Raw genomic sequence first — 55,697 nt, 5'->3', positions numbered from 1 at the left:
TGCGCCGCCGCCGCACGCAAGGCACGCACTTCGGCATGGGCGCTGGGATCGTGGCAGCCGACAGGCGCGTTGTAGCCCTCACCGATTATCTCCCCCCCGCTGTCCACCACCACCGCCCCCACCGGCACCTCCCCGGCCGCAAGGCCCAGGCGCGCCTGGTCCAGTGCCCGGTGCATGTAATATTCGTCACTGCGCATCGGCGATGGTCTCCGGTATGCTGGCAAAATGAAACAGTCGAGTATTACCCTGCTAGAGGAATAGCGTCATGACTCAAGCCCTGGATGCCTTGGTCGCCCTGCTGGGCCTGGAGATGATCGAGGAAAACCTGTTCCGAGGCCATAGCCAGGACCTGGGGTTTCCTCAATTGTTCGGCGGCCAGGTGCTTGGACAGGCCCTATCGGCGGCCAGCCAGACGCTAACCCCCGAACGCCGCGTGCACTCCCTGCACGGCTATTTCCTGCGTCCCGGCGATGCCAAGCGTCCGGTCGTCTACCAGGTCGATAGCGTGCGTGATGGCGGCAGTTTCACCACCCGCCGCGTCACCGCCATTCAGAAAGGCAAGCCGATCTTCTTCTGCAGTGCTTCCTTTCATGGCAAGGAAGAGGGCTTCCATCACCAGCTTGCCATGCCAGGACAGGACGATCCCGATACCCTGATCGCCAACGGCGCCGAAGTACAGAGCTTCGAGGGCCATCCCATCGAGTTCCTGCACCTCGGCAACGAGCCGGGCAATGGTAGCGACCGGCCGCCACGCAAACGGCTATGGTTCCGTCTGTCCGGGCCGCTGCCCGACGACCCGGCACTGCATCGTTACCTCCTGGCCTACAGCTCCGACTTCAACCTGCTGACCACATCGCTGGTGCCCCATGACATCCAGTTCGGCGATCCCAAGCTGCAGATCGCCAGCCTCGACCATGCGCTGTGGTTCCATCACGACGTACACGTCAACGACTGGCTGCTCTACGACATGGACAGCCCCTGGGCCGGCGGCGCGCGCGGCTTCGCGCGCGGCAGCATCTACGATCGCCAGGGCCGCCTGGTCGCCTCATCCGCCCAGGAAGGCCTGACGCGGCTGCGCGACTGACCTCTGTCAGACCTGCACGAAGTAGGCCGTGGCATACATGATCACGATCCCCAGCGCAAAGCCGGCAACGGAAGTGAGGGAAACCAGGACGCCTTCGTGGGCGATGGTACGTCGCAGATAATCGCCCACCTCGACGATCACCTGCAGGATGGCGCCGGCACCCAACCCAAGCAGCAGGGCCGACCAGTGCGGTGCGTACGCATAGGCGCCGAGCCAGGTTCCCAGCACCGCCGGCAGGCCGGCCAGAGCGACCAGGCCGACCCACGATGACCAGCGTACCCGCTCCCGGGTCAGCGGTGCCGCGATACCGATGCCCTCGGTGAGATTGTGCAGGGTGAAGCCGATGACCAGGAAGGTGCCGAGCGCCGCGGCCCCCGCCGCGAACGAGCCGCCGATCGCCAGACCTTCCCCAAGGTTGTGCAGGCCGATCCCCAACGCGATGTAGCGGGCCAGGGCCAACCCCCTGGGTGGCTCCCGATGGCGACGACCGATAGCCATCAGCGCACCGAACATGATCAGTGACGCCAGCCAGACCAGCGCCGTCCCCTGGAACAGCGAGGCGGCCTGTTCACCCAACTCCAGCCCCTCATCGACGGTGTCCACCAGCAGGAACACCAGCAAGCCAAGCGTCAACGCCAGCGCGAATTCGAGCCCCCGAGCCCCGGCTCGCTGCAATGCCGGGCGGAAGAGCATGCCGAGTGCCACGGGTAGCACGCCGACATAGAGACCAAGCAGGCCGTAGCCGATGAACTGTTCGGCACTCATCTCGGGGGTCGACTCGGCAACCTCGATGGTATGGACGAAGGTCGCTCCCGTATTAGTGACGAAGGTGACCTCATGAAGTTCGTCTTCCATCCAGTGATAGGGCAAGCGGATCCAAGCACTCTCACCACGCGCAAGCGCCCCAGCAGGCTCTTGGGTAAAACGCCAGTAGGCGCCATCGACTTGCACCTGGGCGATATGCATGGCCTCCGAGCCACTGGCACGAACCTTGAGGCCAATGCCCTCTTCGTCCAGCACGGTACGCTCGACCGTGAGCTGCTCGATCGGCGGCGGCGAGACACCAAGCAGCGATAGTGGCTCGGTAACCAGGAAGGCGGCTATCGCCCCGCCCAGCAGTACGATCGGCAGCAGTAGCGAACTCCAGAAGCGTGCACTCATTCGACCACCTCAAAGAACCCCATCCAACCGAGTTCCACGAATTCGCTCTGGTGGGCGTGGAACATGTACAACCCAGGTTCGTGATCGGCGAAGGAGAACTCCAGGATCCCGCGCTGCGCCTGGCACTGCATGATGGTGTCCACGGTATGCAGCGTCGGGGTGAGCGTTGTGCCATGGTCGTAGTAGTCGAAGAAGTTGGCATGCAGGTGCAACGAGTTCACGGGGTCGAACTCGGTGGTATTGACCAGGTAAAGCCGCACCGGCTTGGCCCGTTCGATACGAATCGGGTGGTTGGCATAGGCATGGGCCACCGTATTGACGGCATATACCTCATTTTCCTCGTCGAAGTTGGTGTCGAAGCCATTCATCACCATCACGAATTCCTGCCAGCGCCGGTTCTCCTCGCTGCCGAGCAGCCTTGAGCGGGCGGCGTCGCCATGGTCGGGATGGCGACTCGGGTCGGGATCGACGATGAAGGCCCCATAGAGCCCCTTGTGAATATGCCGTTTCAGTGGCACCGAGTGACAATGGTAGAGATGACAACCGAAAGGCTGGGCGTCGAACTCGTAGGTGAACGATTCCCCGGGTTCCACCTGGCCTAGGCCGGGAACGCCGTCCATGCGCGCCGCATGGATGCCGTGGAAGTGCATGGTATGCGGGTGGCTGCCATGGTTGACGAAGTGAATGCGGATGCGATCCCCCTCCACCGCCCGCAAGCTAGGCCCGGGGACTCGGCCGTTGTAGGTCCAGGCAGGGAAGAAGAGGCCTGGCGCGATCTCGATTTCCTTGTCCACGGCGACAATGTTGTATTCGCGCAACGGCTGCCCGTCGGGCAGCCGCCCGATCTCCCCCGTCTCCCAGTCGGTCAGGATAGCGGTCGGGTCGAAGCCGTTGCGTGCATGATCGACCTTGCCCACCGTCATCATGCCACCGGAAGTAGGCGCACCTGGCAGTGCCGGCTTGTCTCCACCGTGCATCGAATAGGCCTCCGAGTCGGCTGTCGCCTGCCCCCCGATGCCGAGCAGAGAGCCGACGGCACTCCAGAAACCAGTCTTCAGGAACCCGCGACGGTTGAACATCGGCACTTTCATTGGCACTCCTGAACGAGCTGAAAGGGTTCTGTTTTTCTTAGATTAATACAAGCTAATTATATGAGGATGCGCTCACTTTCGATCTCCCCCGATCCTCGGATCCTTGGCGCCAAGCTGCAAGCACGATCTCGTCGTGATGGATCGTCCTTGATCAGGAGGAAACCATCCACACCCCCTGGACGAAGTAGAAAGCGCCGATCGCGGTGACGAGCCATCTCGTCCAATAGCGGAAGTTGGCATCGGTCAAGCGTCGCAGTATTGCATTGCCCGAGCGCGTGCCAAGGATGGCAAAGGGAATGGCCAGCAGCACCACCCCCCAATGCGTCGCACTCAGCGTCAGGGCCGCCCCCGCATAGAATACGATCTTGATCGAATGCGAAATGACCTGGACCGCTGCCTTGGTCGCAACGATTTGGCGGCGGTCCATATGGGTGCGAATGAAGAAGATGTCGATGGTCGGCCCCGAGACCCCGGCGGCGATGGTCAAACCGCCGGCAACCACCCCGCAGCAGAAGGCGTGACCGGGACGAGCGGCATCGAAGCGAAACCAGGCCTTGGGAACCCACACCAGCAATGGCATCAGCCCGATCAGCAGCGAGACGATGGCCGTGTTGGGTGTGTAGTTGACCAAGGCCAGGCCCAGTGCGGCGAGCGCCCCGCCCGAAGCGATGATGGCAACGATGCGAAAATCGATGTAGCGACGCGACAGCCAGGCCCGTGAGGCATTGGCACAGAGTTGGATCACGCCGTGCACGACGATCGCCGAGGTCGCCGGCAATGCCATCAGCAGAAACCACAGCAGGATCAGCCCGCCCGCCATTCCGAAAACGCCTGACAGCGCGGATGTCAGAAAGACGATAACCAGAAATGCAACTGCTGTGAGTATCGACACCTTGGCTTTTCCACAACACCGCTGACTTCGTTTCCCCGGCTCACCGCCAACCAGCGGATGGAGCGGGTACCCGCGAGGCAGGCATCATGGGGCCACCTCGGAACAAGCCAGCACCCTGGCATTGCCGGCGCTGGCCTTGGCGGATCATGGCAACTCACCGGATCACTTGGACGTATCGTTCTCCTGCAACCGGCGCTGCAATTTGACGGGGGCGCGGGTTTTCGAACGCATCCGCAGGTTGAGCATTTCCACCCCAACCGAAAAGGCCATGGCGAAGTAGACGTAGCCCTTGGGAATATGGAAGTGGAGACCCTCGGCCATCAGCATGACGCCGATCATGATCAGAAAGCTCAGTGCCAGCATCTTGATGGTCGGGTGACGATCGACGAAGTCGCCGATCGCCTTGGCGGAGAGCATCATCACGCCGACCGACAGCACGATGGCGATGACCATCACCTGCACATGGTCGGCCAGGCCGACGGCGGTAATCACCGAGTCCAGGGAAAAGACGATATCGATCAGGGCGATCTGGATCAGCACGGAATAAATGCCCGCAGACCCGGCCGAGGACTGCTCGTCGGGCCCGCCCTCGAGACTCGCATGGATCTCGTGGGTACTCTTGGCCAGCAGAAACAGGCCGCCCAGCAGCAGTACCAGATCGCGTCCCGAGACCGACAATCCGAAGACCTCGAACCATGGCGCCGTGAGCCCCATCACCCAGGCCAGTGAGAGCAGCAGCAGGATGCGCATGCCCATCGCCAGCGACAGACCGATCAGCCGCGCTCGCTGACGCTGTGCGACAGGCAATCTCCCCACCAGGATGGAGATGAAGATGATGTTATCGATACCGAGGACGATCTCGAGTGCCGTCAGCGTCGCCAGGGCCACCCAAGCCTGAGGGTCCGAAAGCCATTCCATTGCGTATCCCTACCCTTGCCAAGAAGGTTGTGATTACCGTGAACTCAAGGGCAAGTGACGCACGAAAGGCAACGGCGTCCCTGCCTGTCGGCCAGCATACCTCGCTGGTGCGCTGATGGCAGCTTTCATCGGTTCGACTCATAATCACCAAGGGGATGCTGACACCGTGCCCGTTTTGTTCTTATCCTTCAGCCAGCCCCTATCTGCCGCAATAGCTCAGTTGGCAGAGCAGCGCATTCGTAATGCGCAGGTCGGCGGTTCGAGTCCGCCTTGCGGCACCATTCGGATCCAGGGGCCAGGTCAGCGCTTGCCGCGGAACAGCTCGCGCCAGAAGTCGAAGGCAGCCAGCAGCACACAGCCGACCGTGAAGATGATCAGGTCGATATGCGGCACGAAGATCGGCACCGTGATGAGGAAGGCTATCAGTCCAAGCAGTGCGATGATGGCCAGCACCTTATCGGTCATTCGTTCCCCTCCCCGGAGAGCGTGCGTACCAGCCAGCGCGCGGTTCTGAGCAGCCGTGCGTCCTGTCCGTACTGGCCGACCAGTTGCACCCCCAGCGGCATGCCGTTCGGCCCCGTCATCAGTGGCAGACTGATGGCCGGCAAGCCACAGAAGGTCCAGAGGCTGCAGAAGGTCGGGTCGCCCGTGCTCTCCAGCCCCTCGGGTGCCTCGCCCGGCGCCGCCGGCGTGACGATGACGTCGAAGCGGTCGAAGATGGGTCCGAGTGCATCGCGCAGCACCCGGCGCATATCGCGCGCCGCCAGGTAGTCGGGGGCCTTCATCGCTCGCCCGTCGGCGACCAGCCCGCGGAATTTCTCGCTGGTCTCGTGAGGCGCGCGATCGGCATAGTGACCGAGGTTGCGCGCCATCTCGGCCGCCATCACACCCTCTAGCCAGCCGGCACCACGGACGAAGATCTCGGGCAGCTCGACCTCGTCGACCTGCTCGCCCAGCGCTTCCCCGAGCTCACTGAAGGCGGCCTGCGTCTCAGCGTCCGCACGCTCCCAGAAGGGTGTCTTGACGAAGGCCAGCGCCGGCGTCACCGGCGGCTCGGCCAGCGCCGTGCCACTGAGCGGTCCCGGGCTCTCCAGGGCGTCCACGTCCTGCCCATCCGGCCCCATCAGCAGTTCGGCCAGCGCCACGTCCTCGATCGTGCGGGCGAAGACACCGACCTGATCGAGGCTCGGCGCCAGCGTCAGCATGCCGGTGCGCGGAACGGCACCGAAGGAGGGCTTGAACCCGACCACGCCGCAAAACGAGGCCGGCCGGATCACTGAGCCATTGGTCTGGCTACCGAGCGCCAGTGGCACCATGCCTGCCGCCACCGCCGCCGCCGAGCCGCTCGACGAGCCACCGGGCGTTCGCCCCGCATCGTGCGGGTTTCGTGTCTTGCCCGGGTGGTAATAAGCGAATTCGGTGGTTACCGTCTTGCCCAGGATCACCGCCCCGGCGGCCCGCAGCCGCCGGATCACCGCGGCGTCCACGAATGGCCGCTTACCGGCGTCGATTGGCGTACCGTTCCCCGTCGGCATGCCCTTGACGTCGACGATGTCCTTGATTGCCACAGGCACGCCATGCAAAGGCCCGAGCGGCCACCCGCGCTGGCGGCGGCGGTCACGCTCCTCGGCTTCGGCCATGGCCTTGTCGCGGTCGAGGAACTCCCAGGCCTGGACCCGCTCCTCCTCCGCCGCAATGCACTCCAGGCAAGCCGCGACCAGGTCAGCCGAGGTAAGCGCGCCCTCGGCAATACGTCGAGCCGCCTCGCGTGCCGTCAACTTGGCAGACTCCGCCGCCATGATCCGCTTAACGCCCATAAATCATCTCCGGTAGCCAGAACACGATGCCGGGCACGTTGTAGAGCACGATCATGGCGAGGAATACCATCGCCAGGAACGGCATGCAACCGCGGAATATCTCTACCAATTGCACGTGTGGCGGCGCGATTCCCTTGAGGTAATAGGCCGACATCGCCATGGGTGGTGTCAGGAACGAGGTCTGCAGATTGAGCGCCACCAGAATGCCGAAGAACAGCGGGTCGACGCCGAAAATCGACAGCAACGGCAAAAAGATCGGCACGAAGATAATGATGATCTCCGACCACTCGAGCGGCCATCCCAGGAGGAAGATGATGAGCTGCGCCATGATCAGGAAGGTGAGCGTCGAGATGTCGAGCCCGGTGACGAACTCGGTGATCAAATGCTCGCCGCCCAGATAGGAGAACACTGAGGAGAACGTCCACGAGCCGACGAATAACCAGCATACCATCGCTGTCGTCTTCAAGGTCAGATAGACCGCCTCGCGTAGCCGCTGCCAAGTCAACGCCCGGTAGACTGCCGCTAGCCCCAATCCACCGAGTGCGCCCGCCGAGGCCGCCTCGGTCGGCGTCGCCAACCCGAACAGGATCGATCCCAGCACCGCCATGATCAGCACCGCCAGCGGCACGAACGAGGTCAGGATCATCAGGACCAGCCGGGAGGTGGGAATGTCGCCGACCTCCTCCTCGCGCGGCTTCGGCGCCACCGAGGGCTGCAGCATGGAGCGCCCGATGATGTAGAGGAGGTAGAGCCCGGCGAGCAGGAAGCCAGGGAGCAGCGCTCCGGCATAGAGCCGCACGATCGAGACTCCCGAAGCCGCTGCGTAGACGATCAGCATGATCGAGGGCGGGATCAGGATGCCGAGTGTGCCACCGGCGCAGATCACGCCCGAGGCGAAGCCGGTATTGTAGCGGGCCTTCAGCATCGCCGGGAACGCCAGCAACCCCATCAGTGTCACCACCGCACCGACGATACCGGTGGCGGTGGCGAACAGCGCACAGGTAATCAGTGCCGCCACCGCCATGGCGCCGGGCAGCCGTTTAGCCGCAATGTAAAGCGTCGAGAACAGCCGGTCGACGATATTGGCGCGCTCGACAATGTAGCCCATGAACAGGAACAGGGGCACCGCGGTCAGCACCTCGTTCGCCATCACCGAGTAGGTCTGGTTGACGAACAAGTCGAAGATCCGGTTATTGAAGAACCCCCCGACCCAGGTTTCCAACAGCTCCCAGTTGTTGGCACCGGCCTCGACGGCTCGGTCGTAATCGCGCCACATTCGTCCCGGATTGTAGTAGGCGTAGTAACCGAAGATGACGCCCAGCGCCATCAGAGTGAAGGCGATCGGGAAACCGAAAAATATGATGAGGATGAAGATCCCCAGCATCATGATGGCGATCTGAGGATCCGTCATGCGTCGTCTCTCCCCTTCGCGATCTTCTCCGCCTTGTCTCTCTCTCCGGAGGCCGCCTGCTTGACCAACTGATCCTCGAGCTCCTCGACATCCTCTTCGTGCGGTAGCCACTCGCCGGTTCTGAGGCACAGGATGCAGCGGCAGACCTGGGCGATGCCCTGGAGAAACAGCAACGTACCCGCCACCACGAGCATGGTCTTGAACTGGAACACCGGCACGCCGGCGGGCGAGTTGACGCTTACCTCCATATAGCGCCAGGAGCGCCCCGCATACTGGGCGCCGGCAACCATCAGTGCAGTGATCCCGGGGAAGAAGAAGATGAAGTAGAGCACCAGCTCGACGGCGGCCTGAGTGCGCGGCTTCCACAGGCGATAGAGGAAGTCGCCGCGTACGTGGCCATTGCGCGCCAGCGTGTAGGCACCGCCCACCATGAACAGTGTGCCGTAGAGGATGTAGGACATGTCGAAGGCCCAGGCGGTCGGAGCGTTGAAGACATAACGCACCAGTACCTCATAGCCCATGCCGAACGCCATCAGCAGGATCAGCCAGGCGAACGCTCGGCCGAACCACCCTGTGAGGCGATCGATGAACTGGATGACTTTGGTCAACACGCGGATACACCTGCCGGATAGGCCAGCGCAGCTGCCAGAGGGCTGCTGCGCCGGGGAGTTGTGGGAGCTGTCGTGCTATTCATGGCTGGAATTGTCCACTGCCCTCCCCTCGGCACCAAGGCCGAGGGGCAGAGACAGGCGGGTACCTTCAGAGCTTCAGCTTGCCCGGGAAGTAGTGCTCGTAAGCCAGGGCAAGGTCAGGCTTGTTCATCAACTCGTAGAAGACGACGCGATCGACCCACTCGCGCTGGCTGTCGAGGCATCTCTTCATGAACTCGTCCTGCTCCAGTTGAGGGATCAGTTTGTCCCAGGCCTTGAGCTGGGCATCGAGAATCTCCTGCGAGGTACGATGCACGGTGACGCCATGTTCCTCTTGTAACGCCCGTAGGTCCTTCGAGTAGTTGTGGAGCGCCGCCGCCGTGTTCGAGGTCGACGCCGCCTCGACCCCGTACTGCAGGATCGCCTGCAGATCCTCGTCGAGGTCGTCGAAGAAGTCCCGGTTGAACAGGAACTCGAACGATTCGCTCGCCTGGTGGTACGAGGAAAGATAGTAGTTCTTGGCCACGTCCTGTGCCCCGAAACGCATGTCGGAAGACGGGTTGTTGAACTCGAAGGCGTCGATGACGCCGCGCTCCATCGCCGGCACGATCTCGCCGCCCGGCAACTGCGAGACGCTCATGCCAAGCTCCTGCATGAGGTCGGCCGCAAGCCCCACGGTGCGGTACTTGAGGCCTCGAATATCCTCGACCGTGGACACTGGGTTCTTGAACCAGCCGAACGGCTGGGCCGGCATCGGGAAGCCGTAGAAGCCGTAGACGTCTAGCCCGAGGATGTCCTGGGTCAGCTCGCGATAGAGTTCCTTGCCGCCGCCTTGGTGGAACCAGGCCAGCATGGTGGTAGCGTCACCACCAAAGACCGGACCGGTACCGAATAGCGATGCCGCCTTGTGCTTGCCATACCAGTACACCGGCACGGTATGGGCAGCATCGATGATGCCGTCATTGACCGCATCCAGCACCTGGAAGGCCTGGACTACCGCACCCGCAGGCAACAGGTCGATCTGTAGCCGGCCACCGGACATCTGTTGGACGCGCTCGACATACTCGCGAGCGAAGTCCATCCAGATGTCCCCCGAGGGCCACGAGGTCTGCATCTTGATGACGATTGGCTGCTGCGCCAGTACCGCCGGCGCGGCCAACGTACTTGCCGCTACGCCGCCAGTGGCCAGTAGCCCGCCTTTCAGAAACTGCCGCCGCGAGGTCGGCTTCGTATCCATGCTGGCGTCTGTCGTGTTCTTCATTGTGTGTTCTCCCATTGCACGCAACGTCATTATCATTATCGTTTGCGGTCCGGTCGCCACGAGGCCGACGGGCCACTTACGTCTCTGCAATGCTTCGAAGTATAGTCAAGAACATCTTAATAAAAAGCGCCATCCAGAAACTTCAACGCGAGCATCCGAGCGCAGGAAAGCGAAGGGGGCGCCGCCTCAACTATCTGATTTAGCTACCTCCACACGAGCTACGGCTGACGCGGCATGATTCACAACTGTCTTATAATGAATAAGGCTCAGGCCATTGGCAGTGGATCCCCACGGCCATGTGGCGAAGCACGAGCAACCCAAGAGGCCATCACATGTCATCCGACCACGTAGGCAAGAGCATCGATCTGGCCCTGCAGGGCGGCGGCTCCCATGGTGCCTTCACCTGGGGGGTATTGGACCGGCTGCTGGAACATGAACGGGTAGACATCGGCGGAATCAGTGGCACCAGCGCCGGAGCCATGAATGCCGTGGTCCTGGCGACCGGCTGGGCCAAGGGCGGCAGGCAGGGCGCGCGCGACGCGCTGCAGGCCTTCTGGCGAGAGGTGGGGCGCAGTGGCGAGAGCGGCATACCGGGGGTCAACGCCGCGCAATTGATCTTCGGTCGCTGGGGCCTTTCCTTCATTCCCTGGTACCGGATGCTGGATGCGTTCTCGCGTCTGGTGTCCCCCTATCAGACCAACCCATTCAACGTTAACCCGCTGCGTACGTTGCTCGAGCGCCATGCGGATTTTGAGCGGCTGCGGCAGTTCGATGAGATCCGACTGTTCGTGACCGCTACCAACGTGAGCACCGGCGATCCACGCGTGTTCCGCAATCACGAACTGTCTTGCGATGCGGTGCTGGCCTCGGCCAGTCTGCCGCTGCTGTTCCATGCCATCGAGATCGACGGCGAAGCCTACTGGGATGGTGGCTACAGCGCCAACCCGTCTCTGCTGCCGCTGGTCGAGGAGAGCCCACCTGGTGACCTGCTGCTGATACAGATCAACCCGGTGGAGAGCCCCAAGGTTCCCCGAATGGCCCATGAAATCATCGATCGTATCAATGAAGTCAGCTTCAACAGCAGCTTGCGCCAGGAGCTACAGACCGTGGCGTTGATCAAACGACTGCTGATCGAGGAAGAAAACGCCGGCCACCACTATCAAGGGGAGCTGTTCCGCAAGATCGATAGCCTGCATCTCCATCGTATTGCAACAAACAAGGAGATGGATGACTTCGATGCCATTACCCGCTTGAGCACCAGGATGACCTTGATCGAACGCCTGCATGACATCGGCTATCAAGCGGCGGATCGTTGGTTGAACGAACACTTCGTCGACCTGGGCAAACGCTCGACCATGGACTTAGTCGACGCATGCAGGGGTTCCATTGAAGGAAAGTGAACCAGGTCGCGATACCCGCCGTCGATAACGCGATCGCCGGATTGATCGTGAAACTCACCCCGGCGTCGGGCCAGAAGCGCCCAGACAGGCGGATCGGCACGTCGCCCGGAGGGCCGCCTTTCGCTGGCAAGATCGATCGTCCCTAACGTGACCGGTTCGATTCATGAGTTGCATTCGCAGGCGCATGGGACACCTCGGAGAACTCGTCTCTCAACCATGCTTCCACCTGATCCAGAGCGACATTACCGAGGCTTTCCCGCCCTCTGAGAAGATGGTAACGCAGCCCCGGCAGTAGCGGTCCGAAGGGCACATGCAGTACCCCTCGATCGAGTTCCGCCTGCACCAATGTCAGCCCAAGCAGCGCCACGCCTTGGCCGGCAATGGCGGCCTGGATGGCGTGGCTCTCGTCGGTGAAGGCAAGACTGTGGCCCAGGTCCGTCATCGAGCATCCCGCTTCGCGACACCAGTCCGACCAGGTGGGCAAGCCGAGGTTCGAACGGTACCAGTCGAAGCGAATATGGCGCACGCCGCTCAAGTCCTCGACGCTGGTGAGGTTCAGTTGTGGGCTGGCCACTACCGCGAAGGCATCGGTCGCCAGCTCCGTGACCTCGTGTCCCGGATAGGGGCCAACGCCATAGCGAATCGCCAGGCAATCCCCACGAGACAAATCGACAGTCGCTTCGCTGGCATGGATACGCAGATCGATCTCGGGATGATGCGTATGGAAACCGGCAAGCCGCGGCAACAGCCACTGACTGGCGAAGGCCGGGGTGCAGGAAATCGTCACGCTGCTCGGTGTGGCGCGCTCGCGCACCACCTCCAAGGCCTTGGCAAAGTCATCGAACCCCTGGCGCAGCACGGGATAGAGGTGCTCCGCCGCCGCCGTCGGCACGACCTGGCGGGTCCGGCGCTCGAACAGCGCGACACCGAGCAGGCTTTCCAACTCGCGAACCTGATGGCTGATCGCCGCGGGTGTGACCGCCAGTTCTTCGGCAGCCTGCTTGAAGCTGCGCAAGCGCGCGGCGGCCTCGAAGGCACGCAACTGCGAGAGCGGCAGGGAGCGTCGGCTCATGGCAACTCCACAGATGAATTGAACTTATCCATCTGTCTAGAATATATCGTTTGTCAGCCAGGTGGTATCGGGTGAATTCTGTCAGCGAGAGCAGCATATAAATGAGTAAAACTTGACAGTTGACCCAGGAGACCACCGATGACCACCCTACTGCATATCGATGCCAGCGCCCGTCCCGGCCGCTCCGGGGAACAGCCCCACGGCTCGCACTCCCGCCGGCTGACCGCCCGCTTCATCGAACGCTGGCGACAAGCCCGCCCCGGCGACCGGATCCTCTATCGGGACGTTGGGCAACATCCGCCCAGCCCCGTCACCGGAGAATGGATCCACGCTGCCTTCACCAAGCCAATGGAGCGCGAACCCTGGATGCACGAGGCACTGGCCGAGAGCGATGCCCTGGTCGACGAACTACTGGAAGCGGATGTGATCGTGGCGGGAGTGCCCATGTACAACTTCGGCGTACCCGCCGGGTTCAAGGCCTATATCGATAACATCGTGCGCGTCGGGCGCACTTTCGGCTTCGACCGCTCACGCCAGGGCGTGCCCTACTGGCCACTACTGGCCGACATGGGCAAGCGTCTCGTGGTACTCAGCGCCCGAGGCGACTTCGGCTATGAGTCCGGGCAGCGCATCGCTCACATCAACCACGTCGAACCCCATATGCGCACGGTCTTCGGCTACTTGGGCATCGACGACATGCACAGCATCGCCGTCGAGTACGACGAATTCGCCGATGCGCGCCTGCAGGCTTCCTTGAGTCACGCTGAGCAGCGCATCGAAACCCTGGTGGAAGAACTGACGATCAGCCTGGCCGCTGGGCACGAGGCCAGGAACCCAGCGTACTCCTGAAACAACGTCGGGCCACCCGGCTTTCGCAACGCAGCACATGGCACAGCAGATGGCCCACGGCATTGGATCAGCCAGTCCGGGGGGCTTGCCCCCCGGACTGGCTGACAAGAGCCATCCTGGCGCGGGATCACTCTTCAGGAATGTCCTCCGGCGACTGGATCTGCAAATCCTCGATGCCACCGTCGGTGTACTTCCAGATGGCGATCGGAGTGATCACGTCGCCATTGTCGTCGAAGTCCGCCGGCCCGGCGGCACCGATGTAGGCGACGTCCTCGCCGTTCATGATCGCCTCGACCCCGGCGGCGATGCTCTCCGGATCACCGGCGATGATCTCCGTGCCAGGCGGATTGGCGACGTCGCGAAGGCGATCACGAAGCACCGGGCCGGTGATGGCCTCGACGCTGTCGTGCCCATCGGCGATGGCCTTGACCGTGGCCAGGCCGATCAGCACGGCGGCGTCATAGGCCGACTCGGTGAACGGCGGAATGCGGTCACGACCATAGGCTTCGCGAAACGCGTCGGCGAAATTGCTGAAGCCAGGGAGGCTCGGGTCCTGGCCGGGGGCGGTGCCGATGAGGCCCTCCAGATCCTCGCCACCCACCGCATTGATGACCTCCTGGGAACGGTTGCCGTCGACGAACTGCCAGGTGGTCTGGCCGAAGATATCGCGCGCTTCCTGGAGGAAGGTGGCGCTATGCCCGGGGTAGCTCGCGGCGAACAGCATTTCGGGATCGCCCTGGAACGCCTGGGCAAGTTGCGAGGTATAGGTGGGCTGCGGTTCCTCGGGATGCGGGACCTGGGCGTTGACCGTGCCGCCGCGGGCCTGGAAGGCCCGTGCGAAGGCGTTGGACAGGCCCTGGCCGTAGGGATTGTTGATGAAGATCGTCGACGCGCTGCCCACCTTGTAATCCTCGAAGATTTCACCGCTGGCGAGCTGAGCGGCGACCACCCCCTGCAATGCATCGGAGGCCGTGGTACGGAACAGCATGTCCGCATCACGATCCTCCGGCAGGACCGAGATCAACGGCGAGGTGGAGCCGTTGGAAATCTGCAGCACCTCCGACGGGATCGTCACCGACGTGGCGACCGCCACGGTCACGCCGCTCGACCAACCGCCGATGATGGCGGGCACGCCTTGGACCTCGACGAGTTGGCGCGCCGCCTCGATCGCCGGCGTGGGCAGCGTGTTGGTGTCCTCACTCAGATGCTCGGCGATGACGGGGCCACCGAGAACCTTCTCCGCAGCAGCATTGATATGCTCGACACCAAGGGCCGCTCCGTCACGATAGAACTCACCGAACTCCGCCCCGGCACCGGTGAAGGGGGCGATCTGGCCGATCGTGATCGCCGGCGGGCTGTCCTGGGCGATGGCAACGCCCGTCATGAGCGCCGCACTCAAGGTGAATACGCTGAGGGCGGCCGACACGCGCGCACCACCGTGCCGCATGCCAGGTTGTCGTGTATTTTTCATTGGTTTTTCCCTCCTGCGTCCGTCAATTGCCTACGGGGCTCCTCGTCCGCGGAAACCATTTCGGGAAACGGCGCACAGCGGTGCATGCCCCTAATAAAGGAGTGTAGACGCCAGGGCGCGTCGAGCATTGCCGTGACGCCGGTGCCGTTCGTCGACACGCTGCCCGGGTGTTGCTATGTTCAAAAACAGTGGTGCATGTCCGCCTCTTCGGGAGATGGCATGACGAGAGAAACCGTGGAAGGTGAGAGGCCCCATGTCACGACGTCACGAGCCGATGGCGCAGTCCTTCTCAAGGTGCAGGGCCTCGTACGTGATTTCGACAGCCTGCGCGCGCTCGACGGTGCGGACCTGGAAGTCCGTGCGGGCACTATCACCGGCTTGATCGGCCCCAACGGCGCCGGTAAGACCACGCTGTTCAACGTCGTCACCGGTTTCCATCTCGCCCAGGGCGGACGCGTCACCTTCAACGGCCAAGACATCACCAACCTGCCGCCTCACCGCATCTTCCAGCATGGTCTGTGCCGTACCTTCCAGATTCCGCGCGAGCATCAGAGCCTGTCGGTGCTGGAGAACCTCATGCTGGTCCCCACCGGCCAGCGGGGAGAGAGTCTGTTCAATGCCTGGTTGCGGCCAGGTACGGTACGACGCCAAGAGCGAGAGAACCGCGAAAAGGCGCTGGAAGTGCTCGAGTTCGTCGATCTTTCCCACGTGCGCAATGAGTACGCCCGCAACCTCTCCGGCGGTCAGAAGAAACTTCTCGAGCTCGCGCGCACGCTGATGACCGATCCCTCGCTAGTGCTTCTCGACGAACCGGGCGCTGGTGTGAATCCCACCCTGATGCATCGCCTCACCGACAACATCCGCTATCTCAACCGCGAGCGCGGGATCACGTTTCTGGTCATCGAGCACGACATGGACATGATCATGTCGTTGTGCGACCCGGTGGTAGTGATGAGCGAGGGGCGGCAACTGATGACGGGCTCGCCGGCGGAGGTACGTCGCGACCCACGAGTCCTGGAGGCCTATCTCGGAGGTCAATATGCCGCTGTTGAAGGCTGAGGGCATCACTGCCGGATACGGCGACACCGACATCCTGCACGACGTGCATCTGGAGGTGAACGACGGCGAGATCGTGTCGCTGATCGGCCCCAACGGCGCCGGCAAGTCCACGCTGATGAAGGCAGTGTTCGGGCTGCTCCATCCACGCCAGGGATCGATCCGTTTCCAGGACAAGGAAATCGCGGGACGTTCTCCCTACGATATCGTCAAGGAAGGCATGTGTTACGTGCCTCAGGTCGCCAATGTCTTTGTCCAGCTCACTGCGGAGGAGAATCTCGAGATGGGCGGCTATCTCCTCGATGAGGGGGTACTGCCCGAGCGCAAGGAACGGGTCTACGAGCTGTTTCCCAAACTGCGTGAGCGCCGTCAGCAGCGCGTCGGCAAGATGTCGGGCGGCGAGCGTCAGATGGTCGCCATCGGCAGTGCGCTGATGCTCGAACCGGCGCTGCTGTTGCTCGACGAGCCCTCTGCCGGGCTATCGCCGAAGCTCGTCGACGAGATCTTCGACAACATTCGCCACATCAACGAAATAGGGCTGGCGGTGCTGATGGTCGAGCAGAACGCGCGGAAATCATTGGCGATGGCCACACGCGGCTACGTGCTCGCCAGTGGACAGAACCGGGTGGAAGGCTCGGGACAGGAACTGCTCGACGATCCCGAGGTGGGCCGACTGTATCTAGGGGGCTGAGGATGGACGCAGGCCACGAAAGCCAAGAGCTGGCACCCGTCAAGCGCGACAAGCGTCTCGGCGAACGCGTGCGCGATGTGGTGCAGACGCGCGCCTTCCTGCTTGTCTCGATCGCCGCAGTGTTCGTGGCGCTGCTTGTGCTCGCCCGGTTCCAAGGGGTAGGCGGCGAGCGGCTGCTGTCGCTTGCGGCCTGGGGGATCATGCTCGGCGGTATCATCGGTCTAGGTAGCATCGGACTGACGCTGGTCTATGGGGTGCTCAAGTTCCCCAATTTCTCGCACGGGGCGCTTGTCACCCTGGGCGCGTATTTTACCTTCGCCTTTCTCGCCTGGCTGCCACAGGGCGAACCACTGCGGCCCTTCTCGTTCGGCTGGGAATTCCCGGTCGCGCTGGTGCTGTCCATGCCGCTGGTGGGACTCGTGGCGGTGGCCGTCGACCGCGCCGTCTACCGCCGCTTGCGCCGCCAGAACGCCCATCTCGTCCTGTTCGCGATGGCCTCGCTGGCAATGGCGTTCTTCCTGCGCAGTATCATCTACATCGCCTGGGGACCGGACTTCCACTTCTATTTTCCCGGGCGCGCCAATCCGGCCCTGGAACTGCCGTTGAACATCCGCGTGCGTGCCGATCAGCTCTTTATTCTGGTGCTGGCCCTGGTACTCATGCTCGGCGTATATGTGCTGCTCGAGCGCACGCGCATCGGCAAGGCCATGCGCGCGACGGCGGACAATCCGGAGCTCGCCCAGGTACGCGGCATCAACACCGAGCGGGTGATCGCCTGGACATGGTTACTCGGCGGGGCGCTGGCCGCCGCCGGCGGGACCATGTACGGCCTGTCCTCGCAGTTGCGCCCCGAAATGGGCTTCTGGCTGCTGCTGCCGATGTTCGCCGCCGCCATCATGGGCGGCATCGGCAACCCCTATGGCGCACTGGCGGGCGCGCTGATCATCGGCATCACGCATCAGGTGTCCACTGCCTTCCTGGACCCAACCTACGGGCCGGCCGTGGCCTTCGTGCTGATGGTGATCGTGTTGCTGGTACGCCCGCAGGGCCTGTTCGGGCGCGGAGGAGGCTGAGCGATGGAAACGCTGATTCTGGTCAAAGGCGTATTGCTGATCATCCCGATCGTGCTGCTGTTGCTGCTGTTGCTGCCTGCACGCCCCTGGCGCCTGCCGGTGGCAGTGGTCGCCGGTGTGGTGTCGGCCTTCGCGCTGAGCGCGTCACTACCCAGCGGCATTCTCGCCTACTCCGTCTCGTTCGCCATCATGGGCTGCGTGTATGCGCTGCTGACGCTCGGATTGAATATCCAGTGGGGTTACACCGGTCATCTGAACTTCGGCGTCGCCGGTTTCTTCGCGATCGGGGCCTTCACCTCCGCACTGATGACCGTCGAGGCCCCCACCGGCATCGCCGCGCAGTACACTCAGATGGCGTTCGGCCTAGGGCTGCCGTTCCTGGTCGGAGTCGCCACCGCGGCGCTGGTGTCCGCCGTGGTGGCATTTCTGGTGGCCGTTCCCGTGTTGCGGTTGCGCATGGACTTCCTCGCCATCGCTACCATCGGTGTGGCGGAGATCATCCGGCTGATCTTCCAGAACGAGCGCTGGCTCGCCAATGGGCCACAACCACTGCGGGGCATTCCCCAACCACTGCGCTGCCTGGTCGAAACGCAGGGTTGTGGCTGGTTGCCACCTTGGGCAACAACGGTGTTGGAACCGCTCACACCGCGCGATTATCCGCTGTTCTACCTGACGATCATCTCGCTGTTCGTCGCTGGCGCCTATCTGCTCATGGAGCGGGCCTGTCGCTCGCCGTGGGGGCGGATGTTGCGCGCCGTACGCGACGAGGAGGCGTCGGCGGCGATGAACGGCAAGCCCATCACCTACGTGCGCATCCAGTCGTTCGTTGTTGGAGCCGTGATCATGGGCATCGCCGGCGCGCTGTATGCCCACTACACGGTCACCATCGATTACAGCCACTTCCACGCCCTGTTCGCCACCTTCCTGGTGTGGGTGATGCTGATGCTCGGCGGCAGCGGCAACAACCGTGGAGCCATTATCGGCGGCTTCATCGTGTGGGGCGTGTGGAGCGGCACCGCCTTCCTCGCCAACGCCATCGAGCCGCTGCTCGCGCTGATCGCCGACGATCTGCCGCGACGCGCGGCCTACTTCCGCTGGCTGCTGGTGGCCTTGTTGCTGGCGGCGATCGTGCTGTTTCGGCCCCAGGGGTTGATCCGCGAGGAGAAGCGCGTCTCCCGCTATCTGCGAGAATGACGTTGCTCCCAACCTGCGCTTCACTGCCGCTCCTCCGGCTGCCTGAATACCAGCGCCAATCCCAGCAGGATGCCCGCCATGCCCAACAGGCTGAGCATGGAGAGGGCATTGCCCAGGAACAGATAATCCATGGCCGCCGTCACCGCCGGCACCAGATAGAACAAGCTGGTGACGTTGACCAGGTTGCCGGCCTGGATCAACCGGTAGAGCAGCAACTGCGCCACTACCGAGATGACCAGCCCCAGCCATAGCAGCGGGATCAGAAAGCCGAGCGTGAGTTCGAACACAACGGGCTGGCCCGTCACGAACATCAGACACAACAGCAGACTGACCGCGTACTGCAGCGGCAGGATCTCGGCGGGCGCCTGTTGCACGCGCTTCTGCAGAATGGCGCCGCACGTCATGCTCGCCAGAGCCCCCATTGCAAAGCCCATGCCTTCGACCGAGAAACGCGCCAGTCCGATACTCTGGTAGACCACCAGTACCAGGCCTCCCAAGGCGAGGCCGAGCCCTAACACCCGGGTGGCTGGAAAGCGGCGCTCGAGCAATACCAGCGTCAGTATGGGTTGAACCCCCAGCAAGGTGGCCAGCACGCCGGGGGTAATGCCATGGTCCAGTGCCAGGAAATAGCAGATCGAATAGGTTCCGATCAGCAGCAGGCCGATGGTGGCCACGCGCCGGCGAGTCCCGGGTGTCGGCAGCCACCGCCGTCGACACAGGCCGATGATCATGAGTACGGCGAACGCCAGGGCGAAGCGCAACACCAGGAAGGCAAAGGCGGAGGCATGGTCCAGCCCCCATTTGGTGAAGATGGCGCCGCTGCCCCACAGCAGCACGAACAGCGCCGTCGAACCGTAACCGGTCCATGCGGTTTTGTGGAATGTCATGACGAGATTCACCTGTCGAGAAACGCACAGGCCCCAGCGAGCCATCGGACTCGCGATATAATGAACGCGGTAAAAACGCTGGAGCCGCTTGGCGGGCTGCGATCAGCCCGGGACGCGCGTGGACGGCGGGCAGGCACCGGCCACGACGCCACCCACCGACGAAACCGGAGGGGCGACAGATGAAACAGGGGGAGGGGTTGTTGCACGCACCGGCACTACGGCGACAGCCGCCATGGTCACGGGAAAGCGAGTGCGTGCAGTGGTCGTCATGTCAAGGTCCAGTGGTATGGAACGGCTCGCCAAGCGAGCCCGTCCTTGAAGGTAGCACGCCGGCGCCCATCGTCAATGGAAAGTTGGGGCGGTCCACCGGATGCCATGCCTACGGCACGACGACGATGGGAATGGGAATACGGTTGATGAGCTCGGAATCTTCGTCGACCAGATGCTTGAGCTGGGTGCGGTCAAGCAGCAAGGCACCACGGCGAGCGTGGGCAAGACGATGTTCGAGGGCCAGCGCATCGGCTACCGACAGGCGTTCAAGGGTATCGAACAGGCCGCTGTCGGCGAGCCAGCCCAGGGCAGGCGGTTCGGGATGTTGCTGATCGCTGACCACCAGCAGCGGACCGCGTTGCAGGGGGTGGATCTCGTCCCAGATCAGTACCGGACATGGCGCCTCGAGGATCAAGGCCCGACTGGTGGAGCCCAGACGCACCCCCCATTGCCCGGAGGCACCGGCCTTGCCCATCACCAAGACATCGTCGTCGCCGGCGAGTGCCAGGGCCTCGGCCACCACGCGGCCGCGACTGACCTTCAGTGAATGGCGCAGCTCCCGGCCGGCCACGGCGGCATCCAAGGCCTGATGGATACGTTGCACCTGGCGCTCCAGGCTGGTCTCGAGCCCCCTCAGCGACAGCGGCCGGGCCATGCCGGACTGAGCTCCCACCTCGCAGGAGAAGGGAAAGCCGGCGCAACGCAACAGGTCCAGGTCCTCGACGAACAATGCCACCAATTCGGCCTGGCGGCTGGCAGCCAGGTCCACGGCGGCGGAAAGCGCAGCCAGGCTATGACGCGAAGCGTCAAGCAATGCCAGCACCCGCGCCGTCGAGGGCGCATGCTCGTCTCGTTCGGCGGCGGTTTCGCCATGCCCCGAAGCATTGCGCTGGTCAGGCCTCATCGCCGTTGTCCTCCCCTCCGTTGCCGCTATTCGTCTTGGTGTCCTCGGCCCCACCCTGGAGCTTATCACTCGCCTCGCGCTCCCTGCGCTTCACTGCGCGCCGAAAGTCTTCCAGTCGCTTCACCACCCGGGCGTTGAGACTGCCCTGCGGATAGCGTCCCTTGTCGTCGAGCTCACCCGGCGTCAGGCCGGTAAGCAATGCGAGCGCCTCGTCCACGTGGGAAATGGCGTAGATGGAGAAGTGCCCCGCAGACATGGCCTCGCGCACTTCGCGCTTGAGCATCAGGTGCTCCACATTGGCGGCCGGCAGCAATACGCCTTGGCCAGCGAGTTTTCCGGCATTCCGGCACACTTCAAAGAAGCCCTCGACCTTTTCGTTGACCCCGCCAACCGCCTGTACTTCGCCATGCTGGTTGATGGAGCCGGTCACCGCCAGCGACTGTTTCAAAGGCACCTCAGCGATCGCCGACACCAAGGCACAGACCTCGGCTACCGAGGCGCTATCGCCCTCGATACCGGCGTAGGACTGTTCGAAAGCCAGGCTGGCGGACAGCGATAATGGCATCTCGCCGGCGTAGCGGCTGGCCAGATAGCGCGACAGGATCATCACTGCCTTGGAGTGGATGCGCCCGCCCAGGCGCGCCTCGCGCTCGATATCGACCACCTGCCCCTGACCGGGGCGCGCAGTGGCGGTAATCCGGGTCGGCTGGCCGAAGCGATAGTCCCCCACTTGCAGCACCGACAGGCCATTGACCTGCCCCACGGTCTCACCGCCGGTGGCGATCATCACCGTACCGCGGGCGACCAGCTCGTGGCTGCGCTCGCGCACCCGACTGGCGCGCCAGAGCTGCTGCTCCACCGCCTTCTCCACATGCTGCCGGCCAATCACCGCGGCCTCGTCTTGTGCTGCCCAGTACTCGGCTTCCATCAGCAGATCGCCCAGCGACCGATGGTGGGCGGTCAGCTTGCGCTGATCATCGGCCAGGCGGCTGGCGCGCTCGATCAGCGCCGCCACCCCGGAACGGTTCAGCGGTCGCACGGCGGCCTCGCGGACCAGGGTCGCGATCACCTGCGCGTAGAGCGTCTGGGTCTCGGCATCTCGTGGCAGCACATCCTCCAGATCGGCCTGCACCTTGAACAGCTCGAGAAACTCCGGTTCCTGCTCGCTCAACAGGTAGTAGAGCAAGCGGTCGCCGAGCAGCACTATCTTCACGTCCAGGGGCACCGGCTCGGGTTCCAGGCTCACGGTACTGATCAGCCCGTAGGCCTGCTCCAGGGATTCGGTACGGACCTCACCGGCACGTAGTGCCCGCTTGAGAGTCTCCCAGGCACCGGGCTGCAACAGCAGACTGCGCGCATCCATGACCAGGTAGCCGCCATTGGCCCGGTGCAGCGCACCGGCGCGGATCAGCGAGAAATCGGTCAGCAGCATGCCGTTGTGTACATGGTGCTCGATGCGTCCCACCAGGTGCTGGTGGGTGGGCAAGTCCTGGTAGATCAGTGGGGCGCCCCGGCATTCGGCATTGTCGACCAGCAGATTGATGCGAAAGCGGCTAAACACCGCCTCGGGTGAAATCTCCGGATTGCTCGCATGGAAGGAATCCACGTGCAACAGGATAGCCTCGCGTATGCCCTTCAGGTGGGCCAGAACGCCCTCCTCCTCGACATAGCGTTGCTCCAGCTCGTCCAGCGGCGCGCCGATGGCGGCCTGCAGCATCTCCTCGTTCAGGGCGTTGATCTGTTCGCGCAGGTCCTTGGTCAGCCGTGGCATCTGGCGGATCGCCTGCTGCAGCTTGCGCTGCAGGATGGCTACGCTGCCCTCGATACGCTCGCGATCCTCCTTGGGCAACTTCTCGTAAGTCTCCGGCGACATCATGCCCTCGCCTTCGGCCGGCGCGAAGGTAAAGCCGTTGGGCGTGGACAGCAGCAGGATGTCATGCTCGCGGGCCTCGCGCCGCACCCTCTCGATGGCATCGCGCTGGCGTTCGCCCATGGCCTGTTTCAGCTCATGGAGGCGATTCTGGTACTCCTCGCTCTCGAATACCGCGGGAATGGCACCACGCAGCTCCTCCACCAGTTGGTCGATGTCGGTGCGCAGTTGTCGGCCAATGCCCGGCGGCAGCGACAGGTGACGCGGCGCCGCCGGGTCGTCGAAGTTATGCAGGTAGCACCAGTCCGGCGGTGCCGGCGCCTGCTCCGCCCGCTCGGCCAGGAATCGCCCCACCAGGCTGTGCTTGCCATGGCCCGGCTGCCCCAGCACATAGAGGTTGAAGCCATCGCTGCGAATTGTCGTGCCGAAATCCAGGGCAGCCGCCGCTCGCGTGTGTCCACTGAGCAGATCGAACGATTCCAGCTCGCTGGTGACATCAAAACTGAAATCCTCGATCGGGCATTCCCGGTATACCTGCTCGACCCTCAGGGGTTCCACCATGGCCATCCTCCTTTGCATGACTGCATTATGGAAGACGCCAGGCACGCCTGCCTGATTCAGATCAAGTCAGCGAAAAGCCAAGACTTGCGAAGGGACGAGTACCTAGCGGTAGCGTCGGTCGTGCGAGAGTTCCTCCTCGATTGGCCGCACCTCGATGCTGCCGATGCGTGCCGAAGGCCACTCCGCTGCGATCCGTGCGGCTTCGTCGAAACCCTCGGCCTCGATCAGGAAGAAGCCGCCGATCTGCTCCTTGGTTTCGGCGAAAGGGCCGTCGGTTGCCGACAACTTGCCGTTTCGAACCCGTAGGGTCGTGGCGCGCGTCGCACTCTGAAGGGCCTGGGTCATGATCAGGTGTCCGCTTTTGCGTAACGCATCGACGTAGTCCAGAGTCTCCTTCCGAAGTGCTTCCCACTCGCTCTGCGACAGATCGTTGAGCTTTCTTTCCTCCTCATAGGCCAGGCATAGATACTTCATTGAGCGCTCCATTTCGGTCAGAGGTCGGCAACTGCGTCGCTGAGTTGCTGGGGATACTGATCACTGATCGGCCGCACCTCGACGCATCCCAGGCGCCCCGGCGGGAGGTTCGAAGCGATGCGGATGGCCTCGTTCAGATCGCGAGCCTCGATCAGGTAGAACCCACCCAGCTGCTCCTTGGTCTCGGCGAACGGCCCGTCGGTGACGAGAGGCCGACCATTCCTCGCCCGTACCGTGGTGGCGGTCTGCACGGAGCCAAGACGGGCACTGGTGATCAGATGGCCACTTTCCTTCAGGGTTTCGCAGTGTGCCAGGCATTCGTTGGCAACAGCCTCGATCTCATGGTCTGGCATGGTGTCGAGGATCCTTTCTTCGTTATAGATAAGGCACAGGTATCTCATGGGGCACTCCCGAGCGTGGTGAAACGAACGTACTCAACGGATAGTCGTGCGACGACACCGAAAATCGACATCGTGTCCGTGGCGGGAGTGGAAATGACTATCGCGTGTCCTCGGCAAGGCGTGCCTGCTCACGCCGCCAGGTGGCCGGGGGCAAGCAGGTTTCGCGCCGGAAGGCGCGGCTGAACGCGGCTTCCGACTCATAACCGACCTCGAGCGCAATCGAGGCGACAGGGGCGCTCGACTGGCGCAGCAGCCCAGCGGCGACCTGCATGCGCCACTTGGCCAGGTAGTGCATCGGCGCATGGCCGGTAAAGCGGGCGAAGCGCTCATGCAGGGCCGAGCGCGACAGGCCGATGCGATCGGCGAGCTTGTCGATCGTCCATGCGTCGCCAGGCCGCTGGTGCAACAGCGCCAGCGCACGTCCCACGTAACGATCGTGCAACCCCGCCAGCCAGTTCGGCTGCCCTTCCGGCAGGTCGTCGAGGTAACGACGCACCAACTCGACGAACATCGCCTCGCTCAACCGCTCGAGCAGGGCCTCCCCTCCCGGGCGTTTGAGATTCGACTCGGAAAGCGCGAAACGGATGAAGTGGGCGATCCAGTCATCATCGTCGCCGTGTCTGGCGCGCACATGGAGCAGGTGCGGCAGGCTGTCGAGCAACGGGTTGAACGGGTGCGCATCGCAGCCGAAGAAACCGCACACCAGGGTCGCACTGTGCTGCTCGCTGTCGCGGTCCAGGCGCGCCATCGACAGCGACTCCCCCTGCCGGCTGGCAAAGAACGGCAGTTGCTCCGGTCGCGGTAGCCCGTAGGGGTGCAGGTCCACCGAGCCGCGCATGCCCGGCTCACTCGACATCACATGGGGATCGCCACGCGGAAACACCACGACATCCCCTTCCTGCAACGATACCGGCGTTTCGCCGACCACCGTCGCCCAACACGAGCCATGGGTAAGCACGTGATAAGCCATCACGTGCTCGACCCCCGGCATGATCAACTCAGCGATCTCGGCCGCCGGCGGCGCCTCGCTCACCCAGCGGGCATTGCCCTCGACGTGATAGAACACCGCCCCCCGCAAGCGAATACTACGCAATACCTGAGACAAGGTGTCCTGACTCATGTCCACCTCGTGGGGAACGGTAAGGGGGATACACACACCGACCTGAACAAGTATTGCGGACGATCCCACCCGCTGCCACGACAAACCGGATTCCCGGTCAAGTCCGATGGAGTTCGGGTCAGTCGAAAGCGATCCCGAGTGCACATACTTCAACTCGTGACAACACCCTCTCACGGCGCCGCCGGTGCAGGGCACATCCACAAGGAGACAACAACAATGCAACACTTGACCTATCAGACCCTCGACGGCACCTCGGCCTCGCTCTCGCCCGACGAAGTCGATACCTTGTCCCACGGTATTCGCGGCGGAGTACTTACCGCCGCCGATGCGGCCTATGATGAGACACGCAGCGTCTGGAACGGCATGGTCGATCGCCATCCCGCCTTGATCGCCCGCTGTCTCGGCACTCGCGACGTACTCCATGCGGTCGACTTCGCACGCACTCATCGCATGCTGGTGAGTGTTCGCGGCGGTGGCCATCATATCGCCGGCAACGCCGTCGCCGACGGCGCCCTGATGATCGACCTGTCACAGATGCGCAGCGTGCGCGTCGACTCGGAAAAGCGGACCGCACGCGTCGGTGCGGGCGCGCTACTGGGCGATGTCGACCACGAAACCCAGGCCTTTGGGCTGGCCACGCCGTTGGGCATCAATTCCACCACCGGAGTGGCCGGGCTGTGCCTGGGCGGCGGCTTCGGCTGGCTGACGCGCAAGTATGGCCTGACCGTCGACAACCTCGTCTCCGCCGATATCGTGACCGCCGACGGGACACTGCACGTCGTCTCGGCGACCCAGGAGCCCGAGCTGTTCTGGGCCATCCGCGGTGGTGGTGGCAACTTCGGTGTGGTGACCTCCTTCGAGTTCCAGCTCCACCCGGTCGGCCCTCAGGTGTATGCCGGCCTGGTCGTTTATCCTTATGCTCAGGCCCAGCAAGTATTGCAGGCCTGGCGCGATTTCAACGCCGGCGCGCCACGCGAACTCAGCGTCTGGACGGTGCTGCGCCAGGCGCCGCCGTTGCCCTTCCTGCCTGAGTCGATCCATGGCAAGGAGGTGGTGGTATTCGCACTGGTCCATAACGGCGACCTCGAAGAGGGCGAACGGCTGGCAGCCAAGGTGCTCGAGTTCGGCGAACCGGTCGGCAGCATGCTCGGGGCGCAACCCTATGCCGGCTTCCAGACCGCTTTCGACCCCCTGCTCACCGCCGGGGCGAGAAACTACTGGAAATCGCACAACTTCAACGAGATCACGGACGACTTGATCGACGAGGTGATACGCGGCGCAGCGCAACTACCCAGCCCGGAATGCGAGGTCTTCATCGCCCAGCTCGGCGGTGCGGCCGGTGAAATGGCGATAGAAGATACGGCCTACGCGGGGCGCGATGCCAACTTCGTGATGAACGTTCACGGCCGCTGGCAAGCCGCCGCCGACGACGACAAGGTGCGGGACTGGGCGCGCAACGTATTCCGCGATACCGCGCCGTTCGCCACCGGTGGCGGCTACGTCAATTTCCTGACCGAGGACGAAGACAACCGCGTCGACAGCGCCTATGCCCAGAACTACGCCAGACTTCAACAGATCAAGCAGCAATTCGACCCCGAGAACCTGTTCCGCGTGAATCAGAATATCGCTCCAGCAGCGCTGGCCAAAACGGCATGATCCGGTGTCGGGCCCGTCCCCGGGCGGGCCCGACGCCTTATGCGGTCATGGCACTATTCTTCTCCTCCCAACTCGTCTTCTCCTGCCAACTCGGCCTGACGCTGCCTTACCGCCTCGACCGCATAGGCCATGAAGGCACGGATACGGGCACTGTGGCGCAGATCCGGGTGCACCAGCAGCCACAGATCGGTCGCCACCTCCGGGCCGATCGCCAGCACGCACTCCAGCTCGGGTTCCTGACGAGCCATATAATGCGGCAATACCGCAAGCCCGGTGCCCGCGCGGGCGGCTCCCATGGCCGCCACGACGCTATTGGTCCGTAACGCGAATGCCTCCGCCGGCACCCGCTCGTTCAGCCATCGGCTGCTGGTGAGGTGGCCGATCTGCTCGTTGCCGCCGATAAAGCGATGGGCTCCTGGCTCGCCGGGATCCGTGAGAGAGGGCCGTTGCCGCAGGTAGTCGCGGGCGCCATAGAGCCCCCAGCGGATGGCGCCCAGCTTGCGTCCGATCAGCGTCTCCGGTGGCGCCTCCGTGGGGCGAATGGCGACATCCGCCTCGCGGCGAGCGAGATCCAGAAAGGCGCTGACGATCAGCAACTCCAGCTCGATGCCCGGATAACGCTCGCAGAAGCCCCGGAACAGCGGCGCGAGGAAGCCATTGGCCAGGGTGTCGGTAGTGGTGAGCCGTACCCGGCCCGACAATCGCACGTCTCGACCGCTCAGTTCCCGCTCGATCGCCTGGGCCTCTTCCTCCACACGCTCTGCGCGTCGCCATAGGGCCTCACCCGCCGATGTCGGCACATAGCCTTCCGGCAGTCGCTCGAACAACCGTACCTCCAGACCGGCCTCCATGGCATTGAGCCGGCGAAACACGGTCGAGTGGTTGACACCAAGCGCGCGTGCCGCGCCAGCCAGCGTGCCGGCGCGAGCAATCGCCAGGAAGAGACGCAGATCGTCCCAGTCGAAACGCATGTCTTGCACCTTTGCAATAAAGCTTTGCAAATCTTGCTGATTTCATTGCCAACACGCAAATCCTACGCTGATTGTCACGTTGCCGAAGCAACGGATTCACAGCACTTGGAGCATGAACCATGAAAACGATCGATCGTGAAGCCCTTACCGCGCGGCTCGATGGCCCTGAACGGCCGACATTGGTGGAAGCTCTGCCGGAGAAGTATTTCCGACAGTGGCACCTGCCCAACGCCGTCAACATCAACCACGACGAGGTGAAGCAGCGCGCGCCTGAGTTGCTGCCGGACAAGAATGCCGAGATCGTGGTGTACTGTGCCAGCGAGACTTGCCAGAACTCGCATATGGTAGCCAACCAGCTTACCGCGATGGGCTATACCAACGTCGCCGTCTACCAGGGTGGCAAGGCGGATTGGGAAGCGGCCCAGTTGCCCGCAGCAACGACCTAGCCAGGCTTTCACCATCCTCAGGGGCCTGCCACTGTTCGGATCCGGCAGGCCCTTTTTATTGGCTCATTACGCTTTACCGGAAACACCCGATGGTCGCCGATCCCCACCCAATACTGGACAGGCCCACGCTTGCCCCTCTATACCACAAAGACAAGCGCCACTGTTCCCAGGTGGCGTGCGGTAACGACAGGATGCGCAGTATCGGTATCAGTGGTCCGGGCAGCGGGCGGACCGACACGGTGAGTCATGTGTTTCCACGTGACCTCGCCGGCACCGATCCATTCCAGAAGGAGGGGATATGGCGAACGAATCCGTTACCTCGCAGCAGCCGCCGGAGCCGAAGCGCGACCGCATCAATCCGGTGGTCTTCTACGGTTCGGCGATCGGGATCGTGGCCTTCGCGTTGTGGACCATGGTCTTCACGGAACCGGCCAGCACGGTGATCAACACCGTCCTGGCCTGGATCTCGGACAGCTTCGGCTGGTTCTATTTCGTGGCCGTGGTGCTCTACCTGGTCTTCGTCATCTGCATCGGCCTATCCCGCTACGGCAGTCTCAGGCTGGGCCCGGCCCACTCCACACCCGACTTCAATGTGATCACCTGGGCCGCCATGCTGTTTTCCGCCGGCATCGGCATCGACCTGCTGTTCTTCTGTATCGCCGAACCGATCACCCAGTTCCTGGCCCCGCCGACAGGCATGGCCGGCACCCCCGAAGCCGCCCGCCATGCCATGGAGTTGACCTTCCTGCACTGGGGCCTGTCCGGTTGGGGGATCTACACCCTGGTGGGTATGTCGCTGGCCTTCTTCAGCTACCGTCACGGCCTGCCACTGACCATCCGCTCCGCCCTCTACCCGCTCTTCGGCCATCGCATCCACGGCACCATCGGCCACGGCGTCGATATCGCCGCCGTGCTGGGCACGGTCTTCGGCATCGCCACCAGCCTCGGCATCGGTATCATCCAGCTCAACTTCGGCCTCAACTACATGTTCGACATCCCGGAGAGCACCGCTACCCAGGCGGCGCTGGCGATCCTGATCGTGGTCTTTTCCGCCATCTCCGCGGTGACCGGGGTCGACAAGGGCATTCGCCGGCTGTCCGAGTTCAACATGCTACTGGCCTTGTTGTTGATGCTGTTCGTGCTGTTCAGCGGCAAGACCCTGTTCCTGCTCAATGCCCTGGTGATGAACGTGGGCGACTACCTGGCGCACTTCGCCAGCCTGTCATTCAATACCTACGCCTTCGACCCGCCTACCGATTGGCTCAATGCGTGGACGGTGTTCTTCTGGGCCTGGTGGATCGCCTGGGGCCCCTTCGTGGGCCTGTTCCTGGCGCGTATCTCCCGGGGCCGCACCATCCGCCAGTTCGTCGCCGGCACCCTAATCCTGCCACTGTCCTTCATGATGGCGTGGATGTCGATCATGGGGAACAGCGCCATCGATCTGGTGATGAACGACGCCGGCGTCGCCGACTTCGGCCAACAGGCCATGAACAATCCCGGGTCCGCCATCTACCTGTTCCTGCAGAGCTATCCCTGGGTGGGGCTGACCACGGTGGTGACGACCATCCTCGCCATCGTGTTCTTCGTCACCTCGGGCGACTCCGGCTCGCTGGTGCTCTCCAACCTGACCTCGGTGCTCAGCGACCCCAACCACGACGCACCGGCCTGGATGCGCATCCTGTGGGCCGCGATCATCGGCATACTGACCCTGGCCCTGCTGATGGCCGGTGGTCTCAGCGCCCTGCAGAGTGCCGTGGTGATCATGGGCCTGCCCTTCGCCCTGGTGCTGTTCCTGATGATGCTGGGCCTGTTCAAGGCGCTGAAGGTGGAAGGCCTCAAGGAGGACAGCCTCCGCGGCAGCATGGCCGGCCATCTGTCGGGTCGCACCAGCCCAGGCGAAGGCGCCGCCCGCAACTGGCGCCAGCGCCTGGCCCGGGCCGTCAGTTGCCCCAATCATGAACAGGTCAGCCGCTTCCTGAGCGAGGTGGGCAAGCCGGCCATGGAGGAGATCCGCGAGGTGCTGAGCGAGCAGGGCTTCCCCGTGGAAATCGTCGAGGGCAGTGGCAGGAACGAGCACCTGGCCCTGAACGTGAGCCTGGGCGGCGAGCCGGACTTCACCTACCAGATATGGCCCCACCGGAGTGCCATGCCCGCGTTCTCCATTCGCGACACGCACGCCGGCACCCATTACTACCGCCTGCAGGTGCACATCGGCGAGGGTGGCCAGGGCTATGACGTCTACGGCTACACCCAGGAACAGCTGATTGCCGATATCCTCGACCAGTACGAGCGGCACCTGTTCTTCCTGCACAGCCAGCGGGAATCGCCCGGCGGCGAAGCGATCATGCCGGACGATCCCACCACGGCAGGGCGCTAGGGCTACCGAGCCAAGGAGGATGCGATGAGCGACCAAGCCTTCGACCAGGCCGTCGATTACGTCATCGTCGGTGCCGGCTCGGCCGGTTCGGTACTGGCCGACCGCCTGAGCGCCGACGGCAACCACCAGGTACTGGTACTGGAATTCGGCGGCAAGGACAACTCCCTCTACATCCAGATGCCTACCGCCTTTTCCATTCCTCTCAACAAGCCGCGCTTCGATTGGGGGTTGTACACCGAGCCGGAGCCGGGCCTGGGCGGACGACGCATCCACCAGGCGCGGGGCAAGGTGATCGGCGGCTCATCGTCGATCAACGGCATGGCCTATGTGCGCGGCTGTGCCGGGGACTTCGACGAGTGGGTCGAACTCGGCGCCAAGGGCTGGAGCTATGCCGAGGTATTGCCCTACTTCAAGCGCGCCGAGGACTGTCTCTATGGCGCCGACGACTACCGGGCCACCGGCGGCCCGCTGGGGGTATGCAACGGCAACAACATGCAGAACCCGCTCTATCGCGCGTTCATCAAGGCGGGGCGCCAGGCGGGCTACGGCGAAAGCGAGGACTACAACGGCTATCGCCAGGAAGGCTTCTGTCGCATGGACATGACCGTGCGCGACGGCGTGCGCTGCTCCACCGCCAATGCCTATCTCAAGCCGGCGCTGAAGCGCGCCAATCTCAGGCTCGAGATGCATGCCCTCACCACCCGTGTGCTGCTGGACGGCAAACGGGCGGTGGGCGTCGAATATCGTCAGCACGGCAAGACCGTACGCGTGCACGCCAAACGCGAAGTCATCCTCGCCGCCAGCGCCTTCAACTCGCCCAAGCTGTTGATGCTCTCCGGCATCGGCCCCGCCGAGCACCTCAAGGAACAGGGCATCGAGGTGATCCACGACCTGCCCGGTGTGGGTCACAACCTTCACGACCATCTGGAGGTCTGGGTCCAGCAGACCTGCACCCAGAAGATCACCCTCAACGGCTGGCTCAACCCCTTGGCACAGTTGTGGATCGGCGCCCGCTGGTTCTTCTTCAAGAGCGGCCTGGGCGCCAGCAACCACTTCGAATCCAACGGCTATATCCGCAGCCGCGCCGGGCTCCAGTACCCCGACCTGCAGTATCACTTCCTGGCCGGCGCCATCGCCTACGACGGCTCCAGCGCCGCCGAAGGCCACGGCTTCCAGGTGCACCTCGGCGCCAACAAGCCCAAGAGCCGCGGCTGGGTACGCCTGACCTCCCGCGACCCGGCCGCGGCGCCGGAAATCCTCTTCAACTATCTGCACGAGGAGGAAGACAAGCAGGCCTACCGCAACGGCCTGCACCTGACCCGCGAGATCTTCGCCCAGCCGGCCTTCGACCCCTACCGCGGCGAGGAGCTCTCCCCCGGCCAGGGCGTCCAGAGCGACGACGAGATCGATGCCTGGGTGGCCGAAACGGCCGAGACCGCCTACCACCCCTGCGGTTCCTGCCGCATGGGCACCGATTCCATGGCGGTGGTCGATCCCGAGTGCCGGGTGCACGGCATCGACAACCTGCGCGTGGTCGACTCGTCGATCATGCCCAGCGTCACCAACGGCAACATCAACGCCCCGACCATCATGATCGGCGAAAAGGGCGCCGACCATATCCTGGGCCGGGAACCGTTGGCGCCGTCCGAGGCGCCGGTGTTCACGGTCGCGACATGGCAGGAGAAACAGCGCGAAGGCGCACCGGAGAGAACGCTGAAAGCCTAATCGATCCCCTTCGCATCCCCGCTCATGCCAGGAAGACCGCCGTGCCCGTCACGATGATGCCGCCGGTCTCGGGGATCTCCACCGTCAGCCGGCTGGGGCGCCCCATCGCTTCGCCCTGGCGGATCAGCAGGGTGGCGGGCGGCGTTACGACCCCGGCATCGCGCAGATACCCACCCAGCGCAGCGGCGGCCGCCCCCGTGGCGGGGTCCTCCACGACGCCGCCGACGGGGAAGGGATTCCGTGAATGAAACACGTCCGGCCGCTCGCGCCACACCAGCTGCAAGGTGGTGAGTCCTTCGCGCAGCATCATGGCCTTGAGCCCGTCGAAGTCATACGTCAGCGTGGCCAGCCGGCGCGCCTCGCCGGCGGCTAGCACCAGATGCCAGGCACCGGCATAGGCCCTGGCGGGTGGCAGGGTGTCATCCAGATCGCTGGCCTCCCAGCCCAGGGCAGCGAGCGCCTCGCCGACCAACGCCTCCGACGCCGGCACATGGGTAGGGGCCACCGAGGTGAGCGAGGCCTCGCGCACGCCATCGTGTGTACGCACGGCTACCGGCACCTCGCCCACGGCGGTCGCCAGGCGATAGGTCGCGTCTCCCTCGCTCTCACCCAGCACCACACCGGTGGCGATGGTGGCGTGACCGCAGAACGAAACCTCCGCCTCGGGACTGTAATAGCGTACGCGGCGCTCGCTCCCGCTGGCCGGCGCCACGAAGGCCGTTTCCGAGAACCCCACATCCGCCGCGATACGCTGCATCTGCTCGACAGGCGGCAACGTTTCCCCAATCCACACGCCTGCAGGATTGCCCCCCTCCGGGCGGTCGGCGAAGGCGGCGAGGCGATACAAGGTGCCGGATGCCACCGGCGCTCCCGCACTAGTCACTGTGTCGTTGGCCATGATTCCCTCCCTATTTCCCCACGCCTGGCGCTGACGGCGACTCCGGCATGAAAAGTGGCGCGGCTGTCGTCGCTATCCTCGACGTTTTCTGATAAACCGACAAACGAGTTATTGCCTATTCATGAGATAGAAAAGCGACCACTCCGGAGCCGGCTCATGAACCAACGCTGGCGGCCCGCTCGATAACCGGTCGCCAGGCGGGCTCCACGGCCAAGCCGAACGTCTCGCTCAGCGACCGCTCGATCTCGTCGGCGCTCAGCATCCGCCGTTCCGCCTCGCCTTCGGGCGTGCGTATGGTCAGCCGTCGGTCCGCGAGGGCGTAACGCGCCTCCGGCGTCGTGCGCGCGACGCTCAGGTTATGCCGGAAGTGCGAGGTGGGATGGGTCGCCGTGAACCAGTTCGGCAACTCGTAATCCACCTCGAGCTGCAGTTCCGGCGACAGCTCGTAGAGTGATTGCCACTCCTCGCCGAGGCGCGCCTGGACCAGCCATCCGTCGCCGAAGGGCAGGATGCGATACGTCTCGTGGCCAGTCGGTTGCGGGTCGCCGGTGTCCATGCGCAGTGGCGCCGTCGGCACGCAGCCGCCGAAGCCCACATCGGCCAGCCAGGGCTGGCCATCGACCGAGACCCGCAGCGCCATGTGCGTGCGCGGCTGTGGTGGAGCGCCCGCCGGCGCCATCCAGCGGACGCGCGCGACCAGGCCCTCCACCTGGAAGCCAATGGCCGTCAACACCCGCTTGAACAGGCTGTTGTGCTCGAAGCAGTAGCCGCCTCGGCGTCCCGCGATCAGTTTGGCATCGACCGCAGCCGGCGAGATATCGACGCCGCGGTCCAGCAGGACGTCGAGGTTCTCGAACACGATGGCTGCCGGATGCCGCTCCTGCAAGGCGCGCAGGGTCGCGATCGTCGGCGTCAGCGGCCCGCGATAGCCGATGCGGGCACAATAGGCGTCGAGGTCGACCAGCGTCCGGGGCCCTGTCATCTGGCTCGACACACGCTCGGCCCCGCTCATGCCACCACCTCCGAATAGCTCCTGACGGCGCGGGCGTCACGCAGCGCGTGTGCCCACCAGCCCAGGCGCGACAGCATGGTTGCCATCCCCCGTTCCGCGCGGGCCGGATGCATGAGGCCCCCTTCCGCATCGAACTGCTCCCAGGCATTGGGAAAGCTCACGCTGTCGCGAATGCCGACGGCGTGCAATTCGGCGAATACCGTCCGCAGGTGTTCCACCGCCCTGAGGCCACCGGAAGCCCCTCCATAGGAGACGAACGCCACAGGCTTGGCGTGCCACTCCGCGTTGACGGTATCGATGAGTGCCTTGAGTGCTGCCGGATAGGAATGATTGTACTCGGGGGTTACCACGATGAAGGCGTCGGCCGCTCCAATGCGTTGCCGGAGCGTCAGCCCCTCGACACCGTCGTCAGCGACGTCACGCCGCGCCGCAGGGTCGATGATATCCAGGGCGAACTCGGTTCTGGCGTGGACCTGTGCCACGACCCATCCCGCGACGGTGTCGCAGAAGCGTCCTTCGCGCACGCTACCGTAGATCACCGCGATCCTGATGTTTCCATGCATCTGTCACATCCCCTTCGCTTGCGGTTGGAAGATGCGTCCAGTTATAAGACCTAAAGCAAGCTTGAGGTCAAGGGCATGGAAAACGATCTGTTCTCGATTTTCCCAATGACCGGGGGCATTCGCCTCACATCTCGATACCCGGTTCCTCCTGCTCAGCACGTGGGCGGGGTGTCGGGATATCGGTCGACAGGTCGAGCTCGTGGACCTCGCCAGCCTGCCAATAGCGGAGGCGTGCCTCCTTATCCGAGGGCGTACGGCGTACGAGCTCGAGAAATTTCATCGGGGTTTCCGGCGTCTGGTCATTTACCTCGAGCAACAGTGCACCGGGTTCCATTCCCGCCTGTTCGGCCGGTCCACTTACGCCACTGACCAACACACCGTCCCGGTCCGGCAACTCGAGTGCATCGCGAAGATCGTCCGTGACAGAGATGACGGTCACCCCAAGGGCAGTGACGACTTGTTCATCCAGCCCTTCGTATTCGATCCGTCGCGCGGCATCGAGCACCTGCGGCGCAACGTGGATGGTAGCACCGGAGAACAGGGCCAGCGCGATCGCGTCACTTGGCCGGCTATCGATGCGAACCGGGTTGTCTCGCCCTTCCACTCGCAACTCGAGCATGCCCAGGAAAATATTGTCGACGATGGCATCGACGTAGATCCGCTCCAGGCGCACTTCGACACCGTCGAGCACATCGCTGAGAAGCTCATGCGTCATGGGTCGACGAGGCTGGTCACCACGCAGGCCACGCAGGATGGCACCGGCTTCGATGGGACCGATGAAAATCGGGATCACTTCTTGCGCCCCCGGCCGCCGCAGCAGCACGACGGGCGGACCGGCGGGTCCCGCAATGGCGACGGTCGCGACCTCGACTTCGACCATGTCGTCGATATCGGCGGCAAGCTCACGCCCGGCAGCGACATCCAACCAGCAGAACAGCAGGAGTCCGCTGAGCAAGGGAGCTGAAAGGCGCATGATGGCTGGTACCGACATAGGATGCCTTCATGGTCGGCAATCGACGGTATGTCTATCAGGATGGCACCGTTGTGGGTTGGGTGCCATCGATCATGTTGAATAAGTCGGTGACCCCTCGATGCTGAGCAGGTAATCGCGCAAGCCGGGCAGGAGCCGACGAGCGCATCGCCCACACCAAGCAGGTCGGACCTCGTATCCGCATGATCTTCGGCTATCCTGGCAATCAATGCCGCGCACGGATCGAGGATGTGCCTGTGCTGGATGAACAGGCCGTCAAGCTCGAAGGCATGGCACAATCTTCTCCGGGAGATGCTTCGAGGCATCTCCCGGCGTCCCGGGCATCTCGATCACGGCACAGGAGCCCGACCATGGAGTTTCTCGTCAATCTTGATGTGGACGATCTAGAGCGTGCGATCGACTTTTACGCTGCCGCCTTCGGGCTGCAGGTCGGTCGTCGCCTCGGCGATGAGGCGGTGGAAATGCTCGGCGGTCCGGCGCCGCTCTACCTGCTGGCGAAGGCCGCCGAGTCCCCCGCCTTCGATACCGGCGAACAGCACCGCCATTACGGCCGCCATTGGACACCGGTGCATCTGGACTTTGTGGTCGACGACATCGAGACAGCCGTCGACAAGGCCGTGAACGCCGGTGCGGCACTGGAGCGTCCGATCGCGACGCACGAATGGGGCAAGCTGGCGCTGATGGCCGACCCCTTCGGCCATGGCTTCTGTTTTGTGCAGTTCCTCGGTGAAGGCTACAACGCGATCGCTACGCTGTAGCCGGCATAGACTCGACGCATCAGAAGGCCATCGCTGCGGGAATTCGCTGCACCAGTTCACCGACCTGCCGGCCGCCTTCGATCGCCTCGATCAGGGCCCCTTCGGCAAGGTCGTGGTACGTGTCGGCACATGACACAGCACGTGCTCACGGCAGGAGCGAGGCCGTTGGAATTTCCAAGCTTGTCAGACACCTTGCCGTTGCTCCGTCGCCAGCTTGGCCGCCATTCCGGCCAGCACGGAGGCCATCACATAGCGCTGCACGGCAAGCCATGCCGGGTTGCGCTGGAACCAGCTGGCCATACCTGCTGCCGACAGCGCGATCGCCAGATTGACCGTGAAACTCACGCCGATCTGAGTGAAGCCGAGCACCAGGCTCTGCAGGAAGACGGCGCCGTGCTCGGGGGAGACGAACTGCGGAAAGATGGACAGGTAGAAAACCGCGATCTTCGGGTTGAGCAGGTTGGTCAGGAACCCCATGAGAAACAGCTTCATGGGACGATCCTCCTCGAGCTGGCGCGCCTCGAAGGGCGAACGGGCACCCGGCTTGACGGCTTGCCAGGCCAGGTAGAGGAGATACAGGGCGCCGGCCCATTTGAGCACCTCGTAGGCCAGGGGGATGGCCAGGAATAGAGCGGTGAGGCCAATGGCGGCAGCCAGCATATGCACGAGGAAGCCGGCCAGCACGCCGAACAGTGAAATCACTCCCGCCTTGCGACCTTGGCAGATCGAGCGGGAAATCAGATAGATCATGTTCGGCCCCGGTGTCAGCACCACGATCAAGGCCGCCACAGAAAATAACAGCAGATCACTCATCGGCACCATGGGAACCCTCCTTGAGAGCCGGCGCTTTACTTCATGCCGAGCGTCTGGCCATCAGTGTCCATACTCCGGCTGCCGAAAGCAGCGACCCACTGGCAAGACTGAAACCACGCTGGGCGCGTGGTGATGACAGCGCCTTACGGGCAGAGGCTGCAAACAACGCGTACAGTGTGGCGTTCAGTGTCGCCAACATGACAAAGGTCACGGCCAATCCCCAAAGCTGTGGAGCCGCTGCAGCATGAGGATTGATGAACTGGGGCAGAAAAGCCATGAAGAACACGATGCCCTTGGGATTGAGGGCCGTGACGAGGTAAGTGTTGGCGAAGAGCTTCCAGTGTGATGCCGGCCCCGACGGAGAAGCGAGAACGGCCGGGGCCACACCCGCACGCAGCAGCTTGATGCCCAGGTACAGCAGGTACAAGCCACCGATCCATTTGACCACAGTGAACCAGAAGGCCGATGTCGCCAGCATCGCGCCGAGACCGAGCAGCGACATCCCCAGTGCGGTGGAGTCGCCCAGCGTGACGGCAATGATCAAGGGCAAGCTGGCACGTCGTCCCGAGGACAGGGAATAGCTGATGACGGTGAAAATCGTCGGTCCCGGGATTATCAGCATCACACTCGATGCGGCAACGAAAGCGAACCAGAGTTCGATGGACATGAAGGAGCTCCTCTTGGGGATGGTCGCCGCTGTCCGGTCATGGTGAGCGAACAACGGTGTCAGTTCTGTTATGGCATGCCCTGGCGGCCCATTCTGCTGCTATTCGACACCCCTGACCTTGCGCCTCCGACCGAATAGCGCATCACTTCCGGGGCTCTCCTCACCCCTGGCGAGAGCTCAGCATCCCCACCCCGGCGGCGGTCAGCAGACCTGCGCAAGCCCGGTTGAACACCCGCTTGCGCCCCGGCCGCGAAAACCACTGGCGCAGGTTCAGGCCGACAAAGGCATAGCCGGCGATGGCAATCCATTCCAAAGCCAGAAAGAGGGCCCCCAGCATGGCGAACTGCACGGTGACGTTGCCTGCCGGATCGACGAACTGTGGCAGGAAGGCAGTGAAGATCAAAATCGCCTTCGGATTTCCAGCGGCGACCAGAAACTCCTGTCTAGCCAACTGGAGCAACTGGGCATCGCGATGCTTTCCATCTCCCTCGACGCTGTCTTCCTCTGTGGCATTCCAGAGTGTGAACGCCAACCAGAAGAGATAGAGCGCACCCAGCACCTTGATGACGAGGAAGATGCGTTCGGAGGCATAGAGCACCACGGCGAGGCCGGAGGCCGCCAGTCCAATCATCACCACGAAAGCCATCAGGCGCCCCAGGCCAGCCAGGCACGCGGTCCGGTAGCCGTGGTGCTTGGCGTTCGCCATGGACAGCAGGTTATTGGGTCCGGGCGCCATGTTCAGCGCGAAGCAGGCGGGAATGAACAACAACAGCGTGTACAGCTCCATGGCACCCTTCTCCTAGTTCAGAAATTCGATTCTAGCAGGCGCGAGGTCATAACGCCGCGCCTGTGGGGAAGACATTATGCGCCTGGCAAATGATGGATGAGTCCGACCGATTGATTGTCGAATCCGGACCTTCCAAGACGACTATTTCGTGCAACGACAGCAACAGGAGAACTCCTTATGTCAGCGCACGATGAAATATCCCAACCCGTCGTTTCCCGTGACGAATGGCTCGCCGCCCGCAAGGAGCTACTGGCAAGGGAAAAGGAACTCACCCGCCTGCGCGACGACCTGAATGCCAAGCGCCGCGCCCTGCCATGGGTGAAGGTCGAGAAGGAATACGTCTTCGACACGCTCGAAGGCCGCAAGACGCTCGCCGAGCTGTTCGAGGGTCGCAGCCAGTTGATCGTCCACCACTTCATGTTTGGGCCTGGCTGGGACGCGGGCTGCGTCGGCTGTTCCTTCTCGGCCGATCACATCGAAGGCGCATTGGTGCATCTCGAGCACCATGACGTGAGCCTGGCACGGGTCTCGCGGGCCCCGCTCGCCGAGATCGAGGCCTACCGGCAGCGCATGGGCTGGCGTGTGAAATGGGTCTCCTCACACGACAGCGACTTCAACTACGACTTCCATGTTTCGTTCAGGCCCGAGGAAATCGCCAAGGGCGCGGTCGAGTACAACTACACAACGACCGACGTCTCGATCGAGGATCTATCCGGTCTCAGTGTGTTCTACCGGGACGCCAACGGCGATGTCTTCCATACCTATTCGACCTACGGCCGTGGCGACGAACTCATCGACAGCACCTACATGCTGCTCGACATGACGCCGAAGGGTCGTAACGAAACGGGCCCCCATCACAACCTGATGGACTGGGTGAAACGCCACGACGAATACGAACCGGCAAGATAGGGTGGGCGAGCCACGTCACTGTCGATTCCGAGACCGCCCGAACGACTATCTCCTGAAACGATGACAACAGGAGATAGCGTCATGGCACACAACGAGATTGCACATCCGGAAATCGTTCCCCGCGACGCCTGGCTGGAAGCGCGCAAGCGGTTGCTGGCGAAAGAGAAGACCCTGACTCGCCAGATGGATGCGTTGAACGCCGAGCGTCGCCGGCTGCCGATGGTGAAGCTCGACAAGGACTATGTCTTCGACGGCCCAGACGGCAAGACTCGCCTGCTCGACCTGTTCGAGGGGCGTCGCCAGCTCATCGTCTATCACTTCATGTTCGACCCGGAGTGGGACAAGGGCTGCAGCGGCTGCACGGGGTTCGTGAACACCCAGGGCGATCTCTCGCTGCTGCACGATCGCGATACCAGCTTCGCACTCGTCTCCCGCGCGCCGCTGGCCAAGCTCGAGGCCTACAAGGCCCAACAAGGCTGGCGCTGGCCCTGGGTGTCGTCCCACAGCAGCGACTTCAACTACGACTTCCACGTTACCCTCGACGAGAGCGTTGCCCCGCCCGAATACAATTACCGCAGCAAGGCGGAACTCGCGCAGCGCACGGACGAGTCGCACTTCATGTCGGGCGAATGCCACGGCCTGAGTGTCTTCTTCCGCCTTGGCGACGAGGTCTTCCATAGCTACTCGACCTACGCCCGCGGCTGCGAAAGCCTCACCGATGCCTATGCGCTTCTCGACCGAACCCCATACGGCCGCCAGGAGGATTTCGAAGACTCACCACCAGGCTGGCCCCAGCGGCCGACCTACGGTTAGCCCCCTAGTTAAAAGATTCCACCGGTGTGTCGAACTCGCATGATGCCGCTCGACTAGTGTGTGGAAACCCATTCGGAGGACAAGATCATGCGCCTGAGTACCTATCTCATCTTCAACGGCAACTGCAAGACCGCCTTCCAATTCTACGCACGCTGTCTCGGCGGCAATATCGTGGCAATGCACTCCTATGCCGAAGCCCCGGAAGAGTGCGCCCAGGAGACGCCACCGGAACACCGCGACAAGATCATGCATGCTCGACTGGAGATAGACGGCCAGTGGCTAATGGGCTCCGACATCACGCCACAGTGCCCAGCCCCCTACGAGGCCATCAAGGGCGCCCATATCACGCTCAATATCGACACCCCGGAGGAAGCCGAACGCATCTACCAGGCGCTGGCGGACAACGGCACGGTGCAGATGCCGCTCGAGGAAACCTTCTGGGCCAAGCGGTTCGCCATGCTGACCGACCAATACGGCGTACCTTGGATGATCAACTGCGAGAAGGAGGGGTAACGATGCGCTTCATGATTCTGGTCAAGGCCACCCTGGACTCGGAAGCGGGCGTAATGCCCGAGGACAGGCTGATTGCCGCCATGGCGGACTATCACGAGGAACTGACCAAGGCCGGCGCCCTGCTCGATGCCTCGGGGCTGCAGCCGAGCGCCAAGGGCTGGCGGATCCACTATGACGGTGACAAGCGCAGCGTGACCGATGGCCCCTTCGTCGAAACCAAGGAGCTCGTCGCCGGCTACACCCTCATTCAGGTGAAGTCGAGAGAAGAAGCGCTCGAATGGACGAAGCGCTTCCCCAATCCCGCCGTCGATGGCGGAAGAGCCGAGATCGAGGTGCGCCAGCTGTTCGAACTGGAGGATTTCGGCCCCAGTGAGGCGATCGAACGCTTTCGCGACATGGGCACACTCTAGAGGAGAGCCGCAATGACATACATCGACAGCTTCGTTCTGCCGGTTCCCACGGAGAATTGAGCGCCGCGTCACCGCATCCTTCTTACCTGGACCGGCGAATGAAAAGCCTTAGCGTTCAAGAGATTCGATATCGTCATGATCCACGACGTTCCACTCGCCGCTATTTCGATACAGCCGCTTGCTCTGACGTGGATAGTCGGTAACGTCCTGGGCGAGCCGCTGGCCAACGACCAGGCACACCAGCGGCTCGTCCTCGTCTCACCCGCGCCTCACCTCAGGACTCAGTCACGATATCGTCACGGGTGGTGCCCAGCAGTTCCAGTAGCTCCTGGGACTCACGCTCTGGAACATCGTGCTCGTCGAGTACCCCGACGAAGATCTCGACCATGCGATCCCACTCCTCCGCGGTGATGTTCAGGTGGGCGTGGGATTCCTGCATTCCACGACCGTGGTATTGACAAGGCCCGCCCGTGGCCTCACAGACGAAGGCCGTCACATGGTACTTGAGATAGGCCGCCGGGACTCGTTGGCGCGCCTCGTCGATGGCTGGGTTCTCGTTCAGCTGCGGGTCGGGGATCAGCGCATCCAGGAAATCGCTGACCACCACGCTGATGGACATCAGTCCGCCGAGGCGCTGATAAAGCGACGCCTCCTCGTCGTCCTGCGCGAATGCCAGGGCCGGCATACCCAGGGCGATGACGGTGAACGGCACGATAAGCCACTGCAACATCTTGCGGTTGCCTTTCATGATCTCCCCCTTGCGCCCACTTCGACGGTCTCCCTTGCCGGGCCGCCGGCGATAGCGCCGTTTCATGGTCTAGGTTGGCCGGCACGTCGCGTGCCGGGTATGGGCAGGGACGCAGGTGAAGGCGAAAGGGTTCCCGACCACCTGCCCGTTCGACGGCACCTCTATCTGGCTCATCCCAGAAAACCGCTGGTGAGTCCCGCCGCTGTACCGTCAGGACCTGGATCATCGAGACATTGGGCGAAAAATAGCGATGCCCACGGCGATTGAACTGACCTGGCAATACGCAGTTGGCAATACATGGGGCTTTAGATTTCCAGGCAGATCTTGCCGAAGTGGCGTCCTGCCTCTTCATGGCGGAAGGCGTCGGCGATTTCCTCCAGCGCGAAGCTTCGGTCGATCACCGGGCGCACGTTGCCAGCCTCGAGGGCACGGATCATCTCGACCTGGTGCTGGCGGCTGCCCACGATCAGCCCCTGGAGACGAACCTGCTTGGTCATCAGCTTGGCGGTGGGTACCTCGCCGGCGCGACCGCTCAGCACACCGATCAGCGAGATATGCCCGCCGATGCGCACGGCCTTGATGGACTGCGGCAACGTGCCAGAACCACCGACCTCGACGACATGATCGACGCCGCGCCCGCCGGTGAGCTCCTGCACGCGCGTTCCCCACTCCGGCTCGCGCTTGTAGTTGAGTGTATGATCGGCACCTAGCTTCTCGAGTCGTTCGATCTTGTCGTCGGACGAGGACGTGGCCAATACCCGCGCGCCCATCAGCTTGGCGAACTGCAGGGCGAAGATCGACACACCGCCGGTACCCAACGTCAGCACCGTGTCGCCGGCCTTGAGACCACCATCGACCACCAAGGCGCGCCAGGCAGTGAGCCCCGCCGTGGTCAATGTCGCCGCCTCGACATGACGGTATCCTTTCGGCGCATGCGTGAACCAGGTCGCTGGGCGTACCACCTGCTCGCAGGCATAGCCATCGACGCCATCGCCGGGCACGGTGATGAAGTCGCCTATCCGCGCCGGGCCGTCCAGCCAGGTCGGGAAGAAGGTGGAAACGACCGCATCGCCCACCGCGAACTCCTCGACACCCGGGCCCACGGCCTCGACCACGCCGGCCCCGTCGGACATCGGGATGCGGCCGTCTCCGGTCGGCTTGCTTCCCGAGACGACGCCGTAATCGTGGAAGTTGAGCGAGCTGGCATGGACGCGCACACGAATCTCGCCTGCTCCCGGTTCACCGGGTTCTGGCCGGTCGGCGATCTCGAGACGATCCAATCCACCGGGACTGCGTAGCGTTACGACCTTCATCGGAGCCCTCCTCTTCATCGTTTCCATGTCATCACACTGCCTTGCCAGCATCCCCTAGCGAATGGCAGGACACCGGAAAGCGGAGATGTTCTACGCTTAAGACATGACAGCGGGGCGCCTGATCGCCTCGATGCAGTCCAAGGCAGGACGCATCGACGCATGTGCGGGGTGTCAAGCTGTCCCGGGTGTCGCAACCCCACACGTCAGCAGGAGAAGCCCAATGGGAACCATCGAGACTCTCACCGTTGGCCTGGCCGCTGCAGCTATCCTGGTCATCGCCATCCATGCCGGCGCTGAAGGCAAGCGGCGCCCGATCCGCCAGCAAGTGCGCATCGACGAGCAGGAACGCACCGCCCATCGGGATCGCCTCAATCGGCGGTAAGCGTCAGACGCATGGCGACACGCTCGCGTAGGCCGCGGCGTGCTTCCTCTCGCAGCAAGCGTGCCAGGTCCACGCTGAGTTCGCTTCGTGTCAGCCGCTGGAATCCCAACCGTTCATAGAAAGGGGCATTCCACGGCAGATTGGCGAAGGTGGTCAGTGTGAGTGCCGGAAAGCCCCTGGCGGCGGCCCATTCCGCCGCTCGTTTCACCAGCGCCCGTCCCAGCCCCCGGCATTGGTGGTCGGGATGTACGTCGAGTTCACTCAGAAAGGCGACGTCGCCCCACTCGCGGGCGATGACGAATCCGACCGGCGCCCTATCCGGCGCCAGTGCCACCCATAGCCGCCCCTCGCGCTGGGCAGCGGCAAGCATCTTCATGGGCAATACACTCTCGCGCAGTGCCTGGGGAATCACCCAAGCCGGGAACAGCTCTGCCGCTGCACGTTCGATGGCCTGCAATGTCGGCAGGTGTGCCACCTGCGCCGGCTCGATACGATAGCCTTTGCTTTCCATACGGTTGCGGTACCGTCTCTTCTTGCCCCGCCAACCGGCTCGGCCGCACTTGCTTACGGCGTATTAACAAAGGCGACCACCGGCACCGGCTACTGGTCCTGATACGGCAGGGCCCACACCTTCTCCGGCTCATGGCGCTGGAGGATCGTCTCCACTTGATGCTGGATATCCTCCGGAACGATCACCTTGAGTTGGTTGGTCTCCTTGTCCAGGAACAGCTTTTCCCGGTCAATCCCTTCGGATACCAATTCGTCGAACGCATTGGTGGCCTTGAGGATGTTGCCATAGCTGGCAGTTACGGTCTGGGTCATGGTGTCCTCCGACGAGCAGGGATGAGGGAGGGTCGCTACCTGATCATGCCTCCTCTTCCTTCTGTGGCCGATACTCCTGCATCAATCGCCGCTGGACGTTGTCGGGCGATGGTTCGTAGTGGCTGAACTGCAGCGTGTAGGTGCCGGAACCGCCGGTCATGGCATTGAGACGGTTGGGGTAGTCCGCCACTTCGGCCAGCGGCACTACCGCCTGGATGCTGACCTGATCGCTCATGGAGCGGGTATCCTGGATACGCCCACGGCTCGCCGAGAGATCGGCCGTGATATCCCCCATCGCCGTGCCCGGAGCCTCGACCACCAGCTCCGCCATGGGCTCCAGCACGATGGGTCCGGCCTTGTGCACGGCATCCAGGAAGGCCTTGCGACCGGCGATGATGAAGGCGATTTCCTTGGAATCCACCGGATGGGTCTTGCCATCGTGGACGGTGACCCGGACGTCCTGCAACGGATAGCCGGCGATCGCCCCGCTCGCCATGGCCTGGCGGACGCCCTTTTCCACCGCCGGCAGCAACGAGCCTGGAATGACGCCGCCGCGGATCGTATCCACGAACTCGAACCCGGCGCCGCGCGGCAGAGGTTCCACGCGCAGGAACACCTCGCCGAATTGGCCGGCCCCGCCGGTCTGTTTCTTGTGGCGGCAGTGCCCCTCGGCAGCTCCGGTGATGGTCTCCCGATAGGCAATGGAAGGCGGGCTGGTCTCGACCTCCACGCGGAAGCGCTCATTCAAACGCTCCAGGGCCATGCGCAGGTGCAGCTCGCCTAGTCCGCGCAGCACCGTCTCCTGGGTGGCGGGATCCTGTTCCACCCGTAACCCCGGGTCCTCCTCGACCATCTTCGCCAGTGCTTCCCAGAGCTTCTGCTCGTCGCCGTGGCGCGTCGCCTGGATCGCCAAGCCGAACACCGGGGCGGGCAACTCCACGGGACGCAGGTGGATATGGTCCTCGTCATGGGAATCGTGCAGCACGGTATCGAAGGTCACCTCGTCCACCTTGGCCAGGGCGCAGATCTCGCCGGGGCCGCAACGCGCCACGTCCAAGTGCTGTCGCCCCTGGAGGCGAAACAGGTTACCCACCCGAAACGGCTTGCGGGCATCGCCCGCAAATAGCCGGGTATCGCGGGTGACGGTGCCCTGGTGGACGCGGAACACCGCCATCTTGCCGAGGAAGGGATCGTGCTCGATCTTGACCACATGCGCCAGCACGTGGGCATCGGGATCCGGACGAGCCTGGTATTCGCGGGTGCCCTCGGCGTCCTGGCGCAGAAAGGGCGGCGGGTTGCCCTCCAGCGGGTTGGGCATCAGCCGCGAGAAGATCTCCAGCAACTCGCGTACGCCGGCGCCGGTGGTGGCCGAGGTAAAACAAACGGGCACCAAGTGCCCGTTGCGCAATGCCGCCTCAAAAGGCTCGTGCAACTGCTCCGGATCGAGCTCCTCGCCCTGTTCCAGATACAACGCCATCAGTTCCTCGTCCAGCTCCACCACCTGGTCGACCAGCATCTCGTGAGTTTCGGCGACGGAGGAAAAATCCGCTTCGCCGTCGGGGGCGAAGAAGCAGTCCGAGACTCGCTGCGCACCTGCCGCCGGCAGGTTGAGCGGCAGGCATTGCGGGCCGAAGGTGGTGCGGATCTCGTCCAGCAGCGCGGCTAGCCCGGCAGGCGCGGCATCGATCTGGTTGACGACGATCAGCCGACACAGCCCTCGTGCCTCGGCCCACTGCATCATCCGCCGGGTGGCGGCATCGATACCACTGCGGGCATTGACCACCACCGCCACCGTCTCCACGGCGGGCAGGATCGACAGGGCGGCGCCCTGAAAATCGGCAAAGCCGGGCGTGTCGATGAGATCGATCCACGCCTCCCCCCACTCGACCCCCATCACCGAGGCGGTGATGGAATGCTGTAGTGCCTTCTCCTGAGGGGCGGTGTCGCTGATCGTGGAGCCCTTCTCCACACTGCCGGCACCATTCACGACACCGGCCGTCGCCAACAAGGCCTCGGCCAGAGTCGTCTTGCCTGCGCCGGCCGAGCCGGTCAGCGCAATATTGCGGATACGCTCAGGGGATCGTGCGGACATGGTTTTTCCCCGATGCTGTTGGCGTGCCATCAAGAACTGGTTTCCTAGAAAAGGGTAGCAGGCGCGGGGAAAGTTAGCGGTGCACTTGGCGACAGATTTATTGCCTTCGAGATCACAGGGGCCGCGATTCAGGTCCACCGGCTACCGGATGAAGCCTCTTCGGTCGTGACCGCTGCCAGGCTGGAGCAGAGGCGCACGACGATGGCCATCGAAGTGGTGCGGGTGCATACCATGATCCTTCTCATGTGGCCGCCACTTGGACGGATGTCCAGGCCATACCCTGTGCTCGATGCGCGCGCCACCGATGGAATGCCTCTCTTGAGGCCAGATGACGACAGTCCCTCGGGAATGTATGCCGTCAGCGTCGTCCCACCCTCGCGTACCGAAGTGGTCGACACCGAAACGTGGCGACCGATGCCGCTCACGATCGAATCCATGGGGAGTGACACCCATCCGCTGTACGTCACTGTGACGGGAACTGGTGCTCCAGACACGGTGAGTCTTCCCATCACGGTGCAGACGGTGACTCATGCCCGGAGTCGTACCGAAGCGCACCGTATCATGTCCAATACCATGCCCATGCCGCACGCCAGGGTGCCCGCGAAAGATGATGACCCCATGGCGCCGCTCGAAGCCGCCTCCCACGACACTGATTTGCACTCCGGGTACCGACACTACCCGGTCACCGGCAGGGAGCACGATTGGTGCCAGCACCTGACCGGACTCGGCGTCGCGTAATGGCAGTTCGCGCTCATGAGCGGACAAGGGAGATGTCCAGACCAACAGACCCAGCAGGAGAGCAAGAACAGGCCTGACGAGAACGTTCATGGGGCACTTCTCCCCGGTGGGCAGGCTTGATCGGGGGAGAACCGTACCACTCATTCTCACATCAAGCATGCACGCCGTATTTCTTCATCCGAGGCGAGGAGCAACCACATATGATGCTCTGTTTGAATAGGACGCCACGCCTCGCGCATCGTTCCCACATCACGCCGTGTGAGATGTCCGGCTTTCCGGGGACAGTGGACGGTAGCCGGGACCGCGCCGCAACTGTTCCGTCACCTGCCACAGGGTCGCGGCGGACAGCGGCTCCAGCGCGTGGACGTCGCCATTCTGCAGCACGGCCTCCGGCACACCATCGCGATAGAGCAGACGATTGCCCGCTACCGCCGGCAGGCGTGAACCCGGGGTCAGAACTCCCAGCAGGTTGAGCGGGTCGGCGGCCGACACCACCACCCGGGTCTCGTCCGGGTCGCGCTTGCGCATGGCCTTGAGCGCGCCCACCGCCTCCGGCAACGCGAACTGCTCGCCCGAGAACTGCTGCACGAAGCGTCCGCCGCGGATCTCGCCACGCGCCTCCAGACGACGATAGACATACAGCAGTTCGCGCCAGGGCGGCAACGCCGGCTCGCGCTCCAGCACGCGTCGGAACACTACGCCATAACGGTGCAGCAAGACCCAGGCGATATGCTCCAGGCTGTCGATGTCGGTGGTGATCCGCCGTCGCTCCGTAGTTTCTTCGCGCTCCGACGCCGGCAGCCAGGACCAGCGTCCCGCGGCGTCCACCCCCGGCGCCTGGCGACGGCGGCGCCGACCACCCGCACCGATCGGCGGGCGCTTGTGGGCGGGGGCGATCAAGGCGCGCAGCCCGTTGAAGGTGTCCGAGGTCACCAGCCCCCAGGCGGCCAGCTCGCCCAACGCTTCCTCCACCTGGGTACGTAGCATCCGCGTGGGCGCCAGCAGGTCGGCAAAGAACATCGCCCCGCTGGCCTGCAGCGCCTCGAGCACCCGACGGGCGCCAGCGGACAGCGGCAGCGCTTCGGGATCCGGACCCGGTGTCGCCGCCCGCCAGTCGCCCAAGGCCTCCCGGGTCACCAGCGCGATCGGCGTGTTGCGCAGCGGTCCCGGCCGCTGGCGCTCGTCATCCGCCGCCACGCGCGGCGCCACCAGGCGCAGCCACACGAAACGGCCACTGGCGAGCAACTGGTCCAGCAGATAGGTTGCATAGGCCGCGACACGCGACGGCAGCACATCCTGCTCCCAGGCGCCCGCCGCGACCGGGAAGCCTTCCAGGCGCTCCACCGCCGCGGCCAGGGCTTCCACCCCCTCTGGCCGGTCCGTCAGGCCATGCCAGTCGAACAGGAAGCGCAGGTAGTGCTGGACGCTGACGGGTTCGATCTCCGCGCGCCGACGGTCGACGGCGTAGCGGTGCATCCGCGCCAGTAGGCGGCGTTCGCACCACTCGACCTCGCTGGTGGTCGCCGCAAAATTCCCCTGGAGCACGAATCCTTCGGCCTCCAGCCGCGCCAATGCCGCCATGGTCCGTTCGAGCGGAATACCCAACGGGGCGGCAAGCGCCGTGGCAGTCGTCGGGCCGAGCGCTTCCAGCCGCGAGCGCAGTACCTCGATCAGCGCCTCGTCGGTGTTGGCGGGTGCCGGCCCCACCGCTTCGACGGTCGGGTCGAGCGTTGCGCGTGGCTGGATTTCACGCAGCTCGGCCAGCCGTTCCGCGGCAACCCACAGCTGTTCGCCTTCCGGAACGACAACAGCCGTCGCGCGCCACGCCACGACCAACCCCTCGAACCAGTGCCGCCACTGCGCTCCCTCGGCAGCGGTGAGGAACCCGCTCAGCACCAAGGCGTCGTGGAGTTCGTCGGCATCGCGCGGTTGCGGCCAGGCCTCGTCACGCACGCGGCGAATGACCTCGGGGTCGTAACGTGACGACGCCGCCACATCCGCCACGTCCAGCGCATCGCCGCCGGTGCGCACGCTGAGGGTGCGCCGCTCCTCCTGGGCACCGTCGTCGAGAAAGGCATAGGGCCGCGCATTGACCACCTCCTCCGCCAGCGGCGACGGCACGGCGAGATCGCGGCCGCTCACCGCGATGTCCCTCTGCTCCAGCCGTTCGAGCAGGCGTTCCAGCCCGGCCACGTCCATGGCTTCCGTCAGGCAGTCGTGCAGGGTCTGGGCGACCAGCGGGTGATCGGGGATCTCGCGCGCCCCGGCCAGGTTCTCGGCACAGGCCAACTGGTCGGGGAACACCACCGACAACAGGTCTTCGGCATCCTGTCGCTGCAACTGGGGCGGACGCCGGCGACCGTTGCGGGTGCGCGGCACCGCCAGGCCGATCGAGGCATTCCAGCGCCAGCGCATGCCGAACATCGGCGCATCGAGCAGCGCCTGGATCAGCACCTCGCGCACCGTCTTGCGATTCAGGTAGTGCCATACCTCGTCGAGCGGAAAGCTGTGGGTGGAGCCCAGCGACAGCACGATGCTGTCCTCCAGCGCGGCCGCCTGCAGCTCGAAGTTGAACTTGCGGCAGAAGCGCTTGCGCAGGGCCAGGCCCCAGGCACGATTGAGCCGCGAGCCAAACGGCGCGTGCAGCACCAGGTGCATATCGCCGGCCTCGTCGAAGAAACGCTCGAGCACCAGGTGCGCCTGGCTGGGTACCACGCCCAGCGCCGCCCGCGCCCGGGCGAGATAGGACGCGAGTTGTTCGGCCGCCGCGACGGAAAGCCCATAGGCCGTTTCCAGCCACGCCCGCGCCGCCGGCTCTTCTCCTTGTGCCAGTTGCCGGTCGATGCCGGCCCGCAGACGCGACACCGCCTGGGACAACTCCTCGGTGCGCGCCGGCGCCTCGCCGAACCAGAAGGGGATGCTGGGTGGCGCGCCCTTGGCGTCCTCGACGAACACCCGCCCGGTCGCCACCTTGAGAATCCGGTAGCCCTGGTTGCCGAGCTGGAAGACGTCGCCGGGCATGCTCTCGAAGGCGAAATCCTCGTTGACCGTCCCGACCCGGAGTTCCTCCGGCTGCAGCATCACGTCATAGTCGAATTGATCGGGGATGGCACCACCGTTGGTCAGCGCCACCAGTCGCGCGGCTCGCCGCGGCCGCAGGCGACCGTTGACCCGATCGCGGTGCAGGTAGGCACCACGCCGTCCACGCCGCGTGGTGTAGCCGTCGGCGAGCATCTGCAATACCGCGTCGAAGCTCTCCCGAGGCAGGGCGCGATAAGGCCACGCTGCCGTCAGGCGCTGGAACAGCGTGTCTTCGTCGCACTCCTCCGCGCCGGCGACCTCGGCCACCACCTGCTGGGCCAGCACATCCAGTGGGCCCTGGGGGATATGCAGACGATCCAGCTCGCCTTCTTTTACGGCCCCCATCAACGCCGTGCACTCCAGCAGGTCGTCGCGGGTCAGCGGGAACAGGCGGCCCTTGGGCAGCCGGCCGACACCGTGGCCGGAACGCCCCACCCGCTGCAGGAAGGCGGCCATCGAACGCGGTGATCCGAGCTGGCAAACCAGGTCGACCTCGCCGATATCGATGCCCAGCTCCAGCGAGGCGGTGGCCACCAAGGCGCGCAATTCCCCGCGCTTGAGACGCTGCTCCGCCTCCAGGCGATGCTCGCGGGCCAGGCTGCCATGATGCGAGGTCACCGCTTCCTCGCCCAGGCGGTCGGCCAAGTGGCGCGCCGCTCGCTCGCAGACCCGCCGCGTGTTGGCGAAGATCAGCGTGGTGCGGTGCTCCTCCACCAGCACCGCCAGGCGATCGTAGATCTCTTCCCAGACCTCGTTGGCCATCACCGCGCTCAAGGGCGAGCCGGGCACCTCGATGGCCAGGTCGCGCTCGCGCATGTGACCGGTGTCGATCACCGTGCAGTCGGTACCGCCGGTGAGGAAGGCGGCGACGTCTTCCACCGGCTTCTGGGTGGCGGAAAGCCCGATGCGCTGCGGCGGTTCGTCGCTCAGGGCGGCCAGACGCTCCAGCGACAACGCCAGGTGGGAGCCGCGCTTGGTGCCGGCGACGGCATGGATCTCGTCGACGATCACCGAGCGCACGCTACGCAGCATGCGCCGGCCCGACGCCGACGTGAGCAGGATGTAGAGCGATTCCGGCGTGGTCACCACGATATGCGGCGGCCGCTTGCGCATGCGCTCGCGGTCCGAGGACGAGGTGTCGCCGGTGCGCACCCAGGCACGGATCTCCGGCTCGGGCAGGCCACGTTCCGCCAACTCCGCACCGATGCCCACCAACGGAGCCTGCAGGTTGCGCTGGATATCGTTGGACAGCGCCCGCAGCGGCGATACATAGAGCACCGCCGTCTCGTCGGGCAACGCCTCTTCCAGGGCGCGACGCACCAGGCCATCGATGGCCGCCAGGAAGGCCGCCAGGGTCTTGCCGGAACCGGTGGGGGCGGCGATCAGCACGTGGCCGCCGTCGCCGATCGCCGGCCAGGCACGGGCCTGAACCTCGGCAGGCACACCGATATCATGCTGGAACCAGGCCATTACGGCGGGATGAAAGGCGTTGAGCGGCATGGTGGCCCCCTGTTTTCAGACGCCTTAGGGCATATCTCCTGACACAGCGCTTGCGAAAAAGGGTCGATTGACAGCATAAACCGCCAAACCTACACCTTAAATCATATCGGAGCATCCGCGGGGCAGCGCGAACTCTGCCTATTCACCCACTCGGAGGAGCACATCATGGCGCGACAACGGGCGTTATGTCGGAGCCTCGCGGTTGCCGCTACGTCGCTGGCGGCAGTCGTCGCACTGGCCGGTCCGGAGAAGGTGGCGTTCCCGGAGAACTACGCCGGGACTTTCGTCCGCTATACGACGGTGGACAAGCCGGAGCGTGATCCCCCCATCATACGCTTCATGTACATCAACACCGACGCCTTGGCGGCGGCGCAACCGAACGAGCCCCTGCCGCACGGAACCGTCGTGGTCATGGAAGATCACGAGGCGGAACTGGCGGATGACGGCAAGCCGGTGCGGGACACAAATGGGCGTTTCATCCCCACGGATGAGATAACCAACGTTTTCGTGCAGGAAAAGCAACAAGGCTGGGGGGCCGAATATCCGGAAGAGAAGCGTAATGGTGAATGGGAGTACGCCTGGTTCCAACCCGACGGAACACGACAGGCCGACCAAAGCATGGATTCCTGCTTCGAGTGCCATCAGCAGGTCGCGGATCAGGATTTCACCTTTACGACCTGGCCGTTCGTCACGCGCATCAAGAGCGAGTAGCCCGGCCGCGCATGCCGCCACTCCCGGTGACGGCAAGGGGCAGCACACCGTTGCGCTGCTCGCGAGCCGGTCCGGCGCCAGCGGGTAGCCAAGGGATCACTGGGTCAGCGGCGCCAGCAACTCCGACAGGAAACGCTGCACCAGCCGCGGCTCGAGCCAGACCATGAAGGCAATCCCCCAGGCCCCGCCCCACAGGTGGGCAGCGTGATTGATATTGCTTTGCCCGCGCCGTGCCGCCCAGATCGAGTACGCCACATACACCGCCGCGAAGACGATGGCCGGCACCGGCACGACGAACACCAGCAGCATCGCCCATGGCTGCAGCAGGATATAGGCGAAAAGCATGGCGGAAACCGCGCCGGAAGCCCCCAGGCTGCGATAGCAAGTATCCCGCCGGTGGCGAAAGTGGCTGGGCAGTATCGCGATCACGATGCCGGCCAGGTAGAAGAGCACGAAGCCGATGGTTCCGATGGGCGGGGTCAGTACCTGCTCCATCACCGACCCGAAGAAGTACAGGGTGACCATGTTGAACAGCAGATGAGCGCCATCGGCATGGATGAAGCCATGGCTGAGCAGTCGCCACCACTGGCCACGGCCCACCCCGGGCGGCCAGTAGATCAGGGCATCGAGCAGCCGCGGTTGCTGCCAGGCCAGCAGGGAGATGACAACGGTGATTGCGATGATTCCGAGGGTGATGCTCATCGGAGCGGCTCCCAGAGGCGAATGGCGGCTGTCTTGCACCCCGTACATACACTTCCCGACCCGGCATAGGCAATAGCATCTTCTTGCCTACCGGCATGCCCCGTATGCGGTAACCGCCAGCGACACCTCGGCGGGGTATACGACAGGCCATGAAGCGAGATCAACTCCGCCCGGGGTCGGCCCGAAATCGCTGAATGCCGAGTGCCCATCCCAGGGCCGGCGCGATGCAGGCGGCCGAGACGAGTGCACAGGCAGCGAAGCCGAAATGCTCGAAGATCGGGCGATAGAGTAACGCCCCAGCGAAAACGCAGAGATAGGTGATGGCGCTATACAGCCCCATGATCGCACCGCGTTGCAGAGGGTCGAGTTCCGTGAGCCGGCGGACAAGCAGGTTGAGCCCCACGTGGTTGGCCAACCCCCACACCACACAGAGCGCCAGCAAGGCAACCGGGAAACCCGCGGTAGCCGCCAGGCCGAGGTAGGCGAGCGCCAGGCTCGCGAAGGCGGCGGTCGCCGCCATCAGCGTCCCGTAACGGTCGATCAACCGCCCCAGGGCGGCGGCCAGGCCAAAGCCCATGCCATAGGCGAAGGTCGCCAGGCCGGCGAAGGCGGTCGGCAGCCGCAATGTCCCGCCGAGGTGCGGTCCGAGATAGGTATAGAGCCCGTAGAAGGCCGTCATGTAGGCGGCGACATTCAACAAGGCTGCGGTGATGCCGGGCACCCGCAGTGCCGTCAGTGGCGACGTCGGCCTGGTGCCGCGCGCGGCAGTCCCCCAGTTCTTGCTCCTGCCAACGCCAAGCGCCAGCCCAGACGCGCCCACGGCCAGCACGGAGAATACCGCACGCCAGTGCAGAATGTCGGCCAGCACGGCCGAAAGACTGACGCCCGCGACGAGGCTCAGCGTCCATCCCGTCAGTACGAACCCCAGCGTCTCGCTCTCACGGCCTTTCTCGGCGACCTGGGCCGTCAGCACGTATATCGCGGGCAGCGCGGTTCCCGCCGCCAGGCCGGCCAGCCCCTGTGACAGGCAAAGCATCAACAGCGAAGGGGATAGCGCCGCGCTCGCCAGCGCCACGACGAAAACGAGCAGCGCGCGTACCAGCGCACGCTCGGCGCCGATCCGGTCCACCGTGGAGGCCAGCGTCAAGGCGCTGACTGCCGTCGCGAGCCCGTAGCTGGCTGCCGCGGTCATGACGTCGGCAGCGTCGACACCTTCAAACGACCGAGCGACCGACGACGCGATCGGGCTCAGCACCAGGGAATTGGCACCGATGACGGCAATCGATCCGGTCAGCAGCAGGACATTGCGGGTGAACATGACTCGCTCCAAATTAGATTCGGAATTATGATTAAATTGTCGAATCTACTTCGGAGCAATTGAAAAAATGCCGAACGACGCAAAAACAGAAGAGGTTCGGAGTCACGCCGCCGACACGCGTCCACTCGATGCCTTCGACCGAAGGATATTAGGCGAACTCGCGGTAGACGCCAGTCTCAGCTACGCCGAATTGGGGCGTCTTGTCGGATTGTCGGCCCCCGCGGTCCACGAACGTGTGAAGCGACTCCGTGCTTCCGGGCGAGTGCGCGGCACCGTGGCGGTATTGGACGGTCCATCGACAGGCAAACCATTTCTTGCCTTCGTGCATGTCGACACCACGGGATGGGGCAAGACCCACGAGCTGATGGCTCTCACCGAACTCCCGGAACTGGAAGAGATCCAC

Annotated in this window: 54 protein-coding genes and 1 tRNA gene (2 of these 55 cut by a window edge); 21 read left to right on the top strand and 34 right to left on the bottom strand. The window is 63.8% G+C overall.

From position 1 onward, the window contains the following. A protein-coding gene (tadA, locus tag ACFOEV_RS13365; RefSeq protein WP_386774726.1) for a tRNA adenosine(34) deaminase TadA crosses the window boundary here: on the bottom strand, positions 1-197 show its beginning. Its footprint begins 256 nt before the window's first position; 197 of the gene's 453 nt are visible here — the first part of the coding sequence; its start codon is at positions 195-197; its stop codon lies off the left edge, out of view. A 68-nt stretch (positions 198-265) separates the two neighbouring features. Here tadA and ACFOEV_RS13360 point away from each other — a divergent pair, with 68 nt between their 5' ends. Beyond that, positions 266-1,084: an acyl-CoA thioesterase gene (locus ACFOEV_RS13360; RefSeq protein ID WP_386774724.1), complete on the top strand. Its 819-nt coding sequence runs from the start codon at positions 266-268 to the stop codon at positions 1,082-1,084. A gap of 6 nt (positions 1,085-1,090) precedes the next feature. Here the strand turns inward: ACFOEV_RS13360 and ACFOEV_RS13355 are convergent, their stop codons facing one another. The 4 genes from ACFOEV_RS13355 to ACFOEV_RS13340 form a co-directional block, all read right to left on the bottom strand. Continuing rightward, complete coding sequence (locus tag ACFOEV_RS13355; RefSeq protein WP_386774722.1) at positions 1,091-2,245, bottom strand: metal transporter; 1,155 nt, start codon at positions 2,243-2,245, stop codon at positions 1,091-1,093. After that, positions 2,242-3,336 (bottom strand): multicopper oxidase domain-containing protein, encoded by a 1,095-nt coding sequence (locus ACFOEV_RS13350; RefSeq protein ID WP_386774720.1) that lies wholly within the window; start codon positions 3,334-3,336, stop codon positions 2,242-2,244. Before ACFOEV_RS13350 ends, ACFOEV_RS13355 begins: the two co-directional genes overlap by 4 nt. A 151-nt stretch (positions 3,337-3,487) precedes the next feature. After that, positions 3,488-4,228: a TSUP family transporter gene (locus ACFOEV_RS13345; protein WP_386774718.1), complete on the bottom strand. Its 741-nt coding sequence runs from the start codon at positions 4,226-4,228 to the stop codon at positions 3,488-3,490. A 162-nt stretch (positions 4,229-4,390) separates the two neighbouring features. Continuing rightward, complete coding sequence (locus ACFOEV_RS13340) at positions 4,391-5,146, bottom strand: TerC family protein (RefSeq protein ID WP_386774716.1); 756 nt, start codon at positions 5,144-5,146, stop codon at positions 4,391-4,393. A gap of 205 nt (positions 5,147-5,351) precedes the next feature. Here ACFOEV_RS13340 and ACFOEV_RS13335 point away from each other — a divergent pair. Further along, positions 5,352-5,427 (top strand) — tRNA-Thr (locus tag ACFOEV_RS13335). A gap of 19 nt (positions 5,428-5,446) precedes the next feature. On the opposite strand, the gene ACFOEV_RS13330 is transcribed toward ACFOEV_RS13335, so the two are convergent. From ACFOEV_RS13330 to ACFOEV_RS13310, 5 genes are all read right to left on the bottom strand, one after another. After that, positions 5,447-5,611 carry a hypothetical protein gene (locus tag ACFOEV_RS13330; RefSeq protein ID WP_386774714.1) on the bottom strand — a complete coding sequence of 55 codons (165 nt, stop codon included), beginning with the start codon at positions 5,609-5,611 and terminating at the stop codon, positions 5,447-5,449. Beyond that, positions 5,608-6,963 (bottom strand): amidase, encoded by a 1,356-nt coding sequence (locus ACFOEV_RS13325; protein WP_386774712.1) that lies wholly within the window; start codon positions 6,961-6,963, stop codon positions 5,608-5,610. Before ACFOEV_RS13325 ends, ACFOEV_RS13330 begins: the two co-directional genes overlap by 4 nt. Then, positions 6,953-8,374, bottom strand: a complete 1,422-nt coding sequence (locus tag ACFOEV_RS13320; RefSeq protein WP_386774711.1) for a TRAP transporter large permease — start codon at positions 8,372-8,374, stop codon at positions 6,953-6,955. Before ACFOEV_RS13320 ends, ACFOEV_RS13325 begins: the two co-directional genes overlap by 11 nt. Continuing rightward, positions 8,371-8,985 (bottom strand): TRAP transporter small permease subunit, encoded by a 615-nt coding sequence (locus ACFOEV_RS13315; RefSeq protein ID WP_386774709.1) that lies wholly within the window; start codon positions 8,983-8,985, stop codon positions 8,371-8,373. Before ACFOEV_RS13315 ends, ACFOEV_RS13320 begins: the two co-directional genes overlap by 4 nt. A 148-nt stretch (positions 8,986-9,133) precedes the next feature. Then, the gene (locus ACFOEV_RS13310) at positions 9,134-10,285 is read right to left on the bottom strand and encodes a TRAP transporter substrate-binding protein (RefSeq protein WP_386774707.1); all 1,152 of its coding nucleotides are present in this window, start codon (positions 10,283-10,285) and stop codon (positions 9,134-9,136) included. A gap of 332 nt (positions 10,286-10,617) precedes the next feature. Between ACFOEV_RS13310 and ACFOEV_RS13305 the strand changes: the two genes are divergently transcribed. Further along, positions 10,618-11,685: a patatin-like phospholipase family protein gene (locus tag ACFOEV_RS13305; RefSeq protein WP_386774705.1), complete on the top strand. Its 1,068-nt coding sequence runs from the start codon at positions 10,618-10,620 to the stop codon at positions 11,683-11,685. Between the two features lie 142 nt (positions 11,686-11,827). On the opposite strand, the gene ACFOEV_RS13300 is transcribed toward ACFOEV_RS13305, so the two are convergent. Continuing rightward, positions 11,828-12,757, bottom strand: a complete 930-nt coding sequence (locus ACFOEV_RS13300) for a LysR substrate-binding domain-containing protein (RefSeq protein ID WP_386774703.1) — start codon at positions 12,755-12,757, stop codon at positions 11,828-11,830. 138 nt (positions 12,758-12,895) lie between these two features. Between ACFOEV_RS13300 and ACFOEV_RS13295 the strand changes: the two genes are divergently transcribed. Then, positions 12,896-13,606: an FMN-dependent NADH-azoreductase gene (locus tag ACFOEV_RS13295; protein WP_386774701.1), complete on the top strand. Its 711-nt coding sequence runs from the start codon at positions 12,896-12,898 to the stop codon at positions 13,604-13,606. Positions 13,607-13,733: 127 nt separating this feature from the next. On the opposite strand, the gene ACFOEV_RS13290 is transcribed toward ACFOEV_RS13295, so the two are convergent. Beyond that, positions 13,734-15,077 (bottom strand): ABC transporter substrate-binding protein, encoded by a 1,344-nt coding sequence (locus ACFOEV_RS13290; RefSeq protein WP_386774699.1) that lies wholly within the window; start codon positions 15,075-15,077, stop codon positions 13,734-13,736. 219 nt (positions 15,078-15,296) lie between these two features. Here ACFOEV_RS13290 and ACFOEV_RS13285 point away from each other — a divergent pair, with 219 nt between their 5' ends. The 4 genes from ACFOEV_RS13285 to ACFOEV_RS13270 are packed head-to-tail and all read left to right on the top strand — an operon-like array spanning position 15,297 to position 19,091. Next, a complete protein-coding gene (locus ACFOEV_RS13285) occupies positions 15,297-16,136 on the top strand; it encodes an ABC transporter ATP-binding protein (RefSeq protein ID WP_386774697.1) in 840 nt (279 codons plus the stop codon). Continuing rightward, the gene (locus tag ACFOEV_RS13280) at positions 16,117-16,824 is read left to right on the top strand and encodes an ABC transporter ATP-binding protein (protein WP_386774695.1); all 708 of its coding nucleotides are present in this window, start codon (positions 16,117-16,119) and stop codon (positions 16,822-16,824) included. Before ACFOEV_RS13285 ends, ACFOEV_RS13280 begins: the two co-directional genes overlap by 20 nt. Positions 16,825-16,826: 2 nt before the next feature. Beyond that, the gene (locus ACFOEV_RS13275; protein WP_386774693.1) at positions 16,827-17,897 is read left to right on the top strand and encodes a branched-chain amino acid ABC transporter permease; all 1,071 of its coding nucleotides are present in this window, start codon (positions 16,827-16,829) and stop codon (positions 17,895-17,897) included. 3 nt (positions 17,898-17,900) lie between these two features. Then, positions 17,901-19,091: a branched-chain amino acid ABC transporter permease gene (locus ACFOEV_RS13270; RefSeq protein ID WP_386774691.1), complete on the top strand. Its 1,191-nt coding sequence runs from the start codon at positions 17,901-17,903 to the stop codon at positions 19,089-19,091. Positions 19,092-19,111: 20 nt separating this feature from the next. On the opposite strand, the gene ACFOEV_RS13265 is transcribed toward ACFOEV_RS13270, so the two are convergent. The 6 genes from ACFOEV_RS13265 to ACFOEV_RS13240 all read right to left on the bottom strand — a co-directional run bounded on the left by ACFOEV_RS13265 (position 19,112) and on the right by ACFOEV_RS13240 (position 25,578). Next, the gene (locus ACFOEV_RS13265; protein WP_386774689.1) at positions 19,112-19,978 is read right to left on the bottom strand and encodes a DMT family transporter; all 867 of its coding nucleotides are present in this window, start codon (positions 19,976-19,978) and stop codon (positions 19,112-19,114) included. Positions 19,979-20,357: 379 nt separating this feature from the next. After that, positions 20,358-21,152: a universal stress protein gene (locus ACFOEV_RS13260; RefSeq protein WP_386774687.1), complete on the bottom strand. Its 795-nt coding sequence runs from the start codon at positions 21,150-21,152 to the stop codon at positions 20,358-20,360. After that, the gene (locus tag ACFOEV_RS13255; RefSeq protein ID WP_386774685.1) at positions 21,142-23,583 is read right to left on the bottom strand and encodes a Lon protease family protein; all 2,442 of its coding nucleotides are present in this window, start codon (positions 23,581-23,583) and stop codon (positions 21,142-21,144) included. Before ACFOEV_RS13255 ends, ACFOEV_RS13260 begins: the two co-directional genes overlap by 11 nt. Positions 23,584-23,685: 102 nt before the next feature. Further along, positions 23,686-24,057: a YciI family protein gene (locus ACFOEV_RS13250; RefSeq protein WP_386774683.1), complete on the bottom strand. Its 372-nt coding sequence runs from the start codon at positions 24,055-24,057 to the stop codon at positions 23,686-23,688. 17 nt (positions 24,058-24,074) lie between these two features. Continuing rightward, positions 24,075-24,458, bottom strand: a complete 384-nt coding sequence (locus ACFOEV_RS13245; protein ID WP_386774681.1) for a YciI family protein — start codon at positions 24,456-24,458, stop codon at positions 24,075-24,077. A 97-nt stretch (positions 24,459-24,555) separates the two neighbouring features. Beyond that, positions 24,556-25,578 (bottom strand): AraC family transcriptional regulator, encoded by a 1,023-nt coding sequence (locus tag ACFOEV_RS13240; protein WP_386774679.1) that lies wholly within the window; start codon positions 25,576-25,578, stop codon positions 24,556-24,558. Between the two features lie 216 nt (positions 25,579-25,794). Here ACFOEV_RS13240 and ACFOEV_RS13235 point away from each other — a divergent pair, with 216 nt between their 5' ends. Beyond that, the gene (locus tag ACFOEV_RS13235; RefSeq protein WP_386774677.1) at positions 25,795-27,234 is read left to right on the top strand and encodes an FAD-binding oxidoreductase; all 1,440 of its coding nucleotides are present in this window, start codon (positions 25,795-25,797) and stop codon (positions 27,232-27,234) included. A 53-nt stretch (positions 27,235-27,287) separates the two neighbouring features. On the opposite strand, the gene ACFOEV_RS13230 is transcribed toward ACFOEV_RS13235, so the two are convergent. Further along, on the bottom strand, positions 27,288-28,205 hold the full coding sequence (locus ACFOEV_RS13230) for a LysR family transcriptional regulator (protein WP_386774675.1): 918 nt from the start codon (positions 28,203-28,205) through the stop codon (positions 27,288-27,290). A 119-nt stretch (positions 28,206-28,324) separates the two neighbouring features. Between ACFOEV_RS13230 and ACFOEV_RS13225 the strand changes: the two genes are divergently transcribed. The 3 genes from ACFOEV_RS13225 to betA all read left to right on the top strand — a co-directional run bounded on the left by ACFOEV_RS13225 (position 28,325) and on the right by betA (position 32,753). Then, positions 28,325-28,651, top strand: a complete 327-nt coding sequence (locus ACFOEV_RS13225) for a rhodanese-like domain-containing protein (RefSeq protein WP_386774674.1) — start codon at positions 28,325-28,327, stop codon at positions 28,649-28,651. Positions 28,652-28,949: 298 nt separating this feature from the next. Beyond that, positions 28,950-31,028: a choline BCCT transporter BetT gene (gene betT / locus ACFOEV_RS13220; RefSeq protein ID WP_386774672.1), complete on the top strand. Its 2,079-nt coding sequence runs from the start codon at positions 28,950-28,952 to the stop codon at positions 31,026-31,028. Positions 31,029-31,052: 24 nt separating this feature from the next. Beyond that, a complete protein-coding gene (betA, locus tag ACFOEV_RS13215; protein WP_386774670.1) occupies positions 31,053-32,753 on the top strand; it encodes a choline dehydrogenase in 1,701 nt (566 codons plus the stop codon). A 22-nt stretch (positions 32,754-32,775) separates the two neighbouring features. Here betA and ACFOEV_RS13210 read toward each other — a convergent pair whose 3' ends face one another. From ACFOEV_RS13210 to ACFOEV_RS13195, 4 genes are all read right to left on the bottom strand, one after another. Next, positions 32,776-33,651 (bottom strand): PhzF family phenazine biosynthesis protein, encoded by an 876-nt coding sequence (locus tag ACFOEV_RS13210; RefSeq protein ID WP_386774668.1) that lies wholly within the window; start codon positions 33,649-33,651, stop codon positions 32,776-32,778. 154 nt (positions 33,652-33,805) lie between these two features. Beyond that, positions 33,806-34,663, bottom strand: a complete 858-nt coding sequence (locus tag ACFOEV_RS13205) for an arylamine N-acetyltransferase family protein (RefSeq protein ID WP_386774666.1) — start codon at positions 34,661-34,663, stop codon at positions 33,806-33,808. Then, on the bottom strand, positions 34,660-35,226 hold the full coding sequence (locus ACFOEV_RS13200) for an NADPH-dependent FMN reductase (RefSeq protein ID WP_386774664.1): 567 nt from the start codon (positions 35,224-35,226) through the stop codon (positions 34,660-34,662). Before ACFOEV_RS13200 ends, ACFOEV_RS13205 begins: the two co-directional genes overlap by 4 nt. 124 nt (positions 35,227-35,350) lie before the next feature. Further along, positions 35,351-36,217, bottom strand: a complete 867-nt coding sequence (locus ACFOEV_RS13195) for a bifunctional nuclease domain-containing protein (RefSeq protein WP_386774662.1) — start codon at positions 36,215-36,217, stop codon at positions 35,351-35,353. A gap of 350 nt (positions 36,218-36,567) precedes the next feature. Between ACFOEV_RS13195 and ACFOEV_RS13190 the strand changes: the two genes are divergently transcribed. Beyond that, the gene (locus tag ACFOEV_RS13190) at positions 36,568-36,975 is read left to right on the top strand and encodes a VOC family protein (RefSeq protein ID WP_386774660.1); all 408 of its coding nucleotides are present in this window, start codon (positions 36,568-36,570) and stop codon (positions 36,973-36,975) included. Positions 36,976-37,158: 183 nt separating this feature from the next. Here ACFOEV_RS13190 and ACFOEV_RS13185 read toward each other — a convergent pair whose 3' ends face one another. The 3 genes from ACFOEV_RS13185 to ACFOEV_RS13175 form a co-directional block, all read right to left on the bottom strand. Then, positions 37,159-37,797: a LysE family translocator gene (locus ACFOEV_RS13185; RefSeq protein ID WP_386774658.1), complete on the bottom strand. Its 639-nt coding sequence runs from the start codon at positions 37,795-37,797 to the stop codon at positions 37,159-37,161. A gap of 31 nt (positions 37,798-37,828) precedes the next feature. Beyond that, on the bottom strand, positions 37,829-38,455 hold the full coding sequence (locus ACFOEV_RS13180) for a LysE family translocator (protein WP_386774656.1): 627 nt from the start codon (positions 38,453-38,455) through the stop codon (positions 37,829-37,831). A gap of 160 nt (positions 38,456-38,615) precedes the next feature. Beyond that, positions 38,616-39,242 carry a LysE family translocator gene (locus ACFOEV_RS13175; protein WP_386774654.1) on the bottom strand — a complete coding sequence of 209 codons (627 nt, stop codon included), beginning with the start codon at positions 39,240-39,242 and terminating at the stop codon, positions 38,616-38,618. A 177-nt stretch (positions 39,243-39,419) separates the two neighbouring features. Between ACFOEV_RS13175 and ACFOEV_RS13170 the strand changes: the two genes are divergently transcribed. The 4 genes from ACFOEV_RS13170 to ACFOEV_RS13155 all read left to right on the top strand — a co-directional run bounded on the left by ACFOEV_RS13170 (position 39,420) and on the right by ACFOEV_RS13155 (position 41,887). Then, entirely contained in the window at positions 39,420-40,151 is a 732-nt protein-coding gene (locus tag ACFOEV_RS13170; protein WP_386774652.1) for a DUF899 domain-containing protein, read from the top strand. Positions 40,152-40,232: 81 nt separating this feature from the next. Then, positions 40,233-40,964, top strand: a complete 732-nt coding sequence (locus ACFOEV_RS13165) for a DUF899 domain-containing protein (RefSeq protein ID WP_386774650.1) — start codon at positions 40,233-40,235, stop codon at positions 40,962-40,964. A gap of 87 nt (positions 40,965-41,051) precedes the next feature. After that, positions 41,052-41,477, top strand: coding sequence for a VOC family protein (locus ACFOEV_RS13160; RefSeq protein ID WP_386774648.1), 426 nt, complete (start codon positions 41,052-41,054; stop codon positions 41,475-41,477). A 2-nt stretch (positions 41,478-41,479) separates the two neighbouring features. Continuing rightward, a complete protein-coding gene (locus ACFOEV_RS13155) occupies positions 41,480-41,887 on the top strand; it encodes a YciI family protein (protein ID WP_386774646.1) in 408 nt (135 codons plus the stop codon). A 274-nt stretch (positions 41,888-42,161) separates the two neighbouring features. On the opposite strand, the gene ACFOEV_RS13150 is transcribed toward ACFOEV_RS13155, so the two are convergent. Together ACFOEV_RS13150 and ACFOEV_RS13145 are read right to left on the bottom strand one after the other, a co-directional pair. Continuing rightward, the gene (locus ACFOEV_RS13150) at positions 42,162-42,635 is read right to left on the bottom strand and encodes a group I truncated hemoglobin (RefSeq protein ID WP_386774644.1); all 474 of its coding nucleotides are present in this window, start codon (positions 42,633-42,635) and stop codon (positions 42,162-42,164) included. A 305-nt stretch (positions 42,636-42,940) separates the two neighbouring features. Beyond that, on the bottom strand, positions 42,941-43,948 hold the full coding sequence (locus tag ACFOEV_RS13145) for a zinc-dependent alcohol dehydrogenase family protein (protein WP_386774642.1): 1,008 nt from the start codon (positions 43,946-43,948) through the stop codon (positions 42,941-42,943). Between the two features lie 220 nt (positions 43,949-44,168). Here ACFOEV_RS13145 and ACFOEV_RS13140 point away from each other — a divergent pair, with 220 nt between their 5' ends. After that, complete coding sequence (locus ACFOEV_RS13140; protein ID WP_386774640.1) at positions 44,169-44,330, top strand: hypothetical protein; 162 nt, start codon at positions 44,169-44,171, stop codon at positions 44,328-44,330. Here the strand turns inward: ACFOEV_RS13140 and ACFOEV_RS13135 are convergent. From ACFOEV_RS13135 to fusA, 3 genes are all read right to left on the bottom strand, one after another. Continuing rightward, the gene (locus ACFOEV_RS13135) at positions 44,317-44,841 is read right to left on the bottom strand and encodes a GNAT family N-acetyltransferase (RefSeq protein ID WP_386774638.1); all 525 of its coding nucleotides are present in this window, start codon (positions 44,839-44,841) and stop codon (positions 44,317-44,319) included. The two genes, ACFOEV_RS13140 and ACFOEV_RS13135, sit on opposite strands and share 14 nt — an antisense overlap. Before the next feature lie 89 nt (positions 44,842-44,930). After that, positions 44,931-45,152: a hypothetical protein gene (locus ACFOEV_RS13130; RefSeq protein WP_386774636.1), complete on the bottom strand. Its 222-nt coding sequence runs from the start codon at positions 45,150-45,152 to the stop codon at positions 44,931-44,933. Positions 45,153-45,195: 43 nt separating this feature from the next. Further along, complete coding sequence (gene fusA, locus ACFOEV_RS13125) at positions 45,196-47,244, bottom strand: elongation factor G (RefSeq protein ID WP_386774634.1); 2,049 nt, start codon at positions 47,242-47,244, stop codon at positions 45,196-45,198. A gap of 201 nt (positions 47,245-47,445) precedes the next feature. Between fusA and ACFOEV_RS13120 the strand changes: the two genes are divergently transcribed. Then, entirely contained in the window at positions 47,446-47,982 is a 537-nt protein-coding gene (locus ACFOEV_RS13120) for a hypothetical protein (protein ID WP_386774632.1), read from the top strand. A gap of 249 nt (positions 47,983-48,231) precedes the next feature. On the opposite strand, the gene ACFOEV_RS13115 is transcribed toward ACFOEV_RS13120, so the two are convergent. Beyond that, a complete protein-coding gene (locus tag ACFOEV_RS13115; protein ID WP_386774630.1) occupies positions 48,232-52,563 on the bottom strand; it encodes a DEAD/DEAH box helicase in 4,332 nt (1,443 codons plus the stop codon). 165 nt (positions 52,564-52,728) lie between these two features. Here ACFOEV_RS13115 and ACFOEV_RS13110 point away from each other — a divergent pair, with 165 nt between their 5' ends. After that, positions 52,729-53,274, top strand: coding sequence for a cytochrome P460 family protein (locus ACFOEV_RS13110; RefSeq protein WP_386774628.1), 546 nt, complete (start codon positions 52,729-52,731; stop codon positions 53,272-53,274). A gap of 96 nt (positions 53,275-53,370) precedes the next feature. Here ACFOEV_RS13110 and ACFOEV_RS13105 read toward each other — a convergent pair whose 3' ends face one another. Together ACFOEV_RS13105 and ACFOEV_RS13100 are read right to left on the bottom strand one after the other, a co-directional pair. After that, the gene (locus ACFOEV_RS13105) at positions 53,371-53,976 is read right to left on the bottom strand and encodes a rhomboid family intramembrane serine protease (protein WP_386774626.1); all 606 of its coding nucleotides are present in this window, start codon (positions 53,974-53,976) and stop codon (positions 53,371-53,373) included. 160 nt (positions 53,977-54,136) lie between these two features. Next, positions 54,137-55,294: an MFS transporter gene (locus tag ACFOEV_RS13100; RefSeq protein WP_386774624.1), complete on the bottom strand. Its 1,158-nt coding sequence runs from the start codon at positions 55,292-55,294 to the stop codon at positions 54,137-54,139. 67 nt (positions 55,295-55,361) lie between these two features. On the opposite strand from ACFOEV_RS13100, the gene ACFOEV_RS13095 reads away from it, so the two are divergent. Next, positions 55,362-55,697, top strand: the 5' portion of a protein-coding gene (locus tag ACFOEV_RS13095; RefSeq protein ID WP_386774622.1) for an Lrp/AsnC family transcriptional regulator. Its footprint extends 210 nt past the window's final position; the window shows 336 of its 546 coding nt (coding positions 1-336); the start codon lies at positions 55,362-55,364; its stop codon lies off the right edge, out of view.

The organism is Litchfieldella rifensis, from assembly GCF_042646605.1.
Taxonomy (GTDB): domain Bacteria; phylum Pseudomonadota; class Gammaproteobacteria; order Pseudomonadales; family Halomonadaceae; genus Litchfieldella; species Litchfieldella rifensis.
Note: the sequence above shows the minus strand (reverse complement) of the source record. Positions and strands in the feature narration are given on the sequence as shown.

Coding starts and splice junctions, on each gene's coding strand:
- ACFOEV_RS13195 (WP_386774662.1), bottom strand. CDS start 36,217: ATGTCGGTACCAGCCATCATGCGCCTTTCAGCTCCCTTGCTCAGCGGA.
- ACFOEV_RS13105 (WP_386774626.1), bottom strand. CDS start 53,976: ATGAGCATCACCCTCGGAATCATCGCAATCACCGTTGTCATCTCCCTG.
- ACFOEV_RS13270 (WP_386774691.1), top strand. CDS start 17,901: ATGGAAACGCTGATTCTGGTCAAAGGCGTATTGCTGATCATCCCGATC.
- ACFOEV_RS13320 (WP_386774711.1), bottom strand. CDS start 8,374: ATGACGGATCCTCAGATCGCCATCATGATGCTGGGGATCTTCATCCTC.
- ACFOEV_RS13225 (WP_386774674.1), top strand. CDS start 28,325: ATGAAAACGATCGATCGTGAAGCCCTTACCGCGCGGCTCGATGGCCCT.
- ACFOEV_RS13325 (WP_386774712.1), bottom strand. CDS start 6,963: ATGGGCGTTAAGCGGATCATGGCGGCGGAGTCTGCCAAGTTGACGGCA.
- ACFOEV_RS13145 (WP_386774642.1), bottom strand. CDS start 43,948: ATGAAGGTCGTAACGCTACGCAGTCCCGGTGGATTGGATCGTCTCGAG.
- ACFOEV_RS13355 (WP_386774722.1), bottom strand. CDS start 2,245: ATGAGTGCACGCTTCTGGAGTTCGCTACTGCTGCCGATCGTACTGCTG.
- betT (WP_386774672.1), top strand. CDS start 28,950: ATGGCGAACGAATCCGTTACCTCGCAGCAGCCGCCGGAGCCGAAGCGC.
- ACFOEV_RS13240 (WP_386774679.1), bottom strand. CDS start 25,578: ATGAGTCAGGACACCTTGTCTCAGGTATTGCGTAGTATTCGCTTGCGG.
- ACFOEV_RS13150 (WP_386774644.1), bottom strand. CDS start 42,635: ATGAAAGGCAACCGCAAGATGTTGCAGTGGCTTATCGTGCCGTTCACC.
- ACFOEV_RS13140 (WP_386774640.1), top strand. CDS start 44,169: ATGGGAACCATCGAGACTCTCACCGTTGGCCTGGCCGCTGCAGCTATC.
- ACFOEV_RS13330 (WP_386774714.1), bottom strand. CDS start 5,611: ATGACCGATAAGGTGCTGGCCATCATCGCACTGCTTGGACTGATAGCC.
- ACFOEV_RS13190 (WP_386774660.1), top strand. CDS start 36,568: ATGGAGTTTCTCGTCAATCTTGATGTGGACGATCTAGAGCGTGCGATC.
- ACFOEV_RS13250 (WP_386774683.1), bottom strand. CDS start 24,057: ATGAAGTATCTATGCCTGGCCTATGAGGAGGAAAGAAAGCTCAACGAT.
- ACFOEV_RS13180 (WP_386774656.1), bottom strand. CDS start 38,455: ATGTCCATCGAACTCTGGTTCGCTTTCGTTGCCGCATCGAGTGTGATG.
- ACFOEV_RS13285 (WP_386774697.1), top strand. CDS start 15,297: ATGACGAGAGAAACCGTGGAAGGTGAGAGGCCCCATGTCACGACGTCA.
- ACFOEV_RS13305 (WP_386774705.1), top strand. CDS start 10,618: ATGTCATCCGACCACGTAGGCAAGAGCATCGATCTGGCCCTGCAGGGC.
- ACFOEV_RS13130 (WP_386774636.1), bottom strand. CDS start 45,152: ATGACCCAGACCGTAACTGCCAGCTATGGCAACATCCTCAAGGCCACC.
- ACFOEV_RS13170 (WP_386774652.1), top strand. CDS start 39,420: ATGTCAGCGCACGATGAAATATCCCAACCCGTCGTTTCCCGTGACGAA.
- ACFOEV_RS13110 (WP_386774628.1), top strand. CDS start 52,729: ATGGCGCGACAACGGGCGTTATGTCGGAGCCTCGCGGTTGCCGCTACG.
- ACFOEV_RS13200 (WP_386774664.1), bottom strand. CDS start 35,226: ATGCATGGAAACATCAGGATCGCGGTGATCTACGGTAGCGTGCGCGAA.
- ACFOEV_RS13115 (WP_386774630.1), bottom strand. CDS start 52,563: ATGCCGCTCAACGCCTTTCATCCCGCCGTAATGGCCTGGTTCCAGCAT.
- ACFOEV_RS13135 (WP_386774638.1), bottom strand. CDS start 44,841: ATGGAAAGCAAAGGCTATCGTATCGAGCCGGCGCAGGTGGCACACCTG.
- ACFOEV_RS13360 (WP_386774724.1), top strand. CDS start 266: ATGACTCAAGCCCTGGATGCCTTGGTCGCCCTGCTGGGCCTGGAGATG.
- ACFOEV_RS13310 (WP_386774707.1), bottom strand. CDS start 10,285: ATGAAGAACACGACAGACGCCAGCATGGATACGAAGCCGACCTCGCGG.
- ACFOEV_RS13280 (WP_386774695.1), top strand. CDS start 16,117: ATGCCGCTGTTGAAGGCTGAGGGCATCACTGCCGGATACGGCGACACC.
- ACFOEV_RS13205 (WP_386774666.1), bottom strand. CDS start 34,663: ATGAGCGGGGCCGAGCGTGTGTCGAGCCAGATGACAGGGCCCCGGACG.
- ACFOEV_RS13340 (WP_386774716.1), bottom strand. CDS start 5,146: ATGGAATGGCTTTCGGACCCTCAGGCTTGGGTGGCCCTGGCGACGCTG.
- ACFOEV_RS13235 (WP_386774677.1), top strand. CDS start 25,795: ATGCAACACTTGACCTATCAGACCCTCGACGGCACCTCGGCCTCGCTC.
- ACFOEV_RS13120 (WP_386774632.1), top strand. CDS start 47,446: ATGGCCATCGAAGTGGTGCGGGTGCATACCATGATCCTTCTCATGTGG.
- ACFOEV_RS13245 (WP_386774681.1), bottom strand. CDS start 24,458: ATGAGATACCTGTGCCTTATCTATAACGAAGAAAGGATCCTCGACACC.
- ACFOEV_RS13155 (WP_386774646.1), top strand. CDS start 41,480: ATGCGCTTCATGATTCTGGTCAAGGCCACCCTGGACTCGGAAGCGGGC.
- ACFOEV_RS13175 (WP_386774654.1), bottom strand. CDS start 39,242: ATGGAGCTGTACACGCTGTTGTTGTTCATTCCCGCCTGCTTCGCGCTG.
- ACFOEV_RS13255 (WP_386774685.1), bottom strand. CDS start 23,583: ATGGTGGAACCCCTGAGGGTCGAGCAGGTATACCGGGAATGCCCGATC.
- ACFOEV_RS13295 (WP_386774701.1), top strand. CDS start 12,896: ATGACCACCCTACTGCATATCGATGCCAGCGCCCGTCCCGGCCGCTCC.
- ACFOEV_RS13290 (WP_386774699.1), bottom strand. CDS start 15,077: ATGAAAAATACACGACAACCTGGCATGCGGCACGGTGGTGCGCGCGTG.
- fusA (WP_386774634.1), bottom strand. CDS start 47,244: ATGTCCGCACGATCCCCTGAGCGTATCCGCAATATTGCGCTGACCGGC.
- ACFOEV_RS13185 (WP_386774658.1), bottom strand. CDS start 37,797: ATGGTGCCGATGAGTGATCTGCTGTTATTTTCTGTGGCGGCCTTGATC.
- ACFOEV_RS13160 (WP_386774648.1), top strand. CDS start 41,052: ATGCGCCTGAGTACCTATCTCATCTTCAACGGCAACTGCAAGACCGCC.
- ACFOEV_RS13100 (WP_386774624.1), bottom strand. CDS start 55,294: ATGTTCACCCGCAATGTCCTGCTGCTGACCGGATCGATTGCCGTCATC.
- ACFOEV_RS13300 (WP_386774703.1), bottom strand. CDS start 12,757: ATGAGCCGACGCTCCCTGCCGCTCTCGCAGTTGCGTGCCTTCGAGGCC.
- ACFOEV_RS13165 (WP_386774650.1), top strand. CDS start 40,233: ATGGCACACAACGAGATTGCACATCCGGAAATCGTTCCCCGCGACGCC.
- ACFOEV_RS13260 (WP_386774687.1), bottom strand. CDS start 21,152: ATGAGGCCTGACCAGCGCAATGCTTCGGGGCATGGCGAAACCGCCGCC.
- ACFOEV_RS13210 (WP_386774668.1), bottom strand. CDS start 33,651: ATGGCCAACGACACAGTGACTAGTGCGGGAGCGCCGGTGGCATCCGGC.
- ACFOEV_RS13350 (WP_386774720.1), bottom strand. CDS start 3,336: ATGAAAGTGCCGATGTTCAACCGTCGCGGGTTCCTGAAGACTGGTTTC.
- ACFOEV_RS13230 (WP_386774675.1), bottom strand. CDS start 28,205: ATGCGTTTCGACTGGGACGATCTGCGTCTCTTCCTGGCGATTGCTCGC.
- betA (WP_386774670.1), top strand. CDS start 31,053: ATGAGCGACCAAGCCTTCGACCAGGCCGTCGATTACGTCATCGTCGGT.
- ACFOEV_RS13265 (WP_386774689.1), bottom strand. CDS start 19,978: ATGACATTCCACAAAACCGCATGGACCGGTTACGGTTCGACGGCGCTG.
- ACFOEV_RS13275 (WP_386774693.1), top strand. CDS start 16,827: ATGGACGCAGGCCACGAAAGCCAAGAGCTGGCACCCGTCAAGCGCGAC.